56 protein-coding genes, 1 other RNA gene and 1 pseudogene (1 of these 58 only partly in view) are annotated in these 54,777 nt (G+C 65.7%); 29 read left to right on the forward strand and 29 right to left on the reverse strand.

Annotation, left to right across the window (positions count from 1 at the left end; genetic code table 11):
• A partial coding sequence (locus BMY30_RS07890) for a P-II family nitrogen regulator (protein ID WP_139195491.1) occupies positions 1-179 on the forward strand: 179 nt, incomplete at its 5' end.
• Between the two features lie 198 nt (positions 180-377).
• Here BMY30_RS07890 and BMY30_RS07895 read toward each other — a convergent pair.
• The gene (locus tag BMY30_RS07895; protein ID WP_089712327.1) at positions 378-1,154 is read right to left on the reverse strand and encodes a ferredoxin--NADP reductase; all 777 of its coding nucleotides are present in this window, start codon (positions 1,152-1,154) and stop codon (positions 378-380) included.
• A gap of 144 nt (positions 1,155-1,298) precedes the next feature.
• Here BMY30_RS07895 and BMY30_RS07900 point away from each other — a divergent pair, with 144 nt between their 5' ends.
• Positions 1,299-2,225, forward strand: coding sequence for a LysR family transcriptional regulator (locus BMY30_RS07900; RefSeq protein ID WP_089712329.1), 927 nt, complete (start codon positions 1,299-1,301; stop codon positions 2,223-2,225).
• Between the two features lie 58 nt (positions 2,226-2,283).
• On the opposite strand, the gene BMY30_RS07905 is transcribed toward BMY30_RS07900, so the two are convergent.
• The 3 genes from BMY30_RS07905 to hemE form a co-directional block, all read right to left on the reverse strand.
• Positions 2,284-2,712, reverse strand: coding sequence for a host attachment protein (locus BMY30_RS07905; protein WP_089712332.1), 429 nt, complete (start codon positions 2,710-2,712; stop codon positions 2,284-2,286).
• A gap of 165 nt (positions 2,713-2,877) precedes the next feature.
• A complete protein-coding gene (locus BMY30_RS07910; RefSeq protein WP_089712333.1) occupies positions 2,878-3,270 on the reverse strand; it encodes a VanZ family protein in 393 nt (130 codons plus the stop codon).
• The gene (hemE, locus tag BMY30_RS07915; RefSeq protein WP_089712335.1) at positions 3,263-4,339 is read right to left on the reverse strand and encodes a uroporphyrinogen decarboxylase; all 1,077 of its coding nucleotides are present in this window, start codon (positions 4,337-4,339) and stop codon (positions 3,263-3,265) included. The genes BMY30_RS07910 and hemE overlap by 8 nt, the downstream gene beginning before the upstream one ends.
• A 154-nt stretch (positions 4,340-4,493) precedes the next feature.
• Here hemE and ribA point away from each other — a divergent pair, with 154 nt between their 5' ends.
• Positions 4,494-5,129, forward strand: a complete 636-nt coding sequence (gene ribA, locus BMY30_RS07920; RefSeq protein WP_089712336.1) for a GTP cyclohydrolase II — start codon at positions 4,494-4,496, stop codon at positions 5,127-5,129.
• 46 nt (positions 5,130-5,175) lie between these two features.
• The gene (gene trhA / locus BMY30_RS07925; protein ID WP_089712338.1) at positions 5,176-5,847 is read left to right on the forward strand and encodes a PAQR family membrane homeostasis protein TrhA; all 672 of its coding nucleotides are present in this window, start codon (positions 5,176-5,178) and stop codon (positions 5,845-5,847) included.
• A 6-nt stretch (positions 5,848-5,853) separates the two neighbouring features.
• Here trhA and djlA read toward each other — a convergent pair whose 3' ends face one another.
• The 4 genes from djlA to BMY30_RS07945 are packed head-to-tail and all read right to left on the reverse strand — an operon-like array spanning position 5,854 to position 9,725.
• On the reverse strand, positions 5,854-6,612 hold the full coding sequence (djlA, locus tag BMY30_RS07930; protein WP_089712340.1) for a co-chaperone DjlA: 759 nt from the start codon (positions 6,610-6,612) through the stop codon (positions 5,854-5,856).
• A 28-nt stretch (positions 6,613-6,640) separates the two neighbouring features.
• On the reverse strand, positions 6,641-8,551 hold the full coding sequence (dxs, locus tag BMY30_RS07935) for a 1-deoxy-D-xylulose-5-phosphate synthase (RefSeq protein ID WP_089712342.1): 1,911 nt from the start codon (positions 8,549-8,551) through the stop codon (positions 6,641-6,643).
• Between the two features lie 15 nt (positions 8,552-8,566).
• Positions 8,567-9,454 (reverse strand): farnesyl diphosphate synthase, encoded by an 888-nt coding sequence (locus BMY30_RS07940; protein WP_089712344.1) that lies wholly within the window; start codon positions 9,452-9,454, stop codon positions 8,567-8,569.
• Positions 9,441-9,725: an exodeoxyribonuclease VII small subunit gene (locus BMY30_RS07945; RefSeq protein WP_089712347.1), complete on the reverse strand. Its 285-nt coding sequence runs from the start codon at positions 9,723-9,725 to the stop codon at positions 9,441-9,443. Before BMY30_RS07945 ends, BMY30_RS07940 begins: the two co-directional genes overlap by 14 nt.
• A gap of 272 nt (positions 9,726-9,997) precedes the next feature.
• Between BMY30_RS07945 and serA the strand changes: the two genes are divergently transcribed.
• From serA to BMY30_RS07975, 6 genes are all read left to right on the forward strand, one after another.
• Positions 9,998-11,248 (forward strand): phosphoglycerate dehydrogenase, encoded by a 1,251-nt coding sequence (gene serA / locus BMY30_RS07950; protein WP_089712631.1) that lies wholly within the window; start codon positions 9,998-10,000, stop codon positions 11,246-11,248.
• 335 nt (positions 11,249-11,583) lie between these two features.
• Complete coding sequence (locus tag BMY30_RS07955) at positions 11,584-12,939, forward strand: 8-oxoguanine deaminase (RefSeq protein WP_089712349.1); 1,356 nt, start codon at positions 11,584-11,586, stop codon at positions 12,937-12,939.
• Positions 12,940-12,979: 40 nt separating this feature from the next.
• A complete protein-coding gene (locus tag BMY30_RS07960) occupies positions 12,980-14,323 on the forward strand; it encodes a uracil-xanthine permease family protein (RefSeq protein WP_089712351.1) in 1,344 nt (447 codons plus the stop codon).
• A 74-nt stretch (positions 14,324-14,397) separates the two neighbouring features.
• Positions 14,398-15,183 (forward strand): enoyl-CoA hydratase, encoded by a 786-nt coding sequence (locus BMY30_RS07965; protein ID WP_089712633.1) that lies wholly within the window; start codon positions 14,398-14,400, stop codon positions 15,181-15,183.
• Positions 15,184-15,289: 106 nt separating this feature from the next.
• Positions 15,290-16,135 carry an HTH-type transcriptional regulator BhcR gene (gene bhcR / locus BMY30_RS07970; RefSeq protein ID WP_089712354.1) on the forward strand — a complete coding sequence of 282 codons (846 nt, stop codon included), beginning with the start codon at positions 15,290-15,292 and terminating at the stop codon, positions 16,133-16,135.
• Positions 16,132-16,641 carry an Lcl C-terminal domain-containing protein gene (locus BMY30_RS07975; protein ID WP_089712356.1) on the forward strand — a complete coding sequence of 170 codons (510 nt, stop codon included), beginning with the start codon at positions 16,132-16,134 and terminating at the stop codon, positions 16,639-16,641. Before bhcR ends, BMY30_RS07975 begins: the two co-directional genes overlap by 4 nt.
• A gap of 13 nt (positions 16,642-16,654) precedes the next feature.
• Here the strand turns inward: BMY30_RS07975 and BMY30_RS07980 are convergent, their stop codons facing one another.
• Positions 16,655-17,113, reverse strand: a complete 459-nt coding sequence (locus BMY30_RS07980) for a MarR family winged helix-turn-helix transcriptional regulator (protein WP_425283428.1) — start codon at positions 17,111-17,113, stop codon at positions 16,655-16,657.
• Between BMY30_RS07980 and BMY30_RS07985 the strand changes: the two are divergent.
• The 3 genes and pseudogenes from BMY30_RS07985 to BMY30_RS07995 all read left to right on the forward strand — a co-directional run.
• Positions 17,079-17,339 (forward strand): annotated as a pseudogene (locus BMY30_RS07985) (fumarylacetoacetate hydrolase family protein); the annotation flags it as partial. The gene BMY30_RS07980 and the pseudogene BMY30_RS07985 overlap by 35 nt on opposite strands.
• A gap of 10 nt (positions 17,340-17,349) precedes the next feature.
• Positions 17,350-17,994, forward strand: coding sequence for a maleylacetoacetate isomerase (gene maiA, locus BMY30_RS07990; RefSeq protein ID WP_089712358.1), 645 nt, complete (start codon positions 17,350-17,352; stop codon positions 17,992-17,994).
• Positions 17,995-18,113: 119 nt separating this feature from the next.
• Positions 18,114-18,572 carry an MFS transporter gene (locus BMY30_RS07995; protein WP_244516157.1) on the forward strand — a complete coding sequence of 153 codons (459 nt, stop codon included), beginning with the start codon at positions 18,114-18,116 and terminating at the stop codon, positions 18,570-18,572.
• A gap of 151 nt (positions 18,573-18,723) precedes the next feature.
• Here the strand turns inward: BMY30_RS07995 and BMY30_RS17835 are convergent, their stop codons facing one another.
• A complete protein-coding gene (locus BMY30_RS17835; protein ID WP_170840097.1) occupies positions 18,724-18,894 on the reverse strand; it encodes a hypothetical protein in 171 nt (56 codons plus the stop codon).
• Positions 18,895-19,075: 181 nt separating this feature from the next.
• Between BMY30_RS17835 and pyrB the strand changes: the two genes are divergently transcribed.
• Both pyrB and BMY30_RS08005 read left to right on the forward strand, forming a co-directional pair.
• Positions 19,076-20,104 (forward strand): aspartate carbamoyltransferase, encoded by a 1,029-nt coding sequence (gene pyrB, locus BMY30_RS08000; RefSeq protein WP_089712360.1) that lies wholly within the window; start codon positions 19,076-19,078, stop codon positions 20,102-20,104.
• 93 nt (positions 20,105-20,197) lie between these two features.
• Positions 20,198-20,845 (forward strand): hypothetical protein, encoded by a 648-nt coding sequence (locus BMY30_RS08005; protein WP_089712362.1) that lies wholly within the window; start codon positions 20,198-20,200, stop codon positions 20,843-20,845.
• A 25-nt stretch (positions 20,846-20,870) separates the two neighbouring features.
• Here BMY30_RS08005 and ruvX read toward each other — a convergent pair whose 3' ends face one another.
• The 8 genes from ruvX to BMY30_RS08045 all read right to left on the reverse strand — a co-directional run bounded on the left by ruvX (position 20,871) and on the right by BMY30_RS08045 (position 26,628).
• Positions 20,871-21,314 (reverse strand): Holliday junction resolvase RuvX, encoded by a 444-nt coding sequence (gene ruvX, locus BMY30_RS08010; RefSeq protein WP_089712363.1) that lies wholly within the window; start codon positions 21,312-21,314, stop codon positions 20,871-20,873.
• A 28-nt stretch (positions 21,315-21,342) separates the two neighbouring features.
• Positions 21,343-21,915, reverse strand: a complete 573-nt coding sequence (locus BMY30_RS08015) for a YqgE/AlgH family protein (RefSeq protein ID WP_089712366.1) — start codon at positions 21,913-21,915, stop codon at positions 21,343-21,345.
• A gap of 17 nt (positions 21,916-21,932) precedes the next feature.
• Positions 21,933-22,856, reverse strand: coding sequence for an energy transducer TonB (locus tag BMY30_RS08020; protein WP_139195492.1), 924 nt, complete (start codon positions 22,854-22,856; stop codon positions 21,933-21,935).
• 19 nt (positions 22,857-22,875) lie between these two features.
• Positions 22,876-23,841, reverse strand: coding sequence for a glutathione synthase (gene gshB, locus BMY30_RS08025; protein WP_089712371.1), 966 nt, complete (start codon positions 23,839-23,841; stop codon positions 22,876-22,878).
• Between the two features lie 251 nt (positions 23,842-24,092).
• Positions 24,093-24,812, reverse strand: coding sequence for a CvfB family protein (locus BMY30_RS08030; protein ID WP_089712373.1), 720 nt, complete (start codon positions 24,810-24,812; stop codon positions 24,093-24,095).
• A 43-nt stretch (positions 24,813-24,855) separates the two neighbouring features.
• Positions 24,856-25,596 (reverse strand): 16S rRNA (uracil(1498)-N(3))-methyltransferase, encoded by a 741-nt coding sequence (locus tag BMY30_RS08035; RefSeq protein ID WP_089712374.1) that lies wholly within the window; start codon positions 25,594-25,596, stop codon positions 24,856-24,858.
• 19 nt (positions 25,597-25,615) lie between these two features.
• The gene (gene secB, locus BMY30_RS08040) at positions 25,616-26,140 is read right to left on the reverse strand and encodes a protein-export chaperone SecB (protein WP_089712376.1); all 525 of its coding nucleotides are present in this window, start codon (positions 26,138-26,140) and stop codon (positions 25,616-25,618) included.
• A 65-nt stretch (positions 26,141-26,205) separates the two neighbouring features.
• The gene (locus tag BMY30_RS08045) at positions 26,206-26,628 is read right to left on the reverse strand and encodes a rhodanese-like domain-containing protein (RefSeq protein WP_089712378.1); all 423 of its coding nucleotides are present in this window, start codon (positions 26,626-26,628) and stop codon (positions 26,206-26,208) included.
• Positions 26,629-26,845: 217 nt separating this feature from the next.
• On the opposite strand from BMY30_RS08045, the gene gpmI reads away from it, so the two are divergent.
• The 3 genes from gpmI to BMY30_RS08060 all read left to right on the forward strand — a co-directional run bounded on the left by gpmI (position 26,846) and on the right by BMY30_RS08060 (position 30,996).
• Positions 26,846-28,420, forward strand: a complete 1,575-nt coding sequence (gene gpmI / locus BMY30_RS08050) for a 2,3-bisphosphoglycerate-independent phosphoglycerate mutase (RefSeq protein ID WP_089712380.1) — start codon at positions 26,846-26,848, stop codon at positions 28,418-28,420.
• 21 nt (positions 28,421-28,441) lie between these two features.
• A complete protein-coding gene (locus tag BMY30_RS08055; protein WP_139195493.1) occupies positions 28,442-29,620 on the forward strand; it encodes a murein hydrolase activator EnvC family protein in 1,179 nt (392 codons plus the stop codon).
• A gap of 71 nt (positions 29,621-29,691) precedes the next feature.
• A complete protein-coding gene (locus BMY30_RS08060) occupies positions 29,692-30,996 on the forward strand; it encodes a S41 family peptidase (RefSeq protein ID WP_089712382.1) in 1,305 nt (434 codons plus the stop codon).
• Here BMY30_RS08060 and BMY30_RS08065 read toward each other — a convergent pair.
• The 4 genes from BMY30_RS08065 to BMY30_RS08080 all read right to left on the reverse strand — a co-directional run bounded on the left by BMY30_RS08065 (position 30,974) and on the right by BMY30_RS08080 (position 35,572).
• Positions 30,974-32,245, reverse strand: a complete 1,272-nt coding sequence (locus BMY30_RS08065) for a UbiH/UbiF/VisC/COQ6 family ubiquinone biosynthesis hydroxylase (RefSeq protein WP_089712384.1) — start codon at positions 32,243-32,245, stop codon at positions 30,974-30,976. The genes BMY30_RS08060 and BMY30_RS08065 overlap by 23 nt on opposite strands.
• 104 nt (positions 32,246-32,349) lie before the next feature.
• Positions 32,350-33,555, reverse strand: a complete 1,206-nt coding sequence (gene ubiH / locus BMY30_RS08070) for a 2-octaprenyl-6-methoxyphenyl hydroxylase (protein WP_089712386.1) — start codon at positions 33,553-33,555, stop codon at positions 32,350-32,352.
• A 65-nt stretch (positions 33,556-33,620) separates the two neighbouring features.
• Positions 33,621-34,958: a Xaa-Pro aminopeptidase gene (pepP, locus tag BMY30_RS08075; RefSeq protein ID WP_089712388.1), complete on the reverse strand. Its 1,338-nt coding sequence runs from the start codon at positions 34,956-34,958 to the stop codon at positions 33,621-33,623.
• A gap of 35 nt (positions 34,959-34,993) precedes the next feature.
• Positions 34,994-35,572: a UPF0149 family protein gene (locus BMY30_RS08080; RefSeq protein WP_089712390.1), complete on the reverse strand. Its 579-nt coding sequence runs from the start codon at positions 35,570-35,572 to the stop codon at positions 34,994-34,996.
• 159 nt (positions 35,573-35,731) lie between these two features.
• Between BMY30_RS08080 and BMY30_RS08085 the strand changes: the two genes are divergently transcribed.
• From BMY30_RS08085 to BMY30_RS08095, 3 genes are all read left to right on the forward strand, one after another.
• Positions 35,732-36,031, forward strand: a complete 300-nt coding sequence (locus BMY30_RS08085) for a cell division protein ZapA (RefSeq protein ID WP_089712392.1) — start codon at positions 35,732-35,734, stop codon at positions 36,029-36,031.
• Positions 36,032-36,084: 53 nt separating this feature from the next.
• Positions 36,085-36,269, forward strand: a non-coding RNA gene (gene ssrS / locus BMY30_RS08090) — 6S RNA.
• A gap of 9 nt (positions 36,270-36,278) precedes the next feature.
• Positions 36,279-36,905, forward strand: a complete 627-nt coding sequence (locus BMY30_RS08095) for a 5-formyltetrahydrofolate cyclo-ligase (protein WP_089712394.1) — start codon at positions 36,279-36,281, stop codon at positions 36,903-36,905.
• Positions 36,906-37,282: 377 nt separating this feature from the next.
• On the opposite strand, the gene ilvA is transcribed toward BMY30_RS08095, so the two are convergent.
• Positions 37,283-38,797, reverse strand: a complete 1,515-nt coding sequence (gene ilvA / locus BMY30_RS08100) for a threonine ammonia-lyase, biosynthetic (protein ID WP_089712396.1) — start codon at positions 38,795-38,797, stop codon at positions 37,283-37,285.
• Positions 38,798-38,953: 156 nt separating this feature from the next.
• Between ilvA and rpiA the strand changes: the two genes are divergently transcribed.
• Positions 38,954-39,628, forward strand: coding sequence for a ribose-5-phosphate isomerase RpiA (rpiA, locus tag BMY30_RS08105; RefSeq protein ID WP_089712398.1), 675 nt, complete (start codon positions 38,954-38,956; stop codon positions 39,626-39,628).
• A 21-nt stretch (positions 39,629-39,649) separates the two neighbouring features.
• Here the strand turns inward: rpiA and waaA are convergent, their stop codons facing one another.
• Genes waaA through BMY30_RS08120 form a run of 3 tightly spaced genes read right to left on the reverse strand, consistent with a single transcriptional unit; the run spans position 39,650 to position 43,471 of the window.
• Positions 39,650-40,951, reverse strand: a complete 1,302-nt coding sequence (gene waaA, locus BMY30_RS08110) for a lipid IV(A) 3-deoxy-D-manno-octulosonic acid transferase (protein ID WP_089712399.1) — start codon at positions 40,949-40,951, stop codon at positions 39,650-39,652.
• The gene (gene hldE, locus BMY30_RS08115) at positions 40,951-42,381 is read right to left on the reverse strand and encodes a bifunctional D-glycero-beta-D-manno-heptose-7-phosphate kinase/D-glycero-beta-D-manno-heptose 1-phosphate adenylyltransferase HldE (protein WP_089712402.1); all 1,431 of its coding nucleotides are present in this window, start codon (positions 42,379-42,381) and stop codon (positions 40,951-40,953) included. The genes waaA and hldE overlap by 1 nt, the downstream gene beginning before the upstream one ends.
• A complete protein-coding gene (locus tag BMY30_RS08120; protein ID WP_089712404.1) occupies positions 42,371-43,471 on the reverse strand; it encodes a glycosyltransferase family 9 protein in 1,101 nt (366 codons plus the stop codon). Before BMY30_RS08120 ends, hldE begins: the two co-directional genes overlap by 11 nt.
• A gap of 82 nt (positions 43,472-43,553) precedes the next feature.
• On the opposite strand from BMY30_RS08120, the gene BMY30_RS08125 reads away from it, so the two are divergent.
• Complete coding sequence (locus BMY30_RS08125; RefSeq protein WP_425283430.1) at positions 43,554-44,192, forward strand: 3-deoxy-D-manno-octulosonic acid kinase; 639 nt, start codon at positions 43,554-43,556, stop codon at positions 44,190-44,192.
• Here BMY30_RS08125 and BMY30_RS08130 read toward each other — a convergent pair.
• Positions 44,162-45,301, reverse strand: coding sequence for a glycosyltransferase family 4 protein (locus BMY30_RS08130; RefSeq protein WP_244516158.1), 1,140 nt, complete (start codon positions 45,299-45,301; stop codon positions 44,162-44,164). The two genes, BMY30_RS08125 and BMY30_RS08130, sit on opposite strands and share 31 nt — an antisense overlap.
• Before the next feature lie 38 nt (positions 45,302-45,339).
• Between BMY30_RS08130 and BMY30_RS08135 the strand changes: the two genes are divergently transcribed.
• The 3 genes from BMY30_RS08135 to BMY30_RS08145 all read left to right on the forward strand — a co-directional run bounded on the left by BMY30_RS08135 (position 45,340) and on the right by BMY30_RS08145 (position 49,074).
• Positions 45,340-46,440 carry a glycosyltransferase family 9 protein gene (locus BMY30_RS08135; protein ID WP_244516159.1) on the forward strand — a complete coding sequence of 367 codons (1,101 nt, stop codon included), beginning with the start codon at positions 45,340-45,342 and terminating at the stop codon, positions 46,438-46,440.
• Positions 46,437-47,210 carry a glycosyltransferase family 2 protein gene (locus BMY30_RS08140; RefSeq protein WP_089712408.1) on the forward strand — a complete coding sequence of 258 codons (774 nt, stop codon included), beginning with the start codon at positions 46,437-46,439 and terminating at the stop codon, positions 47,208-47,210. The genes BMY30_RS08135 and BMY30_RS08140 overlap by 4 nt, the downstream gene beginning before the upstream one ends.
• 187 nt (positions 47,211-47,397) lie before the next feature.
• Positions 47,398-49,074 (forward strand): sulfatase-like hydrolase/transferase, encoded by a 1,677-nt coding sequence (locus tag BMY30_RS08145; RefSeq protein ID WP_089712410.1) that lies wholly within the window; start codon positions 47,398-47,400, stop codon positions 49,072-49,074.
• Here BMY30_RS08145 and waaF read toward each other — a convergent pair.
• Positions 49,071-50,114 (reverse strand): lipopolysaccharide heptosyltransferase II, encoded by a 1,044-nt coding sequence (waaF, locus tag BMY30_RS08150; RefSeq protein ID WP_089712413.1) that lies wholly within the window; start codon positions 50,112-50,114, stop codon positions 49,071-49,073. The genes BMY30_RS08145 and waaF overlap by 4 nt on opposite strands.
• The gene (gene rfaD, locus BMY30_RS08155; protein ID WP_089712415.1) at positions 50,107-51,063 is read right to left on the reverse strand and encodes an ADP-glyceromanno-heptose 6-epimerase; all 957 of its coding nucleotides are present in this window, start codon (positions 51,061-51,063) and stop codon (positions 50,107-50,109) included. The genes waaF and rfaD overlap by 8 nt, the downstream gene beginning before the upstream one ends.
• Before the next feature lie 96 nt (positions 51,064-51,159).
• Between rfaD and glyQ the strand changes: the two genes are divergently transcribed.
• The 3 genes from glyQ to gmhB all read left to right on the forward strand — a co-directional run.
• Complete coding sequence (glyQ, locus tag BMY30_RS08160; protein ID WP_089712417.1) at positions 51,160-52,119, forward strand: glycine--tRNA ligase subunit alpha; 960 nt, start codon at positions 51,160-51,162, stop codon at positions 52,117-52,119.
• Positions 52,119-54,185, forward strand: coding sequence for a glycine--tRNA ligase subunit beta (gene glyS / locus BMY30_RS08165; protein WP_089712419.1), 2,067 nt, complete (start codon positions 52,119-52,121; stop codon positions 54,183-54,185). The genes glyQ and glyS overlap by 1 nt, the downstream gene beginning before the upstream one ends.
• A 251-nt stretch (positions 54,186-54,436) precedes the next feature.
• Positions 54,437-54,777 carry the 5' portion of a D-glycero-beta-D-manno-heptose 1,7-bisphosphate 7-phosphatase gene (gmhB, locus tag BMY30_RS08170; protein ID WP_089712421.1) on the forward strand. It continues 223 nt past the right edge of the window, so only the first 341 of its 564 coding nucleotides appear in the window; the start codon lies at positions 54,437-54,439; its stop codon lies off the right edge, out of view.

A 54,777-nucleotide genomic window follows, 5' to 3' on the forward strand; every position in this document is an offset into this window, starting at 1 on the left:
ACTTCCTGCCCAAGGTGAAGCTCGAGGTGGCCGTGGACGACGAGATGGCCGAGAAGGTGATCGACGCCATCACCCAGGTCGCGAACACCGGCAAGATCGGCGACGGTAAGATCTTCGTCACCCCGCTGGAGCAGGTGATCCGTATTCGTACCGGCGAGACGGGGAAGGACGCGGTGTAAGCGCCAAGCGGCCAAGCGGCCAAGCGGCCAAGCGGCCAAGCGGCCAAGCGGCCAAGCGGCCAAGCGGCCAAGCGAAGTCTAGGCCCAAGTAGCAAGAAACCCCACCAGAGGTTCGCCCGGTGGGGTTTCGCGTTTCTGCCTCGCTACCTACCGCCCGTCACCGAACAGCTTGGCGGCTCGACGCTTGAAGCTCGACGCTTACTTTTCGACAAACGCCCGCTCGATGACGTAGTCGCCGGGCTCGCCCATGCGCGGCGAGATGGTGAAGCCGAGCTCGTCGAGCATGACGCTAGTGTCGTCGAGCATCGCCGGGCTGCCGCAGATCATGGCGCGATCCTGCTTGGGATCGATAGCCGGCAGGCCAGTATCCTCGGCCAGCTTGCCGCTGCGAATATGGTCGGTCAGCCGCCCCATGGTGTGGAAGGTCTCGCGCGTCACGGTGGGGTAGTAGATCAGCTTCTCGCTGATCTCCTCACCGAGATACTCGTGGGCAGGCAGGTCCTTCTGGATGAAATCGGCATAGGCCAGTTCGCTCACGTTGCGCACGCCGTGCACCAACACCACCTTCTCGAAGCGCTCGTAGACTTCCGGGTCCTGAATCAGGCTCATGAAGGGGGCCAGGCCAGTGCCGGTGGAGAGCAAGTAAAGGTTGCGCCCCGGCAGCAGGTCATCGGTGACCAGAGTGCCGGTAGGCTTGCGGCTGACCATGATCTGGTCACCCACCTTGAGGTGCTGGAGGCGCGAGGTCAGGGGACCATCGGGCACCTTGATGCTGAAGAACTCCAGGTGATCCTCGTAGTTGGGGCTGGCGATGGAGTAGGCCCGCATCAGCGGCTTGCCGTTCACCTCGAGGCCGATCATCACGAACTGGCCGTTCTTGAAGCGCAGGGTACGCTCGCGGGTGGTCCGGAAACTGAACAGGGTATCGTTCCAGTGGTGCACACTCAGAACGTCCTCAAGCGCAAACTTGCTCATGCCGACTCCCTCATATTCTATAAACGAATAGATCGGACAACCAATCTTTGTAGGCAATTCTAAGAGCCGAGGACTTATCTGTTAAATGGATTGTATGGATAACACTTATCTATACTGTGGATATACGACCTCCCGAGGAACCTCATGCGCTATACCCTACGTCAGCTGGAAGTCTTCGTCGCCGTGGCCCAGCATGAGAGCGTCTCCCGGGCGGCTCGCGCGCTGGCGCTCTCGCAGTCGGCGACCAGCACCGCCCTCGCCGAACTGGAGCGTCAGTTCGACTGTCGGCTGCTCGATCGTATCGGCAAGCGCCTGAAGCTCAACGCCCTGGGCTTCCAGCTGTTGCCCAAGGCGGTGGCCCTGCTCGATCGTGCCGAGGAGGTGGAGGAGTTGCTGCGCGGCCAGCAGGGCATCGGCACCCTGGACGTCGGCGCCACCCTGACCATCGGCAACTACCTGGCGACCCTGCTGATCAGTGACTTCATGCAGCGTCATCCGGGCAGCCGGGTGCGCCTCTCGGTGCGCAACACCCGGTCCATCATCGACAGCGTGCGCCAACACGAGCTGGACCTGGGGCTGATCGAGGGACAGTGCGAAGAGGAGGACGTGATCACCCAACCCTGGGTGGAGGACGAGCTGGCGGTGTTCTGTTCACCCCGCCATCCGCTCGCCACGGGCGGTCCGGTGGAACTGGACCGCCTGCTGCGCGAGGCGTGGATCATGCGCGAACAGGGCTCCGGCACCCGGCTGACCCTGGAGCAGGCGGCCCGGCATCGCCGCGGACGCTTCAACATCCTGCTGGAGCTGGAGCATACCGAGGGCATCAAGCGGGCGGTGGAATCGGGCCTCGGCATCGGCTGTGTCTCGAAACTGGCTTTGCGCGACGCCTTCCGGCGTGGCAGCCTGGTGCCCATCGCCACCCCGGAGCTGGACCTGAGCCGCCAGTTCACCTTCATCTGGCATCGTCACAAGTACCTGGCCACCGGCATGCGCGAATTTCTCAAGCTGTGTCGGCAGATGACCGATGGCATCCGTCGCAGCGACCAGATCGACCTGCCCCAGGTGCCCTGACGCAGCGCGGCCCGGCGCGAAGAGCCGGGCCGCGGAGAGGGCGTCAATGGGCGAGTGGCTAGCGAAGGTCGCTGACGGCCTCCTGGATATCGGCGAGGGACGCCTTGGTGAGATCCTTGGCCAGAGTGTGGATCACCAGCTTGGCGGTAGGACCATCGACCTTGTCCCGCAGTTGGCCGAGGAAGCGTGGCGGCGCGACCAGGATCAGCTTCTCCATGGTGTTGTCGACCCGGGCGCGATAGAGCCGCTCGGCGACCTCGCGAGCGAAGATCTCCTCGTGGTGCTGGGTCGCCACGTTCTCGCCGCCGGCGCTGCGCGAGGACGTCGCGGTCGACTCGTGGACATCGCCGCCGCGATCCGTCACCAAGTCTCCCTCGTGCATTCGACCCTCGGCATGGACAAGGCTGTCCTTCTCGCTGATCTTGAGTCCCTCGCGGGTGAACAGTCGAGCCCGTGCCGCATCAGCCACCACGATATAGGTTGTCATAGCCGCTCCTTGATACAGGTGAATTGACGGAAGTCCGCCTTTCGAGACAACCACTTCCGCCTCTCGTTCCACATTGGCAACCCCGCTCCCGTTGGTCAACCTGGCGATACGCGAAGACTGCCGAGCGACAGGATCTGGGGTTAAGTGTGTCTGCCTACTGCTTCCTCAGCGACGCCGCACGGCCGACAGAAACTCACGCAGGCCGACCAGCAGCAGCACGGCCGCACCGGCCCCGAGGCCATTGGCCAGCATATCGGCCCAGTCGCCGCCGCTGCGGCCGGGAACAAGGAGCTGGGCAAACTCGATGGCGATGCCCAGCAGCAGCGCAGCCAGGAAAGCCAGCGGCAGGCGGACGCCGGAGAGCCCGACCAGGCCCGCCAGGCCGGCATAGCCAATGAAGTGGCTGGCCTTGTCCCAGGGCAGCGTCTCGGGCAGCTCGCTGCTGGGCGTCAGGCTGCCCCAGGCGATCACCAGGGCCGCCAGGCAGGCCAGTACCACCCAGCGGCGGCACCACTGTCGGTCCTCCCCTGCGGCCAGCCGGGCCAACCAGTCAGCCATGCGCGATGTTGCGATGATAGGCGGGGCTCAGGTCATGCAAGGCGTCCATGAAGGCCGTGACATTGTCTGGGTCGGTGAACTGGTTGATGCCGTGCCCCAGGTTGAAGACATGGCCGGGCCCGTGGCCGAAGCTGTCGAGGATGCGCGCCACCTCGGCGCGGATCGCCGAGGGGCGGGCAAACAGGACGTTGGGGTCGAGGTTGCCCTGCAGGGCGACGCGATGGCCGACCCGGGCCCGGGCATCAGAGAGCTCGGTAGACCAGTCCAGGCCGACGGCATCGGAGCCGGCCGCCGCGATGTCCTCGAGCCATTGGCCGCCATTCTTGGTGAACAGGATCACCGGCACTCGACGCCCTTCGTGCTCACGGATCAGGCCGGCGACGATCTGCTCCATGTAGCGCAACGAGAACTCCAGATAGGCTGGCGTGGAGAGCGCACCGCCCCAGGTGTCGAAGATCTGTACCGCCTGAGCGCCGGCACGGATCTGGGCATTGAGGTAGTCGGTGACCGCATGGGCCAGAGTATCGAGCAGCCGGTGCATGGTATCCGGCGCATCGTAGAGCATCGTCTTGACGTGGCGGAAATCCTTGCTGGAAGCGCCCTCCACCATGTAGGTGGCAAGCGTCCAGGGGCTGCCGGAGAATCCGATCAGCGGCATCCGGCCGTTCAGCTCACGGCGGATTGTCGAGACCGCCCGCATCACGTAGTCCAGGTCGCGCTCGGCATCCGGGGCCTGCAGGGCATCCACTTCGGCCGAGGTGCGCACCGGGTTGCGAAATTTCGGGCCTTCGCCGGTCTCGAAGTAGAGACCCAGCCCCATGGCATCGGGGATAGTCAGGATGTCCGAAAAGAGGATGGCCGCATCCAGGGGATAGCGCTCCAGCGGCTGCAGGGTGACCTCGCAGGCCAGTTCCTGGTTGCGGCACAGGTCCATGAAGCTGCCGGCATGGCCGCGCACCTCGCGATACTCCGGCAGGTATCGGCCGGCCTGGCGCATCATCCACACCGGGGTGCGGTCGACGGGTTGACGCGCAAGGGCGCGCAGAAAGCGGTCGTTCTTGAGTTCCATGCAGGCGCTCGTCCACGGAAAATGTCGGCGCCATTGTACCCCATCGAAGGCCCCGGCGATGAGCCCCCTGACACAACGGTGAGCCGGCTCGGCCTTCCTGATAGAATAGCCCTCCACCCGTCGGCAACGCCGTGGTCTTCCACCGAGGTACAATGTGACGATTCGATTCATCGCCGCCTCCCGGCTGCCCACTCCCTGGGCCACCTTCACCATGCATGGTTTCGAGGATGATGCTACCGGCAAGGATCACATCGCCCTGACCCTGGGCGATGTGGCCGATGGCGAAGCGGTGCTGGGACGGGTCCACTCCGAGTGCCTGACCGGCGATGCCCTCTTCTCCATGCGCTGCGACTGCGGCTTCCAACTGCAGGAAGCGCTCAAGCGGATCGCCGAAGAAGGACGGGGAGTGCTGTTCTATCTGCGTCAGGAAGGCCGTGGCATCGGGCTGCTCAACAAGATCCGCGCCTACCATCTCCAGGATGCCGGCGCCGACACCGTCGAGGCCAACGAGCAGTTGGGCTTCGCCGCCGACCTGCGCCGCTACGACCTCTGCGTGCCGATGCTCGACCATCTGGGGATCAAGGGGCTACGACTGATGACCAATAACCCCCGCAAGGTCGACGCCCTGACCCAGGCCGGCGTGGTGGTGATGGAACGCGTCCCGCTGACCACCGGTCTAAACCCGCATAACGAGCAATATTTGACCACCAAGGCCGGCAAGCTGGGCCACATGATGGCGCTGGGCGACTTCACTCAGGCCAGCGACGTGGATATCGAACGCAAGCCCTGAGCCACCGGGTCCGGGCATCGGGCTGGCTCCTCGGCAGGAGACCCCCATGACGCACACCACCCCCGATGTCGAGACGCCCTTCAGTGGCCTCGAGGAGTTGTTGCACAGCGTCAGCCACGGCATCGGTGCGGCGCTCAGTCTCGTCGGGATTGTGGTGCTGCTGGTGTTGGCCAGCCTGGCCAGCCGGGTCGACCCCTGGAAGCTTGTGGGCATCGGCTTGTATGGCGTCAGCCTGGTGCTGCTCTACACCGCTTCCACCCTCTACCACGGGATTCGTCACCCACGCCTCAAGGGCAGGTTGCAGTTGCTCGACCACTGCGCGATCTACCTGCTGATCGCCGGCACCTACACGCCCTTCCTGCTAGTCAACCTGCGCGGTCCGACGGGCTGGACGCTGTTCGCCACCGTCTGGTCCCTGGCGCTGGCCGGCATCGCCTTCAAGCTTGCCTGGCCCCACCGCTTCACCCCGCTGCGTATCGCCATCTATCTGCTGATGGGCTGGCTGGTCGTCTTCGCCGGCGACGAACTGGTAGCCCGCCTGTCCGGTACCGGTCTCGCCCTGCTGATCGCCGGCGGCATCACCTACACCCTGGGCGTGGTCTTCTATGCCATCAGCGCCATCCCCTACAACCACGCGATCTGGCACCTGTTCGTCATGGGCGGCAGCACCTTCCACTACTTCGCGGTCTACACCGCTGTACTGCCTTTCGCGGTCTGACGATCGTCAGGCATCGCGGGCCTTGCGGATTCGCTCGTAGGCGCTGCCGATCTCGCTGGTGCGCTCCTTGGCGACCTCGCGCATGCTCTCGGGCAGGCCCTTGGAGGCGAGCTTGTCGGGATGATTCTCGCTCATCAGGCGGCGGTAGGCCTTCTTGATCTCGGCGTCGCTGGCGTCCTGATCGACGCCCAGCACCCGGTAAGCATCCTCCAGCGATGGGCCCTGCTCGTCTGCTCCTCGGGGCCCGCCACGCAGCATGGCCTCGATCTGGGCAATCTCGGCCTCGGAGCAGCCGAGGCCCCGCACCACCCGCATCAGCATCTCGTGCTCGGCAGGATGCAGCTCGCCATCGGCGGCGACTGCGGCCAGCTGTACCTGCAGGAAGACCTGGCGCAGAGCGGGCTGATGTGCCGCAATGTGACGAACCTTGGCCAGCTCTGCGTCCAGGTCGAAGTCGGGAGCCTTGCCGCGGGTAAAATCCGCACGGGCCTGGGCACGCTGGGCCTCGCTGAGCCGTAACCGATCCCACAGCTGTCGAGAGGCTTCCAGCTCGTCCTCAGAGACCTGGCCATCGGCCTTGCACAGACAACCCATGACGGCAAAGGTCGACTCCAGGAACTGGGACTGGATGCCGACCAGCTTCTTCACCAGACGATTCCGCAGGCGCCTACCCAGCCAATAGCCCAAGGCGCCGCCCACCAGCAGGCCGATGGGGCCGCCGATGGCCAGCCCCAGCAGGGCACCGATAATAATCAGGAACAGCATCGCAACCTCATGACGGTAACGTGAAAACTCAGGGCAGCCGGGCACGGATCGAGGCCTCGATGCCGTCCGCATCCAGGCCACACTCGGCGATCAGTTCGGCGGGCTTGCCGTGCTCGACGAAGGCATCGGGCAGCCCGAGGTTGAGCACTTCCACCTGCACCCCCTCGGCCATCAGCAGCTCATTGACGGCGCTGCCGGCACCTCCGGCAACCACATTCTCCTCCAGGGTCACCAGCAGGTCGTGCTCGTCGGCCGCGGCCAGCACGGCGTCAAGGTCCAGCGGCTTGATCGAGCGCATGTTGAGGTGACTGGCGTCGAGGCGCTCGGCCACTTCCGCCGCCGGGCCGTTGAGGCTGCCGAAGGCCAGCAGGGCGATTCGCGTCGTGTCCCCACTACCACGACGCCGCCATTCGGCCCGACCGATCTCGATCGGCTCGAGGTGCTCGGGCGTCGCGACCCCGGGACCGGTCCCTCTCGGGTAGCGCACCGCAGCGGGGCCGGGATGGTGATAGGCGGCACTGAGCATCGCACGGCATTCGGCCTCGTCGGCGGGGGCAAGCACCACCAGCCCCGGCACGCAGCGCAGGTAGGAGAGATCCAGGCTGCCGTGGTGGGTGGGGCCATCCTCGCCCACCAGGCCAGCGCGGTCGATGGCGAAAGTCACGTCAAGCCCCTGCACCGCCACATCGTGGATCAGCTGGTCATAGCCGCGCTGCAGGAAGGTCGAGTAGATCGCCACCACCGGCTTCATGGCCTCGCAGGCAAGGCCCGCGGCCAGAGTCAGGGCATGCTGCTCGGCGATGGCCACGTCGAAGTAGCGTTCGGGGTACTCCTTCGAGAAGCGCACCAGGTCGGAGCCCTCGCGCATCGCGGGGGTGATGCCGACGAGCCGTTCATCCACCGCCGCCATGTCGCACAGCCAGTTGCCGAAGACGCGGCAGTACTTCTGCTTGCTGCTGGCTTGCACGCTGGCCGGCTTGAGCGGCGGTGGCGTCTCTCCGTTCTTTTCCAGCTTGGTGATGGCATGGTAGCCGATGGGATCGGCCTCGGCGGGCAGGAAGCCCTTGCCCTTGCAGGTCTTCACATGGAGGAACTGGGGTCCCTCCAGGTCACGCATGCTGTGCAAGGTCTCTACCAGCAACGGCAGGTCGTGACCGTCGATGGGGCCGATGTAGTTAAAGCCCATTTCCTCGAACAGCGTGGCAGGGCTGATCATGCCCTTCATGTGCTCCTCGGTGCGCCGTGCCAGTTCCAGGGCGCCGGGAAGGTGCGAGAGCACCTTCTTGCCACTCTCGCGCATGTTGAGGTAGGGCTTGCTGATCAGGATGCGCGCCAGGTAGCTGGCCATGCCGCCGACGTTCTCGGAGATCGACATCTCGTTGTCGTTGAGCACCACCAGCAGGTTGGCGTCCACATGGCCGGCATGCGCCAGGGCCTCGAAGGCCATCCCGGCGGTGAGCGCACCATCGCCGATCACCGCACAGACCCGGCGCTTCTCGCCACGGGTGCGGGCGGCCAGGGCCATGCCCAGGGCCGCCGAGATCGAAGTGCTCGAATGGCCCACGCCGAAGGTGTCGTACTCCGATTCGGTGCGCCGCGGGAAGGCGGCAAGGCCACCATATTGGCGGATGCCGGTCATCGCCTCACGACGTCCGGTGAGGATCTTGTGTGGATAGGCCTGGTGGCCCACGTCCCATACCAAGCGGTCATGGGGGGTCTCCAGTGCCTGATGCAGGGCCACGGTGAGCTCCACCACGCCCAGGCCGGCGCCGAAATGGCCGCCGGAGACGCCCACGCTATAGAGCAGGTAAGCGCGCAGCTCGTCGGCCACCTGGGCCAGCTGGCCGGTGTTCATGGCGTGCAGCGCCGCCGGTATCTCCAGGGTATCGAGCAGCGGCGTGGCCGGACGCTCGACGGGGATGTCATCGAACAGCTTCATGTGGGCCCTGTAATGTCAATGGTCACGCTCGATCATGTAGCGAGCCAGGTCGGCCAGGGGAGTGGCGGCCTCGCCCAGCGGCGTCAGGGCCGCCACCGCCATCTCGACCAGTTCATCGGCCCGCCGGCGAGCGCCCTCGAGCCCCAGCAGACTCGGATAGGTGGGCTTGGATCGGGCGGCATCGGCTCCGGAGGTCTTGCCCAGCGTAACGGTGTCACCGGTCACGTCGAGCACATCGTCGTGGATCTGGAAGGCCAGCCCGATGGCATCGGCATAAGCATCCAGGGCGTCCAGGCGCGGGTCGGCCTCATCGACGGCGACCAATCCGCCGAGATGCACCGCGGCACGGATCAGCGCACCGGTCTTGTGGCCGTGCATCGCCGCCAGCGCCGCGGCATCCGGGTGCCCCCCCACCGCGGCAAGATCCAGGCTCTGACCGGCCACCATGCCGTCGCGCCCGGCGGCCCCGGCTAGGCTGGCCACCAGCGCCGGCAACCGGGAGTGTGCAGCCCGCGCCAGTACCTCGAAGGCCAGAACCTGAAGGGCATCACCGGCGAGTATCGCGGTGGCCTCGTCGTAGGCACGGTGCACCGTGGGCTGGCCACGCCGCAGGTCATCGTCGTCCATGGCCGGCAGGTCGTCGTGGACCAGCGAATAGGCGTGGACCAGTTCCAACGCCATGGCCGGGGCATCCAGATCGTCGTCCGCGGCGCCCAGGGCACGGCCGGCCGCATAGACCAGCAACGGCCTCAGTCGCTTGCCGCCCACCAGCAAGCCGTGGCGCATGGCTGCCTCGAGACGCGGAGAAGGAGCCGAACGCGCCGTGAAGAGCGCTTCGAGACCGGCATCGATCCGGGCACGATCCGCGGCCAGGCGGCCGGCCAGGGGATCAGCGCTCACCATCGTCCTCCGCAGAAGGACCGTCGAAGGGTTGCAGATCAACGCCGCCGGCCTCGCCCTCGGTCAAGGTGCGCACCCTCAGTTCTGCCTCGTCGAGCCGACGCTGGGCGTCACGGGTCAGGCGAACACCCTGTTCGAAGGCGGCCAGCGATCCCTCCAGCGACAGCTCGCCGGACTCCAGTCGCTCGACGAGCTCTTCGAGTCGCTCGACGGTGGCGGCGAAGTCGGCCGGTGCCGGCTCATCGCCGCTGCCTTGGCTTTGCTGTTCCGCCATCGCCTCTCTCGCTGGTGGCCTGATCATGGGCGGACAGTATACACGCTCCCCCCGGGGGGTCGTCTGCCCCGGCCGGGACCCGAGCAACTTACATGCCATTCATCCATGGCGCTCGGCATTTTCATCCTCGCTCATGCCGGCTGTGGTAAACTACCGGCCCTGTTTCGAGCCTGTCCACGTGCCGGGTGAAGCGTCTCCCGCGGGCCCCAGGCTCTTCAGCATCTTCATGACACATGCAAGCGGCGCGCGCCGACGAAGGGGTTGAATCGACCATGGCCAAAACGTCCCTGGACAAGAGCAAGATCAAGATCCTGCTGCTCGAGGGCGTCCACCAGAGTGCGGTGGACAATCTACTCAATGCCGGTTACACCAACATCGAGCACCTGCCGACCTCACTGGACGAGGCAACGCTGCTCGAGAAGATCCGCGACGTCCACTTCATCGGCATCCGTTCGCGTACCCAGCTCAACGAGCGCGTCTTCGACGCGGCCGAGAAGCTGGTGGCGGTGGGCTGCTTCTGCATCGGCACCAACCAGGTGGACCTCGATGCCGCCTTGGTGCGCGGCATCCCGGTCTTCAACGCCCCCTTCTCCAACACCCGCTCGGTGGCCGAACTGGTGCTGGCCGAGGCGATCATGCTGCTGCGCGGCATCCCCGAGAAGAGCGCCCGCGCCCACCAGGGCGGCTGGCTGAAGTCGGCGAAGAACGCCCATGAGGCACGCGGCAAGACGCTGGGCATCATCGGCTACGGTAGCATCGGCTCCCAGCTCTCGGTACTCGCCGAGTCGCTGGGCTTCGACGTCATCTACTACGACGTGGTGACCAAACTGGCAATGGGCAACGCCCGCCAAGTGGCTAGCTTCGAGGAGCTGCTGACCCGCGCCGATGTGGTCAGCCTGCATGTACCTGACCTGCCCGCCACCCGCTGGATGATCGGCGAGGCCGAGATCGCCCTGATGAAGCCGGGCGCCATCCTGATCAACGCCTCCCGCGGCAGCGTGGTGGTGATCGAGGCCCTGGCCGAGGCGCTGAAGGCCGAGCGCCTCCACGGTGCCGCCATCGACGTCTTCCCGGTGGAGCCCAAGGGCAACGACGAGGAGTTCGAGAGCCCGCTACGCGGCCTGGCCAACGTCATTCTTACCCCCCACATCGGCGGTTCCACCCTCGAGGCTCAGGAGAACATCGGCATCGAGGTCTCCGAGAAGCTGGTCACCTATTCCGACAACGGTACCACCGTCAGCTCGGTCAACTTCCCCGAGGTGGCCCTGCCGGCTCACCCGGGCAAGCACCGCTTGCTGCACATTCACGAGAACGTGCCCGGGGTCCTCTCCGAGATCAACCGCGTGCTCTCCGAGAACGACATCAACATCCTCGGCCAGTACCTGCAGACCAACGAGCGCATCGGCTACGTGGTCATCGACGTGGACAAGGCCTATGGCTCACGGGCCATGGAGGCACTGCGTCAGGTGAAACATACCTTGCGTGTGCGGGTGCTCTACGCCGAGAGCAGCTACACCCACTGAGCCCCTCCTCACGGCTGACCGGAGCCGCCGCGTCATCGACGTGGCGGCTCTTTTCATAGAGGAGACCCGTGCAGAGAACTTCCCTGACACATCCTCCATACCGGAACAAGCCCATGCCGAGCGACTCGCGAGCGGACGAGAGTTGAGCATCACGGTCTTGACAGTTATCTCAAAGCCTCTCATTTTGTACACAATCCAGCTTCACGCTGAATGACACGGCAAGTACACACAGAATATCGAAGGCACCTGAACCAAGGCTCCGATCCAACACGAGACTTGGGTAACCCTTTGTCCATGCCAACGGGGCACCGCCGAGGGATCCCCGGGAGGACAACATGACCCCGATTTCACCGACCCTATGGATCCGGGCCCCCCGCGCCTGCAGCGATGCGCGTGCCGCCGGCGGAGTGGTGATCCGCGACTCACGCATCGTCGAGGCCGTGCCGGCCGGTGGCACCCCTATGACGCCGGTCGAGGAGACCTTCGATGCCTCGGCGCATGTGCTGCTGCCGGGGCTGGTCAACACCCATCATCACTTCTACCAGACCCTGACCCGGGCCTACTCGCCGGCCCTGAACAAGGAACTCTTCCCCTGGCTGACGACCCTCTACGACGTCTGGGCCAACCTCTCCGAGCGCCAGCTGGCACTCGCCAGCGAGCTCGCCATGGTCGAGCTGCTGATGTCCGGCTGCACCACCGTGGCCGACCATCACTACGTCTTCTCCGGCGCCCTTGAGAGTGCCATCGATGTTCAGGTAGAGACTGCTCGCCGCCTCGGCGTGCGTGCCGCTCTCACGCGGGGCTCGATGAGCGTGGGCCGCGACGACGGCGGCCTGCCGCCCCAGTCGGTGGTGCAGGATGAGGCTACCATCCTCGACGAGAGCGCCCGCCTCATCGACGCTTATCACCAGCGCGGCGACGGCGCCATGACCACCATCGCCCTGGCGCCCTGCTCGCCCTTCTCGGTGAGTCGCGAGCTTATGCAGGAGAGCGCCCGCCTGGCCGAGGAGCAGGACGTGCGCCTGCATACGCACCTGGCGGAGACCGAGGACGAGACGGCCTACTGCCAACGGCTTTTCGGCATGCGACCGCTGGACTATCTGGAGGCCACCGGCTGGCTGGGCCCGCGCACTTGGCTGGCCCACGGCATCCACTTCAACGACCAGGAGGTCTCTCGCCTGGGGCAGGCCGGCACCGGAATCGCCCACTGCCCGTCGTCGAACATGGTGCTGGGCTCCGGCATGTGCCGCACCCTGGAGCTCGAGGCCGCCGGCTGCCCGGTGGGCCTGGCGGTGGACGGCTCAGCCTCCAACGATCACTCCAACCTGGCCGAGGAGATGCGCCAGGCCCTGCTGCTGGGCCGACTGCGCTACGCGCCGAGCCAAGTGACCCACGACGACGTGATCCGCTGGGCTACCCAAGGGTCGGCGGGTTGCCTGGGGCGCACCGACATCGGCGGGCTGGTGCCTGGTCAGCAGGCCGACCTGGCGCTGTTCCGGCTCGACGAGGCCCGTTTCTCGGGTGCCGAGAACCCGGTGGCGGCCCTGCTGCTGTGCGGGGCCCACCGCGCCGACCGGGTGATGGTGGCCGGGCGCTGGCGGATCGAAGACGGCCGCCCCCGGGACGTCGATCTCGATGCCTTGCTGGCCCGACATGACCAGGCCGCCCGCGAGCTGCGCGGATCGCTCTGATTCCCTTCCCATTTCCAACAATGCCAACAGGAGACACCCCATGACCACCGAGTCCAGCGACGCAACCACGGAGCATCGGGTGCGCAGCACTCAGGACGTCGATGCCATGCCGCCCCTGGGACGCGCCATTCCCCTGGGACTGCAGCACGTACTGGCGATGTTCGTTGGCAACGTCACCGTGCCCATCATCATCGCCGGTGCCGCGGACCTCTCCGCCGAGCAGACCACCTTCATGATCCAGGCCGCCATGTTCGTGGCCGGGGTGGCCACCCTGGTGCAGTCGCTGGGACTCGGCCCCATCGGGGCGCGCTTGCCCATCGTCATGGGCACCAGCTTCGGCTTCGTGCCGGTACTGATCCCCATCGCCGTAGGCATGGGGCTGCCTGCAGCCCTGGGCGCGGCCCTGTGCGGCGGGGTAGCCATGGCTCTGGTGGGGCTCTTCCTGCCCTGGTTCCGCTTCCTCTTTCCGCCAGTGGTCACCGGCACCTTCGTGATCATGCTCGGCACTCTACTGATGCCGGTGGGCCTGGCCTATGTCGGCGGCGGCTTCGGCGCCGAGGACTTCGGGGCCTCGCACCACCTCCTGCTGGCGGGACTGGTACTGCTTCTCACTCTGGGCCTGCACCAGTTCGGTCGCGGTATCTGGTCGGAGGCGGCACCGCTGATTGGCCTGCTGGCCGGCTACGCCGCAGCCACCGCCTTCGGCCTGGTGGACTTCTCCGCCATCGGTAGCGCCGCCTGGATCTCGCTGCCAACCCCCCTGGCCATCGGCCTGGAGTTCCACTGGGCCGCCGTGCTGCCGGTGGTACTGCTCGCTGTGGTAACCTGCGCCGAGTCGATCGGCGACATCGCCGGAACCACTGCCGGGGGGCTGGATCGCGCCCCCACCCCGAAGGAGCTCTCAGGAGGCGTGATGGCCGACGGCCTGGCAAGCGTCTTCGCCGCCATCTTCAACGCCTTTCCCCAGATCAGCTTCAGCCAGAACGTCGGCATGGTCGCGTTGACGGGCGTGGTCAGCCGCTTCGTGGTGGCCATCGGCGGTGGCTTCCTGGTCATCGCCGGCCTGCTGCCCAAGCTCGGCGCCATCGTCTCCAGCATCCCCAATGCCGTGCTCGGCGGTGCGGTGGTGATCATGTTCGGCATGATCGCCAGCGCCGGCATCAAGATGCTTTCCCATATCGACTTCAACAAGCGCAACATGGTGATCATCGGGGTCTCGCTGTCGGCAGCCATCGGCCTGCCGGCTCAGGAGGGGCTCTATGCCGACCTCTCCGACAATCTCCAGGCGATCATCGAATCGGGGCTGATTCCCGGCGCGCTGTGCGCCATCGTTCTTAACCTGATCCTGCCCCGCGAGGAGCGCGCCTTCCGCAGCGATGTCTGACGTCACCTGCCCCGGCGAAGAAGGCCCCCGAGGTGCTAGCCTGGGGGCTGTTCCATTTCATCGGAGACCCCAGCATGCAGGATGACAGCCCCCTGGTTCGGCGTCACGAGCTCGACGGCGTAACCACCCTGACGCTGAACCGGCCGAAGCACTTCAACGCGCTCTCCGAGGAGATGCTCGAGGCTCTGGGCAGCGAGCTCGACCGCGTGGCCGCCGACGAGGGCGTGCGCTGCGTGGTGATCGCTGCCGAAGGCCGCGCCTTCTGTGCCGGCCATGACCTCAAGCAGATGCGCGCCTCACCCGATGAGGCCTACTACCAACGGCTCTTCGCGCGCTGCGGAACCCTGATGCAGGCCATCGTCGCCCTGCCGGTGCCGGTGATCGCCCGGGTGCAGGGCATTGCCACCGCCGCCGGCTGCCAGCTGGTGGCCAGCTGCGACCTGGCCGTAGCCGCCCGTTCGGCACGTTTCGCCGTCTCGGGCATCAATGCCGGGCTGTTCTGCTCCACCCCGGCGGTGGCGCTGTCGCGCAATGTCGGCCGCAAGCGGGCCATGGAGATGCTTTTCACCGGCGAATTCATCGATGCCGACCAGGCATGCGACTGGGGGTTGGTCAACCGGGTCGCCGACGATGAGGCCCTCGACGAGGCGGTGGGCGCGCTGACCGCCAGCATCTGTGCCAAGAGCGCCGTCGCGGTGCGAACCGGCAAGGCGATGTTCCACCGCCAGCTCGCCATGCCACTTGACGAGGCCTATGCCTACGCCGGCGAGGTCATGGCACGGAACATGATGGCCGAGGATGCCTGCGAGGGGATCGACGCCTTCATCGAGAAGCGCTCGCCCGAGTGGCGGCATCGCTGAGGTCGCGGCGTCAGCGATGGATGGAAGCCATTTCCGCAACCGCGACAGTGCCCGGACGACACGGTATCCTGTGGCCTCAAGAGAACGCGGCAGGAGGACACTCCGGGTGAGCGAAGGCAAGCGCAGGACAGCGGGACGGCCCGCCGGATCAGGCAAGAACACCAGCGGCCACAGCCAGTCGCTGGTACGTGGGCTCAACCTGCTCGAGCGCCTGGCGGCCAGCCCCGGCGGCCTGGCTCTCTCCGAGGTCGCCGAGCAGGCGGATCTCGCTCCCTCGACCACCCACCGGCTGCTGCAGGCCCTGCAGAGCCAGGGGTTCGTCACCCAGGACAGCGAGCTCGGCGTGTGGAAGATCGACGTCAAGACCTTCCGTATCGGCAACAGCTTCCTCGAGGCCCGCGACTTCGTGGCCACCAGCCGCCCCTTCCTGCGCCGCCTCACCGCCCAGACCGGCGAGACGGCCAACCTCGGCGTGCGCGACAATGGAACGGCCGTCTTCCTGGCTCAGAGCGAGTCACCGCAGATGATGCGCATGATCACCCGACTCGGCTCCCGTGCACCGCTGCACGCCTCGGGCATCGGCAAGGCACTGATGGCCTGGCTGCCGAGTGACGAATTCGAGCGCATCCTCGACGAGCGGGGCCTGGCGCGCGTCACCGAGAACACCCTGCACACCCCCGAAGCGCTGCGTGAGGGGCTCGCCGAGATCCGCCGACAGGGGTTCGCCTGTGACCGCGAGGAGCATGCCATCGGCCTGCACTGCGTAGCCGCCTGCATCCACGACGAGCATGGCATCCCGCTGGCCGCTATCTCGGTTTCCGGCCCCAAGGCTCGCATCCCCGAGGAGCGACTGGCCGAGCTCGGTGCGCTTGTGCGCGACACTGCCGCCGAGATCACCGCGCGCCTGGGCGGGCGCGTTCCCACCACCCGCGAGTCGGTGGCCGAGGCATGACGCGCGCGTTCATCCTGCTAACGCTGCTACTCGTCACGCCGCTCGCCCTGGGGAGCGCTACCGAACGCTTCCATTTTCCCGCCGATGGCCTGGTCGTGGACGAGGCCAAGTCGCTGGTGTGGATGCGTTGCAGCCTGGGGCAGACCTTTCGCAAGGGGCGCTGTCACGGCGAAGCCGCACGCGTCGACCTGGCCGAGGCCGAAGCCTACGCCTCGACAGCTGCCAACGCCGAGTGCCCCTGGCGGCTGCCACGCTTCTTCGAGCTGCGCTCACTGATGCAAGCGTCGGGCGATGATACGGCCGTCGCCATCGACGCGAGCGCCTTTCCCGATACGCCGTCAGGTTGGTACTGGAATCAGGCCAGCGCGGGCGGCCACTCCCAGCAGGACTGCTTCGTCGACTTCACCGGCAACGGTCGCACACGCTGCAACATGGCCGGCGACTTCCATGTGCGCCTGGTGGTGGATCAGGACGCCGCGACTACCGACGACTGCCGCGCCCCGTGACTACCATGATCGCTCAGCCGATCCGCTCCAGCTGACGTTCGAGTTTACCCATGGCATTGAGCAGGTCACGGTATTCACCCGCATTCAGGGTTGCCACGAGCTCTGCCTCCCAGTCCTGGGCTTCCGGAATCAGGCGCGAAAGCAGCTCTGCTCCGTCGCGAGTCAGATGCAGCTCATGGACCCGCTGGTCCCGGGCGGAAGGGGTCCGGGTCACCAGGCCACGCTCGACCAGTGCCTGTACCGCCCGGGAGACTCGCGGCTTATCCATGTTGGTGTAAGCGCAGACCTTCTTGTCGGTCAGGTCATCGCAATGGCTGAGCCAGGCCAGCACGCGCCACTGCGCTGCGCCTATGGTCTCTATGCCGAGCAGTAACCCGCTCCAGCGAGCCCACCGACTTCGTCGATGGCCTGCTGACCCTGCCGTGACGCCGGACGAGCTGGGCGCCGGTGCCATCATCGTCTCAGGCACCATATCCAACCCCGACCCCGACGGCGGCCCCGGAAAGCCGGTGACCGACGGTGGCTTAGGCTACAGCTGCCAGGCCTAGATCCGTATGGTGGAGAAGATTCTGCACGGCAACAGCAAGACGCCGTTTATGCGCTTCGGCGACCGGGTGCGCATCGAGATGTTCGACCGAGAAGGCAAGAGCATCTTCGATGCCATCGACCAGCAGGTCGTCAAGTACCAGCCCAAGTAAGGGAGGCCAAATGACAACACTATACGGCTACTACCGCTCGTCCGCTGTTTACCGGGTGCGCATCGCCTTGAATTTAAAGGGTCTGGCCTATGACCAGGCCCCGGTCAATCTGGTCAAGGGAGAGCAGCGCTCCGAAGCCAACCTCGCCCGCAATCCCCAGGGCCTGGTGCCGGTGCTCGAGAGCGACGAGGGCACGCCGCTATCCCAGTCGATGGCGATTTGCGAATACCTCGACGAGCGCTACCCGGAACCGCCCCTGCTGCCGGCCGATGCCGAGGGGCGAGCGCGAGTACGTGCGCTGGCCCAGCTGGTGGCCTGCGAGATCCACCCTCTCAACAACCTGCGAGTGCTCAAGTACCTGGTGCGGGAGCTGGAAGTGGACGAGGACGCCAAGCTGGCCTGGTACCGGCACTGGATCATCGAGGGATTCGATGCCCTGGAGACCCTGCTGAAGCGAGAGCTGGGTACTGGCGACTTCTGCCATGGCGATACCCCGACGCTGGCCGATATCTGCCTGGTACCGCAGGTGTTCAACGCCGAGCGCTTCGAGTGCAACCTCTCGGCCTTCCCCACCCTGCGTCGCATTGTCGACAACTGCAATGCCCTGGAACCCTTCCAGAAGGCGGCACCCAGCGAGCAGCCTGACGCCGGGTAAGCAAGTCATCGCCGGCTGCACCATGATGAGCAGGCTAACAAAGCGGGCGAAGCCCTGAACTGGACCGGGGCCTCGCCCGCTTGTCGTCGCTTCCGGAAAGGTTCGTTCAGGAGATCGCCGTGCTGAAGTTGAAATCCCCTGCCACCGTGGCGGTGCTGGCGGCGCTTACCGCGCTGGGGCCTCTGGCCACCGACATGTACCTGCCGGCCATGCCAACCATGGCCGAGGCACTGAATACCGGCCCCGACCAGGTCCAGTTGACCCTGAGCCTCTATATGGCGGGCTTTGCCCTGGCCCAGCTGTTCTGCGAGCCAGTATCCGACCGCTTCGGGCGAAAGCCGGTAATGATCGCCGGCTTCAGCCTGTTCCTGGCCGCCAGCCTGCTGTGTGCCTTCGCCCCGGATGTCGAGTGGTTGCTCGCCGGCCGCTTCCTGCAGGCCTTCGGCGGTGCCGCCGGCCCGGTGCTCGGCTGCGCCGCGGTGCGCGATATCTACGACCCGATAAAGGCCGGCCGGGTGCCCTCCTACAGGCGATCGCCCTGGCGGGACTCATCTTGCTCTGAGCCTTCCTGGCCCTGATTCGCCGCGGAGGCGAGAACCCACGGCCGGCCATTGATGACACCATAGGAAGATCACCATGACCCAAGCCTGGAAGCAGTACCTGCCGCTCGACCTCTGGCACGCGGTGGGCCAGCGCCAGCGCCAGTTGGGCAAGAAAGGGACTTTCCTGTTACTCGGGCAGGTGCACCAGGGTGAGACTGATACCCTGGTCCTGAAATGCCGCGAGTCTCTGCTGCAGGGCCGTTTCGACCTCGCTTTTCTCGCTGAAGTGCAGCAGATTAAAGCCCGGGCCGAGGTGGTCGAGCAGGAAGTCGTCATCGCCCAGGCATCGATTGATCATCGGCCAGGGTCAACGGGATGTCGGCATAGGTTGTTGGCACCAATATCAACCAGTGGGGGCCGGACTACCTTGAGCTGATGAGAATAGTTTCATTTAAAATAGGAAGCTGATTCTGCCGTGAAGGTGGTAACGCGGCGGAGTACACTAGCGCCCGTCCCCCCGCCACCAGCCGAGGCCTGTGATGAGTTCCCACCTGCTCTCCATCGACTCCCTGTCCCGCGACGACATCGACCATCTGATGCGTGTCGCCACGCTGATGGAGCCCATCGCCCAGCGGCGTAAGATCACCCGGGTGCTGGAAGGGGCCGTGCTCGGCAACCTCTTCTTCGAGGCCAGCACCCGCACCCGAGTCAGCTTCCATGCCGCCTTCTGCCGGCTCGGCGGTAGCGTCTGCGACACCACCGGCTTCACTTTCTCCTCCATGGCCAAGGGCGAATCACTTTACGACACCAGCCGGGTCATGAGCGGCTACTGCGATGCCATCGTCATGCGCCATCCAGACCAGGGCTCGGTGGCAGAGTTCGCCGCAGCGACGAATGTACCGGTGATCAACGCCGGAGACGGCCCCGGTGAGCATCCCAGCCAGGCGCTGCTGGACTTCTACACCATCGACAAGGAGTTCGCCCTCCAGGGCAAGGCACTCAGGGACGCCCATGTGCTGATGACCGGCGACCTCAAGTACGGCCGCACCGTGCACTCCCTGATCAAGCTGCTGTCTCGCTACGCCCCGCTGCGCGTCACCCTGGTGGCGCCGCCCGGCCTCGAGATGCCGAGCCACCTCATCGAGCGGGTCAGCCGCCAGGGGCTCAGGGTGGAAGTCCGCGAGAACCTGGCCGGAGACTTCTCCGACGTCGACGTGGTCTATACCACCCGCATCCAGAAGGAGCGCTTCACCGCCGAGATGAGCGAGGGCTTCAACCTCTCCCGGGACTTCACCGTGGATCGCGCCTTCATGGACAGCCGCTGCAATCCTTCCACCATCGTCATGCACCCGCTGCCCCGCGACAGCCGCCCCGAGGCCAACGATCTGGATGTGGACCTCAATGGCGACCCGCGCCTGGCGATCTTCCGTCAGACCGATAACGGTATCCCGGTACGCATGGCGATCTTCGCCACCCTGCTCGGGGTCGAGGCACTTATCGACAAGGACCTGCGCGACGTGCCCTGGTTCGTCCCAGAGCGCCTGGGCGTTGATGACGCCACCTTCTGAACAGCCTACAAGTGACGACCGATCGCCTATGATGGTGGGGAACAACAACTCGCGTCGCCGCGCATGGCGACCAGACCTGGAGGCATAACGCCGATGAATCTGGAACGTGCTTATCTCTTGCTGTGTGGCTTCTACACCCTGTTGATCCTGATCGGCGCCATCGCCCTGCTGATGGGCGGAGGCTCGCTGCTCGCCATGATACAGCTGGGCGTGGGAGCGATGGTGGTAATCGGGCTGTGGGGGTATTTCCTGGGCAGAGGATTCATGAATCCGCGGATGTGGCGCCCCCTAGCGGGTCTGCTGGCGCTGGGCATCGTCGTTCAGCTGATCGCGGTGTTCACGGCGGACCTCTCCGGTGCGGCGATGACCTGGACCCTGACGACCGCCATCTTCTCGGTGCTGCCGATGATCTTCCTGTATCGCTACGGTGACCGTGACCAGCCTCTCTGGGCCTCGCCCGAGGAACTCGAGGGAGGCAAGGTGCTGGGGGAGTTGCTAGAGGACCAGCAGGAGTTGATGGTCGAGAAGCAGGCCCAGGACAGCCAGGCGACCGTCAGGGTCCGCAAGGACGGTGACGCCTACCTGGCCAGTGTCGAGCGCGAGCGGGAAGGAAACGTGGAGGCCTTCGAAGAGCGCTTCAACTGCCCGGCAACTCTGGCGTTCTTCATCGAGAAATTCACCTGCATCTCGGTGGGCGACTTCGCCAGCAAATACACCAACGACGGCACCCACCCGGCCTGATCTCTTAGACGGGACATCGGCGGCGTCAGCGCGACGGCAGGCCCTCGCACCGGGCGAACCAGCCCTCCAGGATCAGTACCGCGGCGATGCCGTCGACCCCCTGGTCGCGATAGTTGCCGCGGTGGCCGGTCTCCCGGGCGATCGACTTGGCCTCGCGGGTGGAGCCACGCTCGTCGACCATCTCGCAGGGGATGCCGTAGCGCCCATAGAGCCGCTTGCCGAACTTGCGCGCTCGGGTGCTCATGACCGATTCGCTGCCGTCCATGTTGAGCGGCAACCCCACCACGAAAAGATCCGGGCGCCACTCGTCCACTCGCCGCGCCACCTGTGCCCAGTCGGGAATGCCGTCCCGGGCCGACAGCGGCTCGAGCTCCCGGGCACTGGCGAGCAGCTCGTTACCCACCGCCACACCGATACGCCGGGTGCCGAAGTCGAAGGCCAGGATCAGCCGCGAACCGGCATTGGCCATCAGTCCGGCTCCGTCATCACGCTCCCCATCAGGAGTGGCCCGCCTCGCGGGTCATCAGGTTAAGGTCGATGCCCAGGATTCCCGCGGCGGCGCCGAGGCGTTGCTCGGACGGCACCGTGAAGAGGATATCGGCACGCCCCTCGACCGTGAGCCAGGTATTCTCCTTGAGCTCGGCCTCCAGCTGGCCGGAATCCCAGCCGGCGCAGCCCAGACAGATCAGGAATTGCTCGGGCCCCTTGCCATCCGCCAGCGCCTGAAGGATATCCATGGAAGTGGTCAGGGCGATGTCGTCGGCCACCTGGATGCTGGAATCCCAGGCATCGCTGGACCCGCGATGCAGGATAAAGCCGCGATCCTTGTGGCTCGGGCCGCCATAGTAGACCGGGGCATCGCGATGCGGGCTCTCGTCGCCGCCCAGCTCGAGCTGTTCGAAGAGGGCGTCCAGGGTCAGCTCCAGGGGCCGGTTGACGATCACGCCCATGGTGCCGTTCTCGTCATGGTCACAGAGATAGCTGAGGCTGCCGGCGAAATTGGGGTCTTCCAGGTGCGGCATCGCCAGCAGGAAGTGGTTTTTCAAGCCGAAGTGTTGCACGGATTGCATGAGACTCCCCGGCGAACCTATTGCACGCCGTAATGATTGCCTTGGCCGAACCGCCAGACCCGGGTGATGGACAGGCTGTCCAGATTGCCCATGCCCTGATCGAAGGGCCGATAGGGCGCAGCACCGTGCACCGTGTCCAGGGCCGCCTGGTCGAGTTCGGCGTGTCCCGAGGATTGTATCACCTCTGCCCGGCGAACCTGACCGTCGCGGCCGATCACCACCCGAATACGCAGCTGTCCCGCCAGTTGACGCGGCGCAGGATGCACCCTGTTACCGTAATTCTCGACCCGGCGGGTCCAGTCATCGATGTAGCGAGCCTCGGCGGCCTGCTGGGCGGCCTGGCGCCCCTCGCCCGGCTGCTCGCCGGCGAAATCCGAGGCAAGGCCCTGCTCGCGGATGCTCGAGGTGGCCTGGGCGAGCAGGTCGCGCCCCGAGGCAGAAGGGGCCGTGGCGGTCGGCGGGGCCGAGGTCTCGGCCGGCTGGGGGGCACTGTCGCGGGGCTCGACGGTCGCCTGAATCTCGCGGGGTCGCTCGGCAGCCGGAGGCTCGGGCGTCTCGCTCAAGGGCTCGGGGTCGGGACGAGAGGCACTCTCCGGTTCGGCCGGGGCGGCCGGGTCCACCTCGGGCTCGGCCGCCTGAAACTCGGGCAGCTCATCCATGGGCGCGGCCCGGGCCTCTGCCGGAGCCTGATCCTGGGTGGTGCCAGCGGCGCGCTGGTCGGCCTCGGCGATGGCATCAGCCTCCACGGAATCCGGCGACGGCCGGCTCACCAGCACCACGTCGATGCTGGAGTGCTCGACCGGCGCCGGCGCGAACTGGCGGCTCGCCACCACCCCGATGATCACCAGATGCAGCAGCAGCGCCAGCGACCAGGCCAGCCAGTGCCGATAAGACCGGGTGACCGGGGCATACTGAATGGGGTCGCTGATGGGGCTGGACATGGACCGCTGGCCTCCCGAATCAGCGCCGCTCACCGAGACGACGCTGGATGGCATCCATCAGCAGGCCGCCGATATCGGTACCGCGCTGGTCGTCGATCTCGCGCACACAGGTGGGGCTCGTGACGTTGATCTCGGTGATGAAGTCGCCGATCACGTCGAGGCCGACGAACATCAATCCCTTCTCGCGGATCATCGGCTGGACCTGCTCGATCAGCCAGTGGTCGCGGGCGGTGAGCTCGCGGCTGGTGCCCGTGCCGCCTGCGGCCAGGTTGCCGCGGGTCTCGCCCGCCATGGGCACGCGGGCCAGGCCGAAGGGGACCGGCTCACCGTCCACCAGCAGGATGCGGGTATCGCCCTTCGATATCTCGGGGATGTAGCGCTGAGCCATGATCTGGCGCCGGCCACGCTCGCTCAGCATCTCGATGATGGCGCCGAGGTTGCGACCCTCGGGGCGCACATGGAAGATGCCGTTGCCGCCCATGCCGTCCAGCGGCTTGAAGATAACGTCGCCGTGCTCGGCGTGGAAGGCGCGCAGCACGGCCTCGTTGCAGGAGACCAGGGTCGGCGTGCAGCACTGGGGAAACTGCTGAGCGAAGAGCTTCTCGTTGCACTCCACCAGCGCCTGAGTCGGGTTGACCACCAGCACGCCCTCGCGCTCGGCGAAGCCCAGCAGGTAGACGGCGTTGAGGAAGTAGCCGTCGACCGGCGGGTCCTTGCGCATCAGGATCACATCGAGCTCGGCCAGCGGCGCTACCTCGGGCTCTCCCAGGTCATACCAGTGGCCGGGGTCGCGATGCACCTCGAGCGCGCGCATCCGGCCGTAGGCGCGCCCTTCTCGCAGGAAGAGGTCCTCCTGCTCCAGGTAGTGGAGCGACCAGCCACGATCCCTGGCGGCCCACAGCATGGCCAGGCTGGTGTCCTTCTTGTAGGTGAGATCGGCGATGGGATCCATCACCACGCCGATCTTCAGCGCGCGTTCGCTCATGCGTCGGGTTTCCGATCCAGGAAGTGAATGCCGTCAGTATGCCGCAGGGCTGGTGGGCTCACCAAATCAGGTCTAAGCGGCCTCGCTAATCGCGGATGCTCCCTAGCGAGGGGCGCTGGGGACAGGCCGGAGTGGAGGTCCTACGCCAGGGATGGCGTCGGTAGCGCCCATGGAAGGGTTCACAGCGCCTCCTCGAAGGCCTGTCGCCAGTTCAGCCCCGAACGTTACCGCCAAAGGTCGGCAGCCAGAGACTACTTTTTACTCGGCACCATGCGTATTCCGTCGGGCTCCAGAGTGATCAGTTGGCGCTTGTAGAGGCGGCCGATGGCCTGCTTGAAGGCGTTCTTGCTGACCCCCAGCCGCGCCTTGATCTCCGCGGCGTCGCTCTTATCCCCCAGCGGCAGGTAACCGCCGCTCTCGCGCAGGGCCTTGAGCACCTGCTCGCCCACCAAATCCAGGCGGGCAGCCCCCGGCGGCAGCAGCGAAAGATCCAGCCGGCCGTCATCTCGCAAGCGCTTCACGTAGCCGGAAACACGCTGGCCGCGGCGCAAGGGCCGATTCGCGTCGTCGCGGTAGAGCAAGCCCCAGAAACGGTGGTTCACCACCGCCTTGACACCCAGGTCGGTCTGGTCGGCGATCACCAGCGACACCTCGTCGCCCGCGGCCAGGCCCGAAGCCTCATCGGCGATAAAGCGCTCGAGCTTTTGGGAGGCCACCGGCCGGCCCTGCTGGTCCGCGTAGATGATTACCAGCACACGTTTGCCCACACTGGGACGGAAGCGCTGCTCGCCAAAGGGCAGCAGCAGGTCTCGGGGGTGGCCCCAGTCGAGGAAGGCTCCGGTGTCGTTGACGGTCACCACCTCGAGATAGGCCACGTCTCCGATTGATGCCCGGGGCGCACGAGAGCTCCGCGCGCCAGCAGGGCGAGACCCAGGGGACGGCGGTGGGCGACGGTCTCGGGAATCAGTCATGGGGACCTCCGATGAGGAAGAGCTCAAGGTGTCGAGTGAGTGCTCACAGATCCCCGAAACGGGACTGCAGCAGCGATAGCGCCACCACCGGCGCGGTCTCGGTGCGCAGGATCCGTGGACCGAGGGACAGGGGAGCAAAGCCACCGGTCAGGGCGGCTTCGACCTCGCCCGCGGACAGCCCGCCCTCCGGGCCGATCAGCAGCGCGGCAGTCGCGGGTGCCTCGCCCTCCGCAAGAACCGTGGCACTGCCGGGGTGCAACACCAGGCGCAGCGCCTCATCGCGACCCGTCAGCCAGTCGGCCAGGCCGGCCGGGGGGTGCACCGGCGGCAGTGTCGCGCGGCCGCATTGCTCGCAGGCGCTGGCCGCCACGGCCTGCCAGTGGGCGAGCTTCTTCGCCTCGCGTTCGCCCTTGAGACGCACGTCGCCATGCTCGGTATAGAGCGGGGTGATCGCCGCCACGCCGAGTTCGACCGCCTTCTGGATAGCGTAATCCATGCGGTCGCCCTTGGAGATCGCCTGTCCCAGGTGCACCGCGAGCGGCGACTCGCCGGTGCCGGGGACCAGGGCCTCGATGCGCGCCACCACCCGCTTGCGCGATGCCTCGGCGATCACCGCCCTGGCCTCCTGGCCGGCGCCGTCGAAGAGCCGCAGCGGTGCCCCCTCGACGAGGCGCAGTACCCGAGCCACGTGGCGAGCCGGCCCCTCGGGCAGAACGACATCGCCGCCGACGGTAAAGTCGGCGGCGACATGGATGCGCGGGGCCTTCACTCGCAGGTCGTTCATTGACACGGACCGATCATGCCTACTGGGTCGTCTGCTCGCCCGGCTGCTGGGCCTGTTCGGACTCGCGCTTCTTCCTCTGAGCGTAGATCGCCTCGAAGTTGACCGGCGCCAGCATCAGCGGCGGGAAACCGCCACGATTGACCAGATTGTCGATGCACTCGCGGGCATAGGGGAACAGCATATTGGGACAGAAGGCGCCCAGGGTATGTTCGAGCTGCTGCCCCTCGATGCCGCCGATGCGGAACAGACCGGCCTGCTCGACCTCGGCCAGGAAGGAGGTGGTGCCTTCCTCGCTGTGAGTGACCTGGGCGGTGACCTTGACGACCACCTCGTGAAGGCCCTCGCCGACCTGGCGGCTGGTAGTGTCCAGGTTCAAGCCGACCTTGGGCTTGAACGGATGCTGGAACACCGATGGCGAATTGGGCGCCTCGAAGGAGATGTCCTTGACGTAGATACGCTGCAGCGCGAACTGCAGCTGGGGCTTGTCCTGCTCACCAGCCGCCTGGCCGTTGGCACCGGCGCTCTGGTTGTTCTCTTCCGCCATGGGAAAGGTCCTTTGATTCGATGAATAAAATAGGTACCGATAATGCGGTTGCCGCTTGCTGGGTGCTATTTCTTGACGACCGGCAGGCCATCGGCCTGCCACTGTGCCATACCACCCTTGAGCTTGAGCACCCGCTCGAAGCCTGCCTTGATCAGCTTCGCCTGGGCGGCACCGGCGCTCTGGCCATGCTTGCAGGCCACGATGATCGGCTTGCTCTTGAGCTTATCGAGTTCACGCATGCGCTCATCGAGCTTGCTCTGGGGAATGTTGCGCGCGCCGACGATGTGGCCCGCCTTGAAATCGCCGGCATCGCGGAGATCCACCACCACGGCGTCCTCGCGATTGATCAGCTGGGTCGCCTCGCCGGAGGTCACGCCTCCGCTACTGCTGTTGCGGACCTCGTAGGCGATCCAGGCGGTCAATACCAGCAGGAATGCCCCCACCAGCAGCGGGTGATTCTGCACGAATTCGAACAGCTGATCGATCATGGGTTCGGCTAACTCTTGTCTCGGGTGCACGGTGAAAGGGGCCGGGCAATGCGGCGGCGCCCAGTATACACGAAGCCACGGCAGGCCGAGGCCCGTGGGCCGCTCAAATGACGTCCAGCGGTGCCCTGCGATATGATGCCGCAAGCAGATACAAGTGGCGACCCCGGTGACCACCCGTGCGCTTGCCGGGGCTGACAAGGACAAAGAGGCCCTCCCCATGACCGAGACCCGCATCCCCACCCCGCGACCGGTGGCGTTGATCATCCTCGACGGCTATGGCTACAACGAAGACGCTAGGGACAATGCCGTACTCGCTGCCCGCACCCCGGTGATGGATCGCCTCTGGCAGGAGCAGCCGCACACCCTGATCCATACCGACGGCCGCCACGTGGGCCTGCCGGACGGTCAGATGGGCAACTCCGAGGTCGGTCACATGAACCTCGGGGCAGGGCGCGTCGTGTACCAGGACTTCACGCGCATCACCAAGGCCGTCGAGGACGGCGACCTGGACACCCTCGAGCCCCTCACCAAGCCGATCGATGCCGCCGTGGCTGACGACAAGGCGGTGCACCTGCTGGGCCTGCTCTCTCCGGGCGGCGTCCACAGCCACGAGGATCACTTCCTGGCGATGGCCGAGCTGGCCGCTCGCCGCGGGGCACGGCGGATCTACGTCCACGCCTTCCTCGACGGCCGCGACATGCCGCCCAAGAGCGCCATGGGGTCGCTGGAGCGCACCAACGCGCGCCTCGCTGAGCTGGTGGGTCCCGAGAACGGCTTTGTGGCCTCGATCATCGGCCGCTACTTCGCCATGGACCGCGACAACCGCTGGGATCGCGTCGAGAAGGCCTACCGCCTGATCACCGAGGGCGAAGGCGAGTTCGAGGCGATCGGCGCCGAGGAAGGGCTACGCAAAGCCTACGAGCGTGACGAAACCGACGAGTTCGTCACCGCCACCAGCATCCGCCCGGGCGGCGCGCCGGTGGCCATGGCCGACGGTGATGCCGCCATCTTCATGAACTTCCGCGCCGACCGTGCTCGCGAGCTGACCCGCGCCTTCGTCGAGGATGGCTTCCGTGGCTTCGAGCGCCGCATGCGACCGCGGCTAGCCGCGGACGGTCTGGTGATGCTGACTCAGTATGCCGCCGACATTCCGGCCCCGGCGGCCTTCCCGCCGGCGGAGCTCGTCAACACCCTGGGCGAGGTGATGGAGCAGCGTGGTCTCACCCAGCTGCGCATCGCCGAGACCGAGAAGTATGCCCACGTCACCTTCTTCTTTTCCGGCGGCCGCGAGGACGAGTACCGCGGCGAGACCCGAGTGCTGGTTCCCTCTCCCCAGGAGGTCAAGACCTACGACGAGAAGCCCGAGATGAGCGCTGCGGAAGTCACCGACCGCCTGGTGGAGGCGATCGATGCCGGACGGTTCGATCTGATCGTATGCAACTACGCCAACGGCGACATGGTCGGTCACACCGGCGACTTCGATGCCGCCGTTCAGGCCATCGAGGCAGTGGACGCCTGCGTCGGCCGGGTAGTGGAGGCGATCCAGCGCGCCGGCGGTGCCTGCCTGGTCACCGCCGACCACGGCAACGCCGAGCAGATGATCAACCCCGAGACCGGCGAGCCCCAGACTGCCCACACCACCTTCGCGGTGCCGCTGATCTATGTCGGCGAGAGTCCGGCGCGGCTTGCGGACGATGGCAGCCTGTGCGACATCGCTCCGACCCTGCTGACGATGATGGACCAGCCGATCCCCGAGGAGATGTCCGGCCGGGTGCTGATCGAGCGCGAATGAGTCAGGCACGGAGGCCAGGCAATGACGAGAGGCGTCGCGACGCTCGGCACATGGCGACCGGGGCCCACCCTGCTACTGGGCCTGACTCTGGTGATGGGCTTGGCGGCTCCCCCGCTGGCCGCCCAGCCCTCCGAACGCGAGGCACAACAACGCCTTGATGCCCTCGGCGAAGCGCTCCGGGAGGTCTCCGAACAGCTCTCCACCACCCGGGAGGCCCGTGACGAGGCCAGCGAGGCCTTGCGCGAGGTGGAGACCGCCCTCGCCGAGACCCACCGCCAGCTCGATGCCCTGCAGGCCGAGCGACTCGCCCTCGACGACGAGATCGCAACCCTCGAGACGCGCCGCGAGCAGCTGGCCGCCGAACGGACAGCGCAGATCGAGGCCCTGAAGGCCCAGCTCGATGCCCTCTACCGCCTCGGCCGCGCTCCCCAGCTCAAGCTGCTGCTCAACCAGGACGACCCGGCACGGCTCGACCGTCTGCAACACTATCTCAACCGTCTGGCCCGAGCGCGCAACGAGCGCCTCGACGAACTTGCAAGGCTCGATACCGAACTGGCGGAAAATCGCCGGGCACTGGAACAACGCGTCGAACGCCTCGAGTCTGTGGCCGCGGAGCTTGCCGCGCGTAGCGCCACTCTGGCCGAGCAGATGGCCGAGCGGACAGCGCTTATGGCCAGGCTGGATGAGCGCTTCGCCAGCGAACAGGCACGCCTGGCCAAACTCGCCCAGGATCGTGCCCATGCCGAGCGTATCCTGCGTGAGGTGCAGGAACAGCTGGCGCGCCTCGATCGGCCCCCCCCCTCCACGGCCATCGAGCAGACGCGGGGCGAACTGCCCTGGCCCGTGCAGGGCAGCATCGCCTCTAGCTTCCAAGAGGGCGCGGGTGTCCATCGCAACGGCCTGCTGATCCAGGCCGCCGCGGGGACCCCGGTCGAGGCCGTGCATGCCGGCCGGGTGGTGTTCGCCGACTGGATGCGGGGCTTCGGTAACCTGCTGATCGTCGATCATGGCGACCAGATGATGACCCTGCATGCCCACCTGCAACACTTCACCGCCGGGGTGGGCACGGCCGTCTCCCGCGGTGACCCCCTGGGTACAGTGGGCGACAGCGGCGGCCAGCAGCGGCCTGGGCTCTACTTCGAGGTACGTCGAGGCGGTGACCCCATCGACCCTCGGCGCTGGATCGCCCGCCAGCCGTGAGGCCGGCTATTCCATAGACGCCCAGCCACGGGCTATGCTGGGCGGCCACCACCGGAACCGCGAGAATCTGCATGCCCCTACGTCCCACCGCTCTGCCCATCGCGATGCGCCGCCTGGTGTCGGCACTGCTGCCGGCCGCCCTGCTGGCACTTGCCCCCCTTCCCGCCGCCGCACAGAGCCAGAGCGAGGAGGATGACCTGCCGGTGGCCGAGATCCAGGCCTTCGCCGAGGTGTTCGAGCGCATCAAGCGTGCCTACGTGAAGGAGGTCGAGGATGCCGACCTGCTGCGTAATGCCATGCGCGGCATGCTCAGCGAGCTCGACCCCCATTCCGCCTACCTGGACAGCGAGGAGTTCGAGAGCCTACGCGAATCCACCCAGGGGGAATTCGGCGGAATAGGCATCGAGGTGGGCATGGAGGATGGCCAACTGACGGTGATCACCCCTATCGACGACACGCCAGCCTCCCGGGCCGGCCTGCAGTCGCGCGACAAGATCCTGCGCATCGATGACACGCCAACCGACCGGCTCTCTCTGCAGGAAGCGGTCAACCTGATGCGCGGTGATCCCGGCACCGAGATCCGACTGACCATCCTGCGCCAGGGCGAGAGCGCCCCGCTGGAGGTTACCCTGACCCGTGAGATCATCCGTACACAGAGCGTAAAGAGCGAGCTGCTGGAGGCGGGCTATGGCTACCTGAGGGTCAGCCAGTTCCAGACTCGCACCGGCGAGCAGGTCGCCAGCGCCATCCGCCGACTGGAGCGCGACGCGCCGCTCAAGGGCCTGGTGCTCGACCTTCGCAACAATCCCGGTGGGGTGCTGCAGGCCGCGGTGGACGTGGCCGACGCCTTCCTCGACGAGGGGCTGATCGTCTACACCGAGGGGCGCCTACCGGACAGCGAGATGCGCTTCTCGGCTGGTCGCGAGACAGTGGCGGCCGACGTTCCGCTGGTGATACTGATCAATGGCGGCAGCGCCTCGGCGGCGGAGATCGTCGCCGGCGCCCTCCAGGATCAGCGCCGCGGCGTGGTGATGGGCACCGCCAGTTTCGGCAAGGGCTCGGTGCAGCAGATCATGCCGCTGGGAAACGGCGAAGGGCTCAAGCTGACCACCGCTCTCTACTTCACCCCCGATGGCCGCTCGATCCAAGCTCAGGGTATCGAGCCCGATGTGGAAGTGATCCGCGGCCGCCTGGAGGTAGCCGAGGGCAGTGGCCTGGACGTGCGCGAATCGGATCTGGAGGGCCACCTGCAGTCCCCGGACGAGCAGCGAACCCGCAGCGAGATGAGCGAGCGCCTGCGCGAGGATTACCAGCTCGGCGAGGCTCTCAACCTACTCAAGGCGCTCAACGTGCTCAGCCAGCGTCGCGGCGGCTGAGGGCGCGACAGGCATAAGGCAGGCGGCCGCGATGTCCCGTCGCCTGCTGCATCAGTAGTCGCTTCAGCGGACCCAGCCGGTCGACGCCCGAGAGCCCCAGGTTACGCGCCAGCGTGAGCGCCGGGTGGCGTGCCCCGAACAGCAGCCGGAAGCCGTCCATCAACGCCAGCATGGCGGCATTGTCGCCGCGCCGCCGCCGGGCGTAGCGCCCCAATATGTGCTCCTCGCCCGGAGACAGCCCTCGACGTCGGGCGGTAACCAGCTCCTCGGCAAGCACCGCCGCATCCATCAATCCCAGATTGACCCCTTGGCCCGCCAGGGGGTGGATGCTGTGCGCTGCGTCTCCCACCAGGGCGAAGCCAGGCTGCACATAGCGCTCGGCATGGCGCTGTGTGAGCGGCACCGCCAGCGCCCGGTCGGTTACCGTCACTTCACCCAGTCGATGATCGATCGCGCTTGCCAATTCAACCCCCATTGCTTGCCGGGGCAGGTCCATCAGGCGCTCGGCCTCCGCCGGCGTAGTGGACCAGACGATAGAGCAGTGATGGTCGTCGTCCTCGATACGCAGCGGCAGGAAGGCCAGCGGACCCGTGGGCAGAAAGACCTGACGCGCCACGCCTCCATGGGGGCGTGGCGTGCGTACCGTGGTGACCACCGCCACCTGGCCGGTGTCCCGGGAGTTGACGTCGATGCCCGCCATCGTGCGCAGCGGTGAGCGAGCACCGTCGGCGGCTACCACCAGAGGGGCCGTCAGCCGGCTGCCATCCTCCAGCAACACCGTCCGCCCGGTGTTGCCCGTCTCGAGCCCGGCCACCCGGGCGCCGTAGCGCACCTGAACGCTCGGCAGCTTGGTCAGACAAGCCTCCAGCGCCGCCAGGGTGACGTCGTTCTCGACGATGTGCCCCAGCACCGGCACTCCGGCCTGCTCAGCGGAGAAGTTCACCTCGCCGCTGCCCTCGCCATCCCAGACCTGCATGAAGCGGTAGGGGCTCACCCGGCGCGAGGCCATCCATGCCCAGGCACCCACCCCCTCCAGCAGTTGCTGCGATACCGGGGTCAGGGCACTGACCCGCATGGAGGGCGGCCCTTTGCCCACGGCGCCGCGGTCGAGCGGTGCCTCGCGGGCATCCAGTACCGCCACCGCCAGCCCGGCACGACCCAACAGACAGGCCAGGGCCGTACCCACCATGCCACCACCAACGATGATCACCTCGAAGGGCGATGATGCCCATCCCTGTGCTGCGCTCATGACCTCTGCTCCCCATGATGGCCCTGTCGGCCATCCTGTCTGTTCATCCTGTCGATGCCCAACCTTCGCGCCCCTCTCGTTAACTTCGCCTGCTGTTCCAGTCGCTATCTTTCCATTCCCATGGCCCGACGGGCCAGGCCGCGACGCAGCGGCCCTACCAGGTTCAGCCCTACCAGGCCTGCCGCACGTGCGTGAGAGAGCAGGGGAAGGTCGAGCCCGAACAGGCGAATCAGGCCGTCGCTGAAACGGATGACGTTGTCACGGTCGGCGTCTCGGCGCGCCTCGAAATCCTGGAGTACTGCCGTGCTCCCCGGGCTCGCGCTGCGCTTGATACCGGCCTCGATGGCGACCACCAGATCCATGACCCCACGCAGCGCCAGGTTGAAGCCCTGGCCGGCTACCGGGTGCAGGGCATGAGCCGCATTCCCCAGTATGGCCAGGCCAGGGCGAACGGTCTCGCGGGCGGTAATCAGCGACAGCGGGTAGGCATGGCGACGGCCGACCCGTCGGAAATGCCCGGCCCTGTCGCCGAAGGCCTGCTGCAGCTCGGCCAGGAAATCGCCATCCGAGAGTGCCAGGCGGCGCCCCTCCTGACCACGTTCGTGGGTCCATACCAGTTCCATGGCCTGGCCCTGGAGCGGCAGAAGTGCGATGGGTCCCGCTGACGTGAACCGCTCGTAAGCGACGCCCCCATGGGGGCGACTGACCTCGACGCTTGCGATCAACGCCACCTGGTCGTAGGGCCGTTCGTGGCTCTCGATCCCCAGCCGCTCCTTGAGCCCCGAGCGTCCACCGTCGGCGAGTACCGTCAACCCGGCCTCCAGCACATTGCCATCCGACAGTTGCAGCCGATATCCCTCGGCGACAGGGTGGATCGACTCGACCTTGGCAGGGCAGTGCCAGGCTAACGGTAGCTCGCTCAGCCGGCCATGCAGCACTCGGCCCATCCAGGCATTGGGGATCACATGACCCAGCGCCTCGACTCCCAGTTCCATGGCGCGCAGCCGCGCCACACCAAGTCGGCCCCGTTCGCTGACGTGGATGGTGCGGATCGGAGCGGCCATCTCGGCCATGCTGTCCCAGACACCCATGCTCGCGAAATGCCGGGCGGAGCCACCGGCGATGGCGCTGGCCCGAGCATCGAAACTGGGCTGCCAGGGCTCGTTCTGCATTGGCGGCAAGGGCGCTGCTTCGATCACCGCCACCCTGAGCCCCGCCCGCTCGACCAGCGAGGCCAGTGCGCAACCCAGGCTGGCCCCCACCAAGCCGCCGCCGATGATCGCGATATCCACCCGCGGCTGAGATGTCATGGCGTGACCCCCTTTATCCCATAACGTACATTACATAAAGGCATTTCCGAGCACTCCTCCGCCGGTCAATTCCTGTCCATCAGGGCTTCGATATCCGCCACTCGCTTGGGCACATCCGCGGTCAGCACCTCGTGGCCCTCGGCAGTCACCACCACGTCGTCCTCGATACGGATACCGATGCCGCGGAAGCTCTCGGGCAGGTCGTCGTCGGCGGGCACGTAGAGGCCGGGCTCCACGGTGAGCACCATGCCGGGCAGCAGAGCGCGAGGCTGGCCCTCTAGGCGATAGGTACCCACGTCATGCACGTCGAGCCCCAGCCAATGGGACGTCGAGTGCAGGTAGAAGCGCTTGTAGCCGCCATCATCGATACGTGCCTGGACCTCGCCCTCCAACAGCCCCAACTGAACGAGGCCGGCGGTGAGGTCGTGCACCACACCCTCGTGGATCATCGCCAGGGTCACGCCGGGACGAACCGCGGCGACAGCGCGCTCCTGGGCGGCCAACACTACCTCATAGAGGGCCCGCTGGGCCTCGGAGAAGCGGCCGTTGACCGGGAAGGTGCGGGTGATGTCGCCGGCATAGAGATCAAACTCGGCGCCGGCATCGATCAGCACCAGGGCATCCTCTTCCAGAGGGGCCCGATTCTCGATGTAGTGCAGCACACAGGCATTGAGGCCGCCACCGACGATGCTGGCGTAGGCCGGACCGCTGCCGCCCTGCCAACGGAACTCGTGCTCGAGTTCGGCCTGCAGCTGCCACTCCATGAGCCCCGGCCTCGCCGCGCGCATGGCCCGCACATGGGCCCGAGCGGAAATCTCCCCGGCATGGCGCATCAAGGCCAGCTCCGCCTCGCTCTTGCACAGGCGCTGCTCGTGGATCAGCGCACTGACGTCGGCGAAGGCCGATGGTGCCACCGCCCCGCGACGCGAGCGCTCGGCCAGTTCGCCGCGCACCTCCTCGGCGAGCGACAGGGCCTCGGCATCGCCCAGGGGCAGGTAGAGCGAGTGACGACCGTCGAGCAGCTCGGCCAACCGCTCCTCGCGCTCGGCATTCTCGAAGGCCTGGTCGATACCATGCTCACGCATGGTGCCCTCGGCACCCAGGCGGATGCCGGTCCAGGCTTCCAGGGTCTGATCACGATCCTGGCAGAACAGCACGCTCTCGCCGGCTTCCCGTCCCGGTAGCAACAGCAGCAGGGCCTCCGGCTCGAGGAAACCGGTCAGGTAGTGGAAATCGCTGTCCTGGCGGAAGGGGAACTCGCTGTCCCGTGATCGAGTAACCAGCGCAGCACCGGGCAGCAGAACGGCGCTACCAACGGGCAGCTGGTCCATCAGCGCCCGACGACGGGCGCGGTATTCGTCATTGGTGATCGGGGCGGGACGGGGCAGGGTCTCGGGATGCATCGCGGCTCCTGGATGGGTGGGTTCTCTGGCCGACCTCAGTGATGAGTGGGCTCATCGACCTGCTCGACCTGGGGCTTGCCGGGATGCTGCTCGGTATAGAGCAACATGGCGGCCATGCGCGCATGCTCGGTGAGCGCGAAGAGATCGTTCTCGTTCTCCGGATCGTCCTCGATATCGGTCTCGATTCCCGTCAGGCCCTCGAGATCCTCGAGGGCCTCGCGCAGGGCCGGCGACCAGGCACGGCGCTGCTCTTCGCCGGCATCGGCCACCACCTCGAGGAAGCCAAGGGTCCACTCCTGCAGGCCCAGGGCGCGTTCACCCAGGGAGAAGAGATCGTCCGGCAGCAGGGGCTCGAAGTTGAGCTCTGCAGCTGAAAGGGCCTCGAGGGTCTGGCGACGCCAGCCCAGCAGCCGCTCGGCGCTCGGTTCGTCGCGGGGCTGGTCGACGCCGAGACTCAGGCAGACCTCCTCCAACCATGCCTCGGGGGTGAGGTCATGCAGCGCAAGCTCGGCAGAGAGGCGCCCATCGAGGAAGGCCGGCGACTGCATGCTGCCGTGAAGCAGGAAAGTGTCGGCAATGGTGGAGAAGTCCTGGCGTTCGTTGATCAATGACATGGCAAGATCCGATGGTGGGGCCGTCGGGCGCGTTGACCACCCGCAAACGGCTCTCTTATAGTGGCTGACATTCGTTCTTTGGCTCGATGTTAACGCATCGGCTCCCCGTGACGCGCACCCGGCGTGCGATTCTCTCCCTGGCCCTTTCCGGAGCCTGCCATGACCGAGCCTACACGGCCCACCACCGAGATCACCCTCCTGGAGCGCAGCTATGTCATCGCCTGCCCGCCGGAGGAGCAGGACAAGCTGGAGCGTGCCGCCCGCTATCTCGACCGCGCCATGCAGGGCATCCACTCACGTGGCCGAGTGATCGACCGCGAAAAGATCGCCATCATGGCGGCCCTCAACATCGCCCATGAGCTGCTCGAGGCCCTGGACGACCAGCGCGCCGGTGAGCAGAGCCTCAACGAGCTCAATGCCCGCCTCGAGAAGGCGCTGGACGCCATGCCCGCCCGCTGAACCGATACCAACATCCCTTTGTGGCCCCGCCGGTGCCTCTGGTAGGATAAAGAAGTTCCCTGGGGTGTTTGCCAGTCGTTATAGTCCCTCGAGCCTATGAGCATTACCCAGGGGGCCAAATGCTAGCCGGACCCGTGTGCACGTCCGTGCGTCGGAAAGCCTGACGGTTCGGCTGCGGCCACCCACCTTGAACCACTGGGTTCAAGGGCCAGAACGACAGCGGCACTCTGGGGAACCCTGATCCGACATGACTCACATGCAGGATACCGCCGCCCTGACCGAGGACACCCGTCGCCGGCTAAGACGTGAATTGCGTCATCGCCGACGCGCGTTGAGCGCCAAGGCTCGCCGTGACGCCGCCGAGCGTCTCTGCCGACACTTGCGACAGCTACCCGATATCCAGCGTGCCCGTCGCGTGGCCCTCTACCTGCCCAATGACGGCGAGATCGATCCCACCCCGCTGATTCCCTGGCTCGAGCGCCGCGGCACCCGCGTCTACTTGCCGGTCCTCAAGCCGCTCTCCAGCAACCAGCTGTGGTTCGTGCACTACCATTCGGGAACGCCCATGATCGCCAACCGCTACGGCATCCCGGAGCCCGAGACACGCCACGGGGCACATCGCGCGCGGCGCAAACCGGCCTGGGCACTCGATATGATCCTGCTGCCGCTGGTGGGCTTCGATGACCGAGGACAGCGCATGGGCATGGGCGGCGGCTTCTATGACCGTACCCTGGCCTTCACCCGGCGACCGGGGCCACGCCCGCGGCTGATCGGCCTGGCCCACGACTGCCAGCGGGTCGAGCGTCTCCCCGCTGCTCCCTGGGACGTGCCCCTGGACGCCATCGTCACTGATGCCCGGGTGATTCGCCCTTGAGGGAAGCCCCCCACAAACGACGACGGCCGATGCATCCGCATCGGCCGTCGTCATAAGGCGGTTCGGGGCAAATCAGCCGCCCGCCAGCGCCTGGGCATAGCCAGTTACCACAACTCCGATGCCGAAAAACAGCACCAGTGCCATGACCAGATCGGGCTTGCGCTTCATTGTCGACTCCGTGGGAGACAGGACCGCGAGGGTCATGATGGAAGTTGTTATCTTGTCACCGCGGGTGGGAGCGGTAACGCAATGACTATAGGGCCTCCCTCCCACGTATGACAACCGGCAACCTTGGGGTGTTACATTTTTAAACACTCGGACGATCCAGGCTGCACGGTGAGTCAGCGCTCACTCGCCATCTCTAGGATTGGACAGCGTCAGGCCATGAAGAGGCGGTAGGCCGGGTTGTCGCTCTCCTTCCAGTAGCGATAGCCGATATCGTCGAAGTACTCCTCGACGTGGGTGCGGTCGCCATTGGGTACCTGCATGCCCACCAGCACCCGGCCATAGGCGGCCCCGTGATTGCGATAGTGGAACAGCGAGATGTTCCAGTCATGGGGCAGATGGGTGAGAAAGTTCATCAGCGCTCCGGGACGTTCCGGGAACTCGAAGCGGTAGACCTCCTCGTCGAAATGCTCCTTCGGCCGGCCGCCTCCCAGGTGACGAATATGCAGTTTGGCTAATTCGTTGTCGGTAAGGTCCTCCACCGGGTAGCCGGCGCCGCGTAGCCTGTCGATCACCGCCTGGCGGTCCTCGCCGCCGGGCTTCACCTGGACACCGACGAAGATGTGGGCCTTATCCGGGTCCGCATAGCGATAGTTGAACTCAGTGACCATCCGCTTGCCGATGGTGCGGCAGAACTTCTTGAAGCTGCCGGGCTTCTCGGGGATGGTCACGGCAAGGATCGCCTCGCGCTGCTCGCCCAGCTCGGTGCGCTCGGCGATGTGCTGCAGGCGATCGAAGTTGGTGTTGGCTCCGGAGTTGATGCAGACCAGCGTCTGGTGCTCGGCCCCGGTCTGCTGGATATACTTCTTGAGGCCCGCCAGCGAGAGCGCCCCGGAGGTCTCGGAGACCGCCCGTGTATCCTCGAAGATATCCTTTACCGCGGCACACATCTCGTCGGTGTTGACGGTGATGACGTCGTCGATCAGGTCGCGAATGATCGAGAAGGGTGCCTCGCCGATCTGGGCAACGGCCACACCCTCGGCGAAGACACCGACCTGGTCCAGTACCACGCGCTCTCCGGCAGACAGCGCCGCCTTGAGGCAAGCGCTGTCCTCGGACTCCACTCCGATCACCTTGATCTCGGGCCGCAGATACTTGATGTAGGCGGCCATGCCGGCGATCAGGCCGCCGCCGCCCACCGGCACGAAGATGGCATCGATCGGTCCGCCATGCTGGCGCAGGATCTCAACGGCAATGGTGCCCTGGCCGGCGATGACATCGATGTCGTCGAAGGGCGGGATGTAGGTGTAGCCGTGCTCGGCGATCAGCTCCTGGGCATGCGCCGCCGCCTCGGCGAAGGCATCGCCCTTGAGCACTACCTTGGCGCCCCGTGCTCGCACCGCCTGGACCTTGATCTCCGGCGTGATGCGCGGCATCACGATCACCGCCTTGACGCCCATCAGCTTGGCCGCCATCGCCAGCCCCTGGGCATGGTTACCCGCCGAGGCGGCAATCACGCCCTGGGCCTTCTGCGCCTCGCTGAGCTGGGCCATCTTGTTGTAGGCCCCACGGATCTTGAAGGAGTAGACCGGCTGCAGGTCCTCGCGCTTGATCAGGATCTGGTTGTTGAAACGGCGAGAAAGGAAGGGGGCCGGGGAGATCGGCGTTTCCCGGGCGGCTTCATAGACCCGGGCCTGGAGAATCTTCTTGACGGTAGCTTCGAGCATCCTGATATCCCAGAGGCGTGACGCGGGGCGGCAGATGTTGCTGCGCTGCAGAGAACCCCTATTGGTAGCATTGTGGCAGCCATGGCGTCCAGCACCTACCACCGGCATCGCCTATAATGGCGCGGCATTCGCCATCCACCCGACAGCGAGCACCACATGACCCAGGACGAACTCAAGGACGCCGTGGCCGCCGCGGCCATCGACGAGATCCGCCCCCGTCTCGAGCGCGACACCATCCTCGGCATCGGCACCGGCTCCACCGCGAACCGCTTCATCGACCGGCTGGCGGACCTGCGCCATGACTTCCGCGGTGCCGTGGCCAGCTCCGAGGCCAGTGCCCAGCGCCTGCGCAGCCACGGCATCGAGGTCTTCGAGCTCAACGAGGCCGGTACCGTGCCCTTCTACATCGATGGAGCCGACGAAGTAAACGCTCACTTCCACATGATCAAGGGGGGTGGCGCAGCCCTGACCCGGGAGAAGGTCGTCGCCGCCTGTGCCGAACGCTTCATCTGCATCGCCGACGCCTCCAAGAAGGTCGAGCGACTGGGACACTTTCCGCTACCGGTGGAGGTAATCCCCATGGCTCGCTCCTACGTGGCCAGGGAACTGGTCAAGCTGGGAGCCGAGCCGGTCTACCGCCAGGGAGTGGTTACCGACAACGGCAATCAGATCATCGACTGTTTCGAGTTCATGATCGACGATCCGGTAAGCATGGAGGCACGACTCAACGCCATCGTCGGCGTGGTTACCAACGGCCTGTTCGCGGCACGCGGTGCCGATGTGCTGCTGCTGGGCACCCAGCAGGGCGTCGAGCGCCTGCTGCCCACCTGATCAGCAGGTTGAAGTGATCACTTACTTCGCATGTAAAAGGCTTTTCAGGCCTTCCATAGTGCGCGCAAGGGCCCCACGGTTGTCAGCGACTACCCCACGGCCGGCCACGGCGAGACGTTGACACTCTTCTCGGTCGCCGAACAGGCGCAGCAGCTCGGCAGCCAGCGTCTCGGCATCATCGACCTCCACTAGGGCACCGGCCTCGCGCATTACCTCGGCCACATCCTCGAAGTTGGCCAGCGCTGGGCCGGTGAGCACCGGAATGCCCAGGGCGGCCGGCTCCAGCAGGTTGTGTCCGCCGATGGGCACCAGGCTGCCACCCACGAAGGCCAGGTCCGCAGCACCATAGAGTGCCAGGAGCTCGCCCATGGTGTCCCCCAGGTAGATGGCTGTTTCGTCTCCAGGCCACTCGTCGCGTGAGCGGCGCGACAGCCTCATCCCCGCCTGGCGGCACAGCGCAGCCACGGCGTCGAAGCGACGGGGATGGCGAGGCACCAGGACCAGTAACGCATCGGAAAGCCGCTCACGCAGGCGGGCATGGGCGGCAAGCACCTGCTCATCCTCGCCGGGGTGGGTGGAGCCAGCCACCCAGACCGGTCGAGGACCGAGCTTGGTTTGCAAATACTCACTTACCTTCTGGGCCTCTTCGCTTGGGCCGATATCGAATTTCAGAGAGCCCACCACCGAAGTACGTTCCCCCGACATGCCCAGGTCAGCGAATCGCTGGGCGTCGTCCTCGGACTTGGCCGCCAGCCAGGCCACATGGCTCAGGGCCTCCTCCATCAGCGGGCGCAATCGGTGATAGCCACGAAAGGCGCGGGGCGAGAGGCGGCCGTTGACCACCGCCACCGGCACGCCCGAGCGATCGCAGGCGGCCAACAGGTTGGGCCAGAGCTCGGTCTCGAAGAAGATGGCGAGTTCGGGCCGTAACCGGGCGACGAAGCGGCGGGCTGCGCCGGGGAAGTCCAGCGGAACGAAGTGATGACTCACTTCGCCTCTAACCCTTGAAATTTGCGGATTGCCGGCCAGCGCCAGCACCCGTTCGGCCCCGGTCGCCGTCATGGTGGTAATGACCAGGCGGTGATCGGGCAAGCGTTCACCGAGCGCCTCGATCAAGGGGTGGGCAGCCTGCACCTCGCCCACCGAGGCGCAGTGCAGCCAGAGTGTGCGTTCCACCATACCGGAAGGCGGGATGAGGCCCAGCCGCTCGCGACGCGGCCGCCCGGCCAGCTGCTCGCGCCAGACGCGATGCCAGATCAGCGGCGCGAGGAGGTAGAGGACCGCCGAATAGCCCCGACGGACCCAAGGGCGTGACACCGACATCAGGTCTCGCGATCGAGGATGGTGGAGATCATCGCCGTGGTGGAAACGCCATCCTCGAAGCCCAGCACCCTGACCTCGCCTCCCGCCGCGCGGACGGCCGCACCGCCGGCGATTTCCTCGGGGTGATAGTCACCGCCCTTGACCAGTACGTCCGGCAGCACCGCTTCGATCAGCCGCTGAGGGGTGTCCTCGCCGAAGGGCACCACCCAGTCGACGGCACCCAGGCCGGCCAGCACCTGCATGCGCCGCGCAAGGGGATTGATGGGCCGCTTGGGGCCCTTGAGGCGGCCAATGGAGGCATCGTCATTGACCGCCACCACCAGACGGTCGCCGAGGCGACGGGCCTGCTCCAGGTAGGCGACGTGACCAGCGTGCAGGATGTCGAAGCAGCCATTGGTCATCACCACCCGCTCGCCGCGGGCCTGGGCGGCACGCACGGCCTCGATCAGCGTCGGCTCCTCTATCACCCCGAACTCGGCCAGCTTGTCACCATGCAGGGCGGTATAAAGCTCGGCAATGGACAGGGTAGCGGTGCCGGGCTTGGCCACCACCAGGCCGGCGGCCAGGTTGGCCAGGGTCATCGCTTCGGCGAAGCCGTGCCCGGCCGCCAGCGCCAGGCCCAGCACGCCGATCACGGTGTCGCCCGCCCCGGTGACGTCGAAGACCTCGCGGGCCCGGGTGGGCAGGTGCAGCGGCTCGTGCCCCTCACGAATCAGCGTCATCCCCTTCTCGCTGCGTGTGATCAGCAACGCCTCTAACTCCAGCTCGGCGACCAGCGCTTCGCCCTTGGTGGAGAGCTCAGCGTCATCACGGCAGTGGCCTACCACCGTCTCGAATTCACCCAGGTTGGGGGTGATCACGCTGGCCCCACGATAGCGCTGGAAGTTGCTGCCCTTGGGATCCACTAGCACCCGCTTGCCGGCTGCCTTGACCAGCCGGATCAGTTCCTCGATCCGGTTCAGGGTTCCCTTCCCGTAGTCGGAGAGAATCACCAGATCGCAGTCGGGCAGGGCAGCCTCGACCTTCGCGAGCAGCCCGGTAGTGTCGACGTCGCCGAGCCCCTCCTCGAAGTCCAGGCGGATCAACTGTTGGTTGCGGCTCATCACCCGCAGCTTAGTGATCGTGGGAATACCCGGGCTGCGTTCAAAGTGAGTGCTCACTCCGACATCATCCAGCCGGGAAGCCAGCCGGTCGGCATTGTCATCGTCGCCGACCAGGCCTGCCAGGGCGGCATGAGCGCCCAGCGAGGCGATGTTGAGAGCCACGTTGGCGGCTCCGCCGGGGCGGTCCTCGGACTCATCGACCCGGACCACCGGGACCGGCGCTTCAGGCGAGATACGTGAAGTGCCGCCATGCCAGTAGCGATCGAGCATGACATCGCCCACCACCAGCAGTCGGGAGCGCTCCAGGGCCGTCAGATCAAGCTTCATCGGGGGACTCCATGTCCTGTGGTGTCTTGGGGAGGGCCAGCACGGCCTCTAGGCGCTCAATCACATCCTCGGCACGAATCAGCGACATCGCATCAGGGTGACGGACTCGCTGGCCCCAGGGGAGGTCCGCAGGCTCCTTGTGCATATAAGTGCGTACTGCCTCCGGATAGGCATCCACGGCATACTCTTGCCATAGATAGGGTCCAGTTCGGCGCAGATTGGAAGTGGCGTAAAGCCCCACGACGGGGTTATTCAATGCGTTGGCCATGTGTACCGGGCCCGAATCCGGCGCAATCACCGCCCGAGCGCCATCAACCAGCGCCAGCAACCCCTTGAGAGAGGTCTCGCCGATGACATCGATCACCACATCGTCGTCAGGACCGAGGGCCTTGATACGCTCTCCCATCTCACGCTCCCGGGTGCTGCCACCCCCGGTGAGCACCGTTATCAGCCCGTGCTGGCGCCAGGCATGCTCGATCACTGCCGCATAGCCTTCCGCGGACCAGTTGCGGAAGTTGCGCAAACGAATGCTGCTGCAAGGACTGATCAATAAGTAGGGAACTTCTCCGGTGATGCTCTTCGCCTCCTCGAAGGCAGCCTTGGGCAGCGGAAGGTCCCAGACCAGCGAAAGGTCCTCGACACCTAACAGGCGTGCGAAGTCCAGGAAGGACTCCAGCACATGGGCACGGGGATGGGGGGGCAACTGGCGATGGGTGAACCAGCGCTGGGCATCCTTGGCGCGAGCCTTGTCGTATCCTACCCGGATATCGGCCTTGAGCCCCAGGGAGAGCACGCTGGCGCGCAATGCCTGCTGCATGTGCAGCAGCACGTCGAAACGGGTATCGGCCAGTTCGCGCCACAGGGCGCGCATGCCGGTCAGCCCCGTCGTCTTGTCATAGACGACGAACTCGACCCCGGAGAGGCCCGCCAGTAGACTGTGCTCCGACTTACCGATGACCCAGGTGATCCGCGCCTCGGGCCACTGGCGCTGCAGGGCACGCACCGTCGGCACCAGGTTACAGACATCACCCAGGGCAGAGAGTCGCAGTACGCAGATATGCTGGGGTCGGGCAGGCAGAGGATGCTTCATGCGCTTGGCAACGTATCGAACGGGAAAGAGCATCATTCTATATGATGCTGACAGTGTATGTGACGCCGACTCGACGCCACAAATTGGCCCCGCCCTCCTCGACCCCTATGCCTGGCGCCAACGGGGGCTCGTCGTCGGCGAGGCGCCCGGCCGTGGTGTCAGCTTGTTTCTGGCTGTCGGCAAGGAAGAGTGGGTACTGCGCCCCTATCGCCGCGGCGGCCTGATCGCACAATTGAGCGAGCGCCGCTATGTCTGGACCGGCTTGCAGCGAACGCGCGCCTTTCGCGAGTTTCACCTCACCGCTGGCTTGCACGCCCAGGGACTTCCTGTGCCGCGCCCGGTTGCCACCGGCGTTACCCGACACGGCTTGGTCTACGAGGCCGCCCTGATCACCGTGCGCATTCCCGGTGCCCGTGCCCTGTCGGAGCTCCTGAAACGAGGCGATGCCGACGCCGCGCTGATCGAACGCGTCGGCGCCACCATCCGGCGCTTCCATAATGCCGGCCTGGATCATGTGGACCTCAACGCCCGTAACCTGCTGGTCGACACGGAGGGCAAAGTCTGGCTAATCGACCTGGACCGCTGCCGGCTTCGCCCGAAGGGCACCTGGCAAGCGGACAACTTAGAGCGGCTCGAGCGCTCCCTGGCGAAGTTCGGCGCCATCGAGGCCATGGCGACCATCCGTGACGGCTATGACGCTCCCTTCAAGGCGTCGGCATAGGCCTCCACCAGCTCCTGCACGTGAGCCTTCAGGGTAAAGTGAGCATTCACCTTCTGGCGAGCCGCTTCACCCAGGTGTTCCCTCAGTGCGGCGTCGCCAGTCAACTCGCCAATGGCATCAGCCCAGGCCTCCGGGTCATCCGGCGCAGCGAGACGGCCCGTCCCGTCATCAATGAGTTCAGGAATGGCTCCGCTGTCGGCACCAATAACCGCCTTGCCGGCGGCCATTGCCTCGATCACCGTCAGGCCGAAAGCCTCGTTGCGCGACGGCACACAAACAATGTCGATGGCCTCGAACAGCCTCGGCAGGTCACTCCTGAAGCCGGCGAAGGTCACCCTCTCTCCCAGGCCGAGTTCGGCAACCCGGCCGCGCAGTTCGGCAACGAAGGCCTCGCTACTGCCCTCGCCGGCGGTCAGTCCACCGATCAGCACCCCGTGCCATACCAATGCCGGATGACGCGCCGTGAGCCTGGCCAGTGCCTCAATCCAGACACCCTGCCCCTTGCCCGGCGTCAGCCGGCCTGCCAGGCCGATCGCCACAGCTCCCGGAGGAATATCTAGCGAGTCACGCAGTGCTTGCCGTTCGGTGTTGATGAGGCGCGGGACATAAGGTGCCGGATCGATGCCCAGATAGAGCCGGCGAATGCGCTCGGGTGGTAACGGGAAGGCCGTCAGGTTGCGCCGACGGGTCGCCTCGCTGATGGAAAAGAGGCGTCTCACCTTGCCATAGGCCCAGCGATGGTAGGGATCCTTCTTGGGCCGCGTGACCCCCATATGGTCGGTGAAGAAAAGCAATAGCGAGGGGCGCAGAGTCACCAGTAGCGCCCCTAGGCGCAGGTCGCTGGACTTGTGGCAATGCAGCACCCGAATGTCGTGGGCCTTCAGGTACCTGAGCAGTCGCCCCACCCGCAACAGTGCCTGGCCACGGGAGGCCATGGTCAGCGGCGTGATGCCGGCTTCGGCGAGACTCGCAGCGACCCGTGAGCCCTCCAGCGCCAGGCCGTGGACCTCCCACCCCTGTCGTCTAAGCTCGGGTATAATGCGCGGCGAATACATTTCAAGTCCGCCCCAGCCGCTCGAGAGGCAGATATGCATGACCTTGCGGAACAAGGGAGTCTCCTTTGCGGTTTCGGGGCCAGGGAGCTCGGATGATGACACAACGCTCTGCCGGTGACAGCGGCCATCCTCGCCTGTTGGTGGTTCGCAACGACAAGCTTGGGGATTTCATGCTCTCCTGGCCAGCACTGGCATGCCTCAAGGCCTCCGACGCGGCCCCTCATGTCAGCGCATTGGTTCCCTCTTACACCGCTCCCCTCGCCAGGCAGTGCCCATGGATCGATGAGGTGCTGATCGACCCGGGAGACGCAAGCGGCCGAGAGGGGCGCCGGGAGCTGCTCCACCGACTGCGTGAGGCAAGCTTCGACGCCCTGCTGACGCTCTTTTCCACGCCGCGCATCGGCCGGCTGGGTTGGCAAGCCGGCATTCCCTTGCGCCTGGCCCCGGCCACCAAGTGGGCCCAGCTATTCTATAATCGACGTATCGTGCAGCGCAGGTCACGCTCCAAAAAACCGGAATACCTCTACAACCTGGAGCTGGCCGAAGCCCTACTGAAGGAACTCGGGCTCAAGGTGCCGGTACGTCCCGAGCCGCCCTACTGGCCGCTTCCCGACGGTACCCGCAAGGCGCAGCGGGAGCGCATTGCCGATGAACTGGGCCTGGAAACTTCGCGCCTCTGGCTCTTCCTGCATCCCGGTAGCGGCGGCTCAGCGGTGAACCTCTCCCTCGAGCGCTATGCAAACCTGGTGCTGGCCGTGGAGGCGCAACTAGCCGAGGCTAGCCGCCACGCCCCGATCTGGGTGCTCACCGCCGGCCCCGGCGAGGGGGCCGCGATCGACTTTCTCCGCACGCGACTCCTCGACAAATCGGTAACAGCTCACCTGCTGCCACCCCGCCATGGGCTCGACGACTTTGCCCTAAGCCTGTCGGCCGCCGACCTGTTCATCGCCGGCTCCACAGGCCCTTTACACATTGCCGGCTGTCTGGACCGCCCCACCGCGGGCTTCTATCCAGCCAGACGTTCTGCCACCCCACTGCGCTGGCAGACCTGCAATGCCGAAGCGCACAGGCTGGCTTTCTGCCCGCCCCCAGGCGCCGGCGAGCGCGACATGGACAGCATCGACATAGAGGCCGCGGCGGGCCGGATCGCCGACCACCTGCGCCACTTCCCGACCTGCGAGACGACCCCATGACGCCGATCACCGGAATCATCATCACCCTCGACGAAGCGGACAACATCGCCAACTGCATCTTCTCGCTAAATACCGTCTGTGACGAGATTATCGTCGTGGACTCAGGCAGCCAAGACGACACCGTCGCGATTGCCGAACGCGAGGGTGCCACTGTCATCCATCAACCCTATCTCGGTGATGGGCCCCAGAAGGCTTTCGCTGTCCCTCTAGCGCGCAACGACTGGATTCTCGCCCTAGATGCTGACGAACGACTCGAGGACGATGCCGTCTCTGCCATTCGATCACTGGCACTGGATGATCCCGACAAGGCCTATCGCTTCAATCGCCGAAACTTTGCCGGTCACCACTGGGTCAAGGCAGCTGGCTTCTATCCGGACCCCGTAACACGACTCTACAACCGCACCACCTCAGGTTATCTGCCGAAGAAAGCACACTCTTCCGTGCGTGCTCCAGAAATCCTGGATACGGGGGGCCATATCCGGCACTTCACTTACCGGGACCTCTCTCACTGGATCATCCGCATCGATCAACTCTCGAGCCGAGACGCCTGGGCAATGAAGCAGAGAGGCAAAGGGCCCTCCCGCTACCGCCCTACCTGGCATGCACTGAGCGCCATGTTGAGAAAGCTGATCTTCAAGGGAGGGCTTTTTCAGGGTGCGGATGGCATGACCGTAGCCGTGACTACCGCCTTTCACGCCTACATGAAGTACGCCAAGCTCAACGAGCTCCATGAGAAGGAGCGGTCAGGCCATCAGGGCACATCTGACTAACTGATACCGTGCTCCCGATCTCGATCGTGATGAGCCAGCATTAAAGTTGCCGTGCCATCGGTCAATGGAACAGGAGGGGAGTGATAGATTGACAGCCATCTTGGCAATGACGCCTCCCAGACTCATCGGTACATTCGCCACCTGACCCTTGGTAAGCTGGTGCCGAACTCTCCTCAGTGTCTCTTTCATGCTCAGCCGTTTCTTGCCGCCCCTACTTCGCCAGCCCCGCTGGTGGGCCCTGCTCTTCATCGGGTTGTGGCTCGGTTTCACCGTGGCGACCCTGACGCGCCTTCCCACTTGGGGCCTCGTGCCGGTCGCGGGGGGATGGCTGTTGCTGGCCCGCTGGTTGCGCTGGGGGGCACCATCGCGCCCGCGCCCCGAGCGCAGGATCTGGCCCTGGTCGTTATTACCGCTCGCCTTGTGGGGGCTCTACGTCTATCTCGCCGATAGCTTCGGCATGGTCGATCTCGGCGCGGTATTCTTCCATCTCCAGGCAGGCATGGAGGAACATGGCGGCGGTGATCGCATCGCCGCCGCCATCCTCTACACCTTAAGCATGCTCGTGCTGCTGGCCTCTTTTACCTGGCTGGTCCGGGTCGATTATCGCTGGCGTCGAGTGGAGCGTCTGCTGGCCATGGCCCTGCTGGCAGGCAACCCCATGCTCTATGGGATGGGTCAACGCGGCGCAGCTCTCGTCACCGAGGATGGTGCCTGGCTGGAGCGCCAGTATGTCGAGCCGATCATTCTCGACGCCCCTCGTAAGCTTCCTAACCTCCTGCTGCTCTATCTGGAGAGTATCGAGCGCACCTACGCTGACCGTGAGCGCTTCGGAGATGCCTATGCTCACCTGGAAGCCCTGGGCGAGAAGGCCGTAGTCTTCGATGGGGTGCGCCAGGTCGATAACACCGGCTGGACCATGGCCGGCATGATCGCCAGCCAGTGTGGCACGCCGCTGATGCCGGCCGGCCTGCTGCACGATAGCCAATTCGAGCCCCTGGGCAAGGTAGTGCCGGGCGTCGATTGCCTGGGTGATCTACTCGCCGATCGAGGTTATACGCTGTCCTACATGGGCGGAGCCAGCACCCGCTTCGCCGGCAAAGGGACGTTCTATCGGGGCCACGGCTTCGACAGGATACTGGGGCGGGAGGAGCTGGAGCCACGGCTCGAGAAGCCCGACTACGTCAACAGCTGGGGCCTGTATGACGATACGCTGTATGACCTCACCGTCGAGGAGGTCCGCCGGCTCGAGCGACAGGAAGGCCCCTGGGGGCTGGTCAGCCTGAGCATCACCGGCCATGCTCCCAACGGTTACCCGGCTCGCGAGTGCCGACAGCGCCAAGGCGAGTTTGACGGCGTGGATATCCTCTATTCGGTAGAGTGCTCAGCCTGGCTTGTTCGTCGATTGATCGAAAGACTCGAGGATGAAGGTCTGCTGGAGAACACACTTGTAGTGATCGCCAGCGACCACCTGACCATGCGCGTCTCCGCTTGGGAACAACTGGTCGCCGGGGAACGAGATAATACCTTCATACTGTTGAGTGAGCAGCTCGAACCACGCCATTTGGATGTCGAGGCATCGACCATGGATATCCTACCCACGGTACTCGAGGCCATGGGATTCGTCATTGATTGGCATCGTGCTGGGCTGGGCGTCTCACTGCTCTCCGATGAGCCGACCCTGGTCGAGGAGCACGGGCTGGATGTACTCAATGCCCGCCTGAGAGAAGAAACGGCCCTCCAGGAACGACTGTGGGAAGGACTGGCGCCTCCGCAAGGGCCACCGCCACCTACCGAACCGTTCACCGAGCAGGTCATCGAGACCCCCAAGGACGAGGCGGCAGAGGCGCCCGAGGTATTTCCCTAACCGGCGGACTCCAGCACGGCCCGCAGGACCCGTTCGGGCATGAGCTGATTCAGGCAGTTGGTATGCCCTAGCGGGCAGGTGCGCTGGAAACAGGGCGAGCAGTCGAGGCCGAGATAGTGTACCTCGGCATTCTCGGTCAATGGCGGCGTATAGCCGGGAGACGACGACCCATAGATGGCCTGTATGCGGGTCCCTACTGCGGCCGCAACATGCATCAGCCCCGAGTCGTTGGTCACCACCTGCTGACAGTCACCCAGCAGGTCGACCGCATCCGCCAGCCGCGTCCTGCCGCACAGGTTGTGGGTATGGGGAAGCGCGTCGGCAATCACCTCGCCGGCATCCACGTCCTTGGGACCACCCAGAACACGGACCTCGAACCCCTCCACCACCAGCAATCTCGCCAACTCCCGAAAATACGTGAGTGGCCACTGTTTGGCAGGGCCATATTCTGCCCCCGGCATCATGCCGATGGCCGGGCGTGACGAGAGTCCCAATTCGACTCGGCGCTCGACCAGGTTCTCGGTATCCAGGCGCAGTTTGGGACGGTGAATGGGGAAGTCTCCCCGAGCGGCTTCCTCCGCCGGCAGGCCCAGGGCCACGAAGCGCTTCACGGTCTGGTCCAGCACCGTCTTGTCGAGTCGCCTGCGGTCGTTGAGCAGCCACAGTCGCTGCTCGCCGGTGAAGCCGGTGCGCAGGGGAATTCTCGCCAGGAAGGGCACCAGCGCTGACTTCCAGGAGCGTGGCAGCACGATGGCATGATCGAAACGCCCCTGAAGCGAGCGGGCCAGATGTCGCCGTGTGGCCAGGCCGAACTGGCCGTGTCCTACCTCGAGGCAGGCTACCTCGTCGACTTCATCCATCCGTTCGAGGATCGGCCTCGACCAGGCGGGAGCCACCACCGTAATCCGGCTGCCCGGCTGCCTCGCCTTCAAGGTCATGAACAGGCTCTGTGCCATGACCATGTCGCCGACCCAGGAAGGGCCCACCACCAGGATGCGAGGCTCCCCTGCTGAGGCCGGCGTCTGCCGCGCCTCAGCCATTCAGCCACTCCAGGTACTCGCGTACTCCTTGGGCCACGGTGCGGAACTCGCGATCGTAGCCAGCCTCGCGCAGGCGGCTGATGTCGGCACGCGTATAGCTCTGATAGCGCCCCTTGAGTTCCTCGGGGAAGTCGATGTATTCGATCCTGCCGCGACCATAGTAGTCGACCACGGTCTCGCCAATGGCCTTGAAGGGCTCGGCGCGTCCGGTACCCAGGTTGAATATGCCAGAGGCCTCGGGGTGATCCAGAAACCACAGGTTGACGTCCACTACGTCACCCACATAGATGAAGTCACGGCTCTGCATGCCAGCTTCATAGCCATCCCAGGCACCGAACAGCTTCACGTTCTGACCGGCGCTGATCTGGGTATGATGGTGATAGGCGACGCTGGCCATCTTGCCCTTGTGCTGTTCCCGAGGCCCGTAGACATTGAAGTAGCGGAATCCCACCACCTGGCTGGTGAAGTCATCGTGGCGAGCGCGAACGTACTGGTCGAACAGCAGCTTCGAGTACCCATAGACGTTGAGCGGCTTCTCATGTTCCGGGGCCTCGAAGAACACCTCGCTGCCACCGTAGGTGGCCGCCGAGGAGGCGTAGAGGAAGGGAATGCCCTCACGCTGGCAGAAGTGCAGTAGCTCCTTGGAGTACTCGAAGTTGTTTTCGAGCATGAATCGACCGTCCCACTCGGTGGTATCCGAGCAGGCGCCCTCGTGGAAGATGGCTTCGATGGGCGGCAGGTGCGACCGCTCGCCATTCATCGCCGCCCTCACCTGGGCGAGGAAATCCTCCTTGTCCAGATAGTCGCCGAGGGTGCAGTCGGCCAGATTCACGAATTTGGTACCATCGCTGAGATCATCGACCACCAGTACATCGTCGCGGCCGCGGGCATTGAGTGCCTTGACTAGATTAGAGCCGATGAAACCGGCCCCGCCTGTCACTACGATCATGGGAATCCTCTCGTCTCCGGGCCTGCGCCTATAACCGATCTTCCGGTGATTGTATACTTGACGGCTCGTGAATTCATGGCCAATGGTGCTTCCGAAATGACTCTCTCCACATCCCCGTCGACGCCAGACGTGGCAACCTTCCAGGGCCTGATCCTCGCCCTGCAGCAGTACTGGGCCGATCAGGGCTGTGTGATCCTCCAGCCCCTGGATATGGAAGTGGGCGCCGGCACCTTCCACACTGCCACCTTCCTGCGTTCCATCGGCCCCGAGACCTGGAATGCAGCCTATGTGCAGCCCTCCCGGCGCCCCACCGATGGCCGCTACGGCGAGAATCCCAACCGCCTGCAGCACTACTATCAGTTCCAGGTGGTGATGAAGCCCTCTCCCACGGATCTTCAGGATCTCTACCTGGGCTCCCTGAAGCACCTGGGGCTCGACCCGCTGGTCCACGACATCCGCTTCGTCGAGGACAACTGGGAGTCCCCCACCCTCGGAGCCTGGGGCCTGGGCTGGGAGGTCTGGCTGAACGGCATGGAGGTGACCCAGTTCACCTACTTCCAGCAGGCCGGCGGGCTGGAGTGTTTTCCGGTCACGGGAGAGCTCACCTACGGCCTGGAGCGGATCGCCATGTACCTGCAGGATGTCGATAGCGTCTACGACCTGGTATGGACGGTGGCCCCGGATGGCAGTCGCGTCACCTACGGCGACGTCTACCTGCAGAACGAACGCGAGCAGTCGGCCTACAATTTCGAGCACGCCGACGTCGACTTCCTCTTTGCCTCCTTCGACCATCAGGAGCGCGAGTGCTCCAAGCTGCTGGATGCCAGCCTGCCGCTGCCCGCCTACGAGCAGGTGCTCAAGGCATCTCACACCTTCAATCTGCTGGATGCTCGCCACGCCATCTCGGTCACCGAACGCCAGCGCTATATTCTGCGCGTGCGCACCATGGCCCGTGACGTGGCCCAGGCCTACTTTGACTCGCGCAAGGCCGCCGGCTTCCCGCTGGCCCCCGAGGCCCTGCGCCGCGAACTGCTTGCCGAACAGGGAGACGCTTGATGGCTGCCAATACCCTACTGGTCGAACTCGGCGTCGAGGAGCTGCCACCGGGCGCCATCGATGACCTCTCTGACGCCCTTGCCGAGGGCATCCGACGGGGCATCGTCGAGGCCGACATCGACTTCGGCGAAGTCCTCGCCCATGGCGGTCCGCGCCGCCTGGCCATCCAAGTGCGCGAACTGGCGGACAAGCAGCCCAACCGCGAGGTCGAGCGCCGTGGCCCGGCCCTGGCCGCCGCCTTCAAGGATGGTCAACTGACGAAAGCCGCCGAGGGCTTCGCCCGCTCCTGCGGCGTCGGCGTGGACGAGCTGATCCACCTGGAGACCGACAAGGGCACCTGGCTGGGTTACCGCGAGCAGCAGCAGGGCGAAGCCACCACGGCCCTGCTCCCCGCCATCGTCGAGAAGGCCATCGGCGCCCTGCCGGTGCCCAAGAACATGCGCTGGGGTGCCTCCCGGGTGGAATTCTCCCGTCCCGTCCACTGGCTGGTGATGCTCTATGGTGACGAGGTCGTCGAGGCCAATGCCCTGGGCCTGCGGGCAGGACGCACCACCCGCGGGCACCGCTTCCATGCGCCGGAGCCCATCGAGATCGCCCACGCCGACGATTACCTCGGCGCCCTGGAACAGGCCTGGGTGCTGGCCGACCGCGACAAGCGCCGCGAGCGCATCCGCGAACAAGTGCTGGCCGAGGCCGAGGTCCAGGACGCCACGGCGGTGATCGACGAGGAACTCCTCGTCGAGGTAAGCGGCCTGGTGGAGTGGCCCGTGGCCCTGACCGGCAGCTTCGACGCGCGCTTCCTCCAAGTGCCCGCCGAGTGCCTGATCTCGTCCATGAAGGCCAACCAGAAGTACTTCCACCTGCTCGACCACGAGGGTCGCCTCAAGCCGCTGTTCATCACCATCGCCAACATCGACAGCCACGAGCCGGAGCAGGTCATCCAGGGCAACGAGAAGGTGATCCGTCCGCGCCTGGCCGATGCCGCCTTCTTCTACGACACCGACCGCCGCCGCCCGCTGGCGGAGCGGGCCCCGGAACTGGCCGGCGTGGTCTTCCAGAAGGCCCTGGGTACCCTGGCCGACAAGGCGCATCGCAGCGCCGCCGTGGCGGCCTTCATCGCCGGTCGTATCGACGGTGACGTGGCCCAGGCACGGCGCGCCGCTGAGCTCGGCAAGTGCGACCTGGTCACCGAGATGGTCCTCGAGTTCCCGGAACTCCAGGGCATCATGGGACGCTACTACGCCGCCAACGACGGCGAGGCCGCCGAGGTGGCCCAGGCCCTCGAGGAGCAGTACCTGCCGCGCTTCGCCAGCGACGCGATCCCGCAGACGCGTACCGGCCTGGCGCTGGCGCTGGCCGATCGGCTCGATACCCTCACCGGCATCTTCGGTATCGGCCAGCGCCCCAGCGGAACCAAGGATCCCTTCGCCCTGCGTCGCGCCGCCATCGGGGTTATCAACATCCTGGTCAAGGGTAAGCTGGCCCTCGACCTGCGTGAGTTGCTTGAGCTGGCCGCAGCGCAGCATCAGGAGCTGCCTTACGCTGAGGGGCTGGTGGACGAGGTGCTCACCTACATGCTCGACCGGTTCCGTGCCTGGGCACAGGACGAGGGGATCGATACCGAGGTCTACCTCGCCGTGCGTGCCCGTCCGGTGACCCAGCCCCTCGACTTCGCGCGCCGCCTGCGTGCCGTCCAGGGCTTTTCTCGCCGTGAGGAGGCCGCGGCCCTGGCCGCCGCCAACAAGCGGGTCTCCAACATCCTGACCAAGCAGCAACACGACGGTGCCACCGAGGTGGAACCCGGACTGCTCCATGAGTCCGCTGAGCAGTCCCTGTACGAGGCCCTGGCGTCGCACCGCCAGGCGGTGATGCCTCTCTTCGCTGAGGCGCGCTACAGCGAGGCCCTGGACGCCCTTGCCGGATTGCGCGAGCCCGTGGACACCTTCTTCGATCAGGTCATGGTCATGGCCGAGGATCCCGCCGTGCGCCGCAACCGCCTGGCCCTGCTCGCCGGCCTTCAGGCGCTCTTCCTGGAGGTGGCGGACATCGCCCTGCTCCAGCAGTAATCCGAGTATCAGCTGAAACCCAGGCCGGCGAGCGATCGTCGGCCTTTTTCATGGCCCGAGCCCACTGTTCCACGTGAAACACTATCGCGCTTTGAGCGTCCGTCTCAGGCCTGATGGCACCGTCTGTTATAGCGTCAATGTCAGTTCTCGGCACTCTTGGCAACTGGAACGCTCTGCTTGGCCGCTTGGCAGGCGATGTTCCACGTGAAACACTCAGCTTCTAAGACCATCTCCGAAAAGGAATGACCAACATGCTCGCAGCCGAACGGCTCGTGATCCTCGACCGCGATGGCGTCATCAATCGGGACTCAGAGGCGTACGTGAAGTCCCTGGCCGAGTGGATTCCCTACCCTACCGCCATCGAGGCCATTGCACGGCTCAGTTGTGCCGGCTGGAATGTGGCCGTTGCTACCAACCAATCCGGGATTGCCCGCGGCTACTATGATATGCAAGCCCTGGAGGCCATGCATGACCGGCTCCGCGAACTGGTTCAGAAGGCCGACGGGGAGATCGCTTATATCGCTTACTGCCCCCATGGGCCAGATGATGGCTGCCAATGCCGCAAGCCTGAGCCTGGCTTGCTGGAGGAAAT

This window comes from Halomonas daqiaonensis (assembly GCF_900109725.1).
Lineage (GTDB): Bacteria > Pseudomonadota > Gammaproteobacteria > Pseudomonadales > Halomonadaceae > Halomonas > Halomonas daqiaonensis.

Coding starts and splice junctions, on each gene's coding strand:
- BMY30_RS08080 (WP_089712390.1), bottom strand. CDS start 35,572: ATGTCATTGATCAACGAACGCCAGGACTTCTCCACCATTGCCGACACT.
- ubiH (WP_089712386.1), bottom strand. CDS start 33,555: ATGACATCTCAGCCGCGGGTGGATATCGCGATCATCGGCGGCGGCTTG.
- BMY30_RS08120 (WP_089712404.1), bottom strand. CDS start 43,471: ATGAAGCATCCTCTGCCTGCCCGACCCCAGCATATCTGCGTACTGCGA.
- BMY30_RS08065 (WP_089712384.1), bottom strand. CDS start 32,245: ATGAGCGCAGCACAGGGATGGGCATCATCGCCCTTCGAGGTGATCATC.
- BMY30_RS07955 (WP_089712349.1), top strand. CDS start 11,584: ATGACCCCGATTTCACCGACCCTATGGATCCGGGCCCCCCGCGCCTGC.
- trhA (WP_089712338.1), top strand. CDS start 5,176: ATGACGCACACCACCCCCGATGTCGAGACGCCCTTCAGTGGCCTCGAG.
- gpmI (WP_089712380.1), top strand. CDS start 26,846: ATGACCGAGACCCGCATCCCCACCCCGCGACCGGTGGCGTTGATCATC.
- BMY30_RS08095 (WP_089712394.1), top strand. CDS start 36,279: ATGACTCACATGCAGGATACCGCCGCCCTGACCGAGGACACCCGTCGC.
- BMY30_RS07905 (WP_089712332.1), bottom strand. CDS start 2,712: ATGACAACCTATATCGTGGTGGCTGATGCGGCACGGGCTCGACTGTTC.
- glyS (WP_089712419.1), top strand. CDS start 52,119: ATGGCTGCCAATACCCTACTGGTCGAACTCGGCGTCGAGGAGCTGCCA.
- BMY30_RS07965 (WP_089712633.1), top strand. CDS start 14,398: ATGCAGGATGACAGCCCCCTGGTTCGGCGTCACGAGCTCGACGGCGTA.
- djlA (WP_089712340.1), bottom strand. CDS start 6,612: ATGCTGTTCCTGATTATTATCGGTGCCCTGCTGGGGCTGGCCATCGGC.
- dxs (WP_089712342.1), bottom strand. CDS start 8,551: ATGAAGCTGTTCGATGACATCCCCGTCGAGCGTCCGGCCACGCCGCTG.
- BMY30_RS07895 (WP_089712327.1), bottom strand. CDS start 1,154: ATGAGCAAGTTTGCGCTTGAGGACGTTCTGAGTGTGCACCACTGGAAC.
- hldE (WP_089712402.1), bottom strand. CDS start 42,381: ATGAAGCTTGATCTGACGGCCCTGGAGCGCTCCCGACTGCTGGTGGTG.
- BMY30_RS08035 (WP_089712374.1), bottom strand. CDS start 25,596: ATGAACGACCTGCGAGTGAAGGCCCCGCGCATCCATGTCGCCGCCGAC.
- BMY30_RS07960 (WP_089712351.1), top strand. CDS start 12,980: ATGACCACCGAGTCCAGCGACGCAACCACGGAGCATCGGGTGCGCAGC.
- waaA (WP_089712399.1), bottom strand. CDS start 40,951: ATGTCGGTGTCACGCCCTTGGGTCCGTCGGGGCTATTCGGCGGTCCTC.
- BMY30_RS08140 (WP_089712408.1), top strand. CDS start 46,437: ATGACGCCGATCACCGGAATCATCATCACCCTCGACGAAGCGGACAAC.
- BMY30_RS07940 (WP_089712344.1), bottom strand. CDS start 9,454: ATGGTGAGCGCTGATCCCCTGGCCGGCCGCCTGGCCGCGGATCGTGCC.
- BMY30_RS08060 (WP_089712382.1), top strand. CDS start 29,692: ATGCCCCTACGTCCCACCGCTCTGCCCATCGCGATGCGCCGCCTGGTG.
- BMY30_RS08055 (WP_139195493.1), top strand. CDS start 28,442: ATGACGAGAGGCGTCGCGACGCTCGGCACATGGCGACCGGGGCCCACC.
- pyrB (WP_089712360.1), top strand. CDS start 19,076: ATGAGTTCCCACCTGCTCTCCATCGACTCCCTGTCCCGCGACGACATC.
- BMY30_RS07945 (WP_089712347.1), bottom strand. CDS start 9,725: ATGGCGGAACAGCAAAGCCAAGGCAGCGGCGATGAGCCGGCACCGGCC.
- BMY30_RS08135 (WP_244516159.1), top strand. CDS start 45,340: ATGATGACACAACGCTCTGCCGGTGACAGCGGCCATCCTCGCCTGTTG.
- BMY30_RS07900 (WP_089712329.1), top strand. CDS start 1,299: ATGCGCTATACCCTACGTCAGCTGGAAGTCTTCGTCGCCGTGGCCCAG.
- BMY30_RS08085 (WP_089712392.1), top strand. CDS start 35,732: ATGACCGAGCCTACACGGCCCACCACCGAGATCACCCTCCTGGAGCGC.
- serA (WP_089712631.1), top strand. CDS start 9,998: ATGGCCAAAACGTCCCTGGACAAGAGCAAGATCAAGATCCTGCTGCTC.
- BMY30_RS08045 (WP_089712378.1), bottom strand. CDS start 26,628: ATGATCGATCAGCTGTTCGAATTCGTGCAGAATCACCCGCTGCTGGTG.
- maiA (WP_089712358.1), top strand. CDS start 17,350: ATGACAACACTATACGGCTACTACCGCTCGTCCGCTGTTTACCGGGTG.
- BMY30_RS07980 (WP_425283428.1), bottom strand. CDS start 17,113: ATGGTGCCTGAGACGATGATGGCACCGGCGCCCAGCTCGTCCGGCGTC.
- BMY30_RS17835 (WP_170840097.1), bottom strand. CDS start 18,894: ATGATCAATCGATGCCTGGGCGATGACGACTTCCTGCTCGACCACCTC.
- waaF (WP_089712413.1), bottom strand. CDS start 50,114: ATGGCTGAGGCGCGGCAGACGCCGGCCTCAGCAGGGGAGCCTCGCATC.
- BMY30_RS08020 (WP_139195492.1), bottom strand. CDS start 22,856: ATGTCCAGCCCCATCAGCGACCCCATTCAGTATGCCCCGGTCACCCGG.
- BMY30_RS08015 (WP_089712366.1), bottom strand. CDS start 21,915: ATGCAATCCGTGCAACACTTCGGCTTGAAAAACCACTTCCTGCTGGCG.
- pepP (WP_089712388.1), bottom strand. CDS start 34,958: ATGCATCCCGAGACCCTGCCCCGTCCCGCCCCGATCACCAATGACGAA.
- rfaD (WP_089712415.1), bottom strand. CDS start 51,063: ATGATCGTAGTGACAGGCGGGGCCGGTTTCATCGGCTCTAATCTAGTC.
- BMY30_RS08030 (WP_089712373.1), bottom strand. CDS start 24,812: ATGACTGATTCCCGAGACCGTCGCCCACCGCCGTCCCCTGGGTCTCGC.
- secB (WP_089712376.1), bottom strand. CDS start 26,140: ATGGCGGAAGAGAACAACCAGAGCGCCGGTGCCAACGGCCAGGCGGCT.
- hemE (WP_089712335.1), bottom strand. CDS start 4,339: ATGGAACTCAAGAACGACCGCTTTCTGCGCGCCCTTGCGCGTCAACCC.
- BMY30_RS07910 (WP_089712333.1), bottom strand. CDS start 3,270: ATGGCTGACTGGTTGGCCCGGCTGGCCGCAGGGGAGGACCGACAGTGG.
- rpiA (WP_089712398.1), top strand. CDS start 38,954: ATGACCCAGGACGAACTCAAGGACGCCGTGGCCGCCGCGGCCATCGAC.
- BMY30_RS07975 (WP_089712356.1), top strand. CDS start 16,132: ATGACGCGCGCGTTCATCCTGCTAACGCTGCTACTCGTCACGCCGCTC.
- BMY30_RS08005 (WP_089712362.1), top strand. CDS start 20,198: ATGAATCTGGAACGTGCTTATCTCTTGCTGTGTGGCTTCTACACCCTG.
- BMY30_RS08145 (WP_089712410.1), top strand. CDS start 47,398: ATGCTCAGCCGTTTCTTGCCGCCCCTACTTCGCCAGCCCCGCTGGTGG.
- glyQ (WP_089712417.1), top strand. CDS start 51,160: ATGACTCTCTCCACATCCCCGTCGACGCCAGACGTGGCAACCTTCCAG.
- ruvX (WP_089712363.1), bottom strand. CDS start 21,314: ATGGCCAATGCCGGTTCGCGGCTGATCCTGGCCTTCGACTTCGGCACC.
- gshB (WP_089712371.1), bottom strand. CDS start 23,841: ATGAGCGAACGCGCGCTGAAGATCGGCGTGGTGATGGATCCCATCGCC.
- ilvA (WP_089712396.1), bottom strand. CDS start 38,797: ATGCTCGAAGCTACCGTCAAGAAGATTCTCCAGGCCCGGGTCTATGAA.